Annotated in this window: 56 protein-coding genes (2 of these 56 only partly in view); 23 read left to right on the forward strand and 33 right to left on the reverse strand. The window is 71.8% G+C overall.

All coding sequences use genetic code 11. The annotated features are described in order from the left end of the window. Together purF and O7620_RS24080 are read right to left on the reverse strand one after the other, a co-directional pair. On the reverse strand, positions 1–670 hold the start of the coding sequence (gene purF / locus O7620_RS24075) for an amidophosphoribosyltransferase (RefSeq protein WP_151490636.1). 869 nt of this gene lie to the left of the window's left edge; 670 of the gene's 1,539 nt are visible here — the first part of the coding sequence; its start codon is at positions 668–670; the stop codon falls past the left edge of the window. Between the two features lie 169 nt (positions 671–839). Beyond that, positions 840–1,193, reverse strand: coding sequence for a sterol carrier family protein (locus tag O7620_RS24080; protein WP_225854573.1), 354 nt, complete (start codon positions 1,191–1,193; stop codon positions 840–842). Positions 1,194–1,348: 155 nt separating this feature from the next. Here O7620_RS24080 and O7620_RS24085 point away from each other — a divergent pair, with 155 nt between their 5' ends. After that, positions 1,349–3,331, forward strand: a complete 1,983-nt coding sequence (locus tag O7620_RS24085) for a hypothetical protein (protein ID WP_278125306.1) — start codon at positions 1,349–1,351, stop codon at positions 3,329–3,331. 174 nt (positions 3,332–3,505) lie between these two features. Here the strand turns inward: O7620_RS24085 and O7620_RS24090 are convergent, their stop codons facing one another. From O7620_RS24090 to purS, 4 genes are all read right to left on the reverse strand, one after another. After that, positions 3,506–4,261, reverse strand: coding sequence for a 2-phosphosulfolactate phosphatase (locus O7620_RS24090; protein WP_278127129.1), 756 nt, complete (start codon positions 4,259–4,261; stop codon positions 3,506–3,508). A 4-nt stretch (positions 4,262–4,265) separates the two neighbouring features. After that, positions 4,266–6,923, reverse strand: a complete 2,658-nt coding sequence (purL, locus tag O7620_RS24095; RefSeq protein WP_278125307.1) for a phosphoribosylformylglycinamidine synthase subunit PurL — start codon at positions 6,921–6,923, stop codon at positions 4,266–4,268. A 67-nt stretch (positions 6,924–6,990) separates the two neighbouring features. Further along, on the reverse strand, positions 6,991–7,674 hold the full coding sequence (gene purQ / locus O7620_RS24100) for a phosphoribosylformylglycinamidine synthase subunit PurQ (protein ID WP_151490639.1): 684 nt from the start codon (positions 7,672–7,674) through the stop codon (positions 6,991–6,993). Then, complete coding sequence (gene purS, locus O7620_RS24105; protein WP_030332194.1) at positions 7,671–7,934, reverse strand: phosphoribosylformylglycinamidine synthase subunit PurS; 264 nt, start codon at positions 7,932–7,934, stop codon at positions 7,671–7,673. Before purS ends, purQ begins: the two co-directional genes overlap by 4 nt. Positions 7,935–8,292: 358 nt before the next feature. Here purS and O7620_RS24110 point away from each other — a divergent pair, with 358 nt between their 5' ends. Both O7620_RS24110 and O7620_RS24115 read left to right on the forward strand, forming a co-directional pair. Next, the gene (locus O7620_RS24110) at positions 8,293–8,976 is read left to right on the forward strand and encodes a DUF1986 domain-containing protein (protein WP_278125308.1); all 684 of its coding nucleotides are present in this window, start codon (positions 8,293–8,295) and stop codon (positions 8,974–8,976) included. 24 nt (positions 8,977–9,000) lie between these two features. Then, entirely contained in the window at positions 9,001–9,564 is a 564-nt protein-coding gene (locus tag O7620_RS24115) for a YbjQ family protein (RefSeq protein WP_278125309.1), read from the forward strand. Between the two features lie 95 nt (positions 9,565–9,659). Here the strand turns inward: O7620_RS24115 and purB are convergent, their stop codons facing one another. The 4 genes from purB to O7620_RS24135 all read right to left on the reverse strand — a co-directional run bounded on the left by purB (position 9,660) and on the right by O7620_RS24135 (position 16,002). Further along, a complete protein-coding gene (purB, locus tag O7620_RS24120; RefSeq protein WP_278125310.1) occupies positions 9,660–11,084 on the reverse strand; it encodes an adenylosuccinate lyase in 1,425 nt (474 codons plus the stop codon). A gap of 71 nt (positions 11,085–11,155) precedes the next feature. After that, positions 11,156–13,534 (reverse strand): hypothetical protein, encoded by a 2,379-nt coding sequence (locus tag O7620_RS24125; protein ID WP_278125311.1) that lies wholly within the window; start codon positions 13,532–13,534, stop codon positions 11,156–11,158. Beyond that, positions 13,527–14,564, reverse strand: coding sequence for a glycosyltransferase family 2 protein (locus O7620_RS24130; protein ID WP_151491489.1), 1,038 nt, complete (start codon positions 14,562–14,564; stop codon positions 13,527–13,529). The genes O7620_RS24125 and O7620_RS24130 overlap by 8 nt, the downstream gene beginning before the upstream one ends. 145 nt (positions 14,565–14,709) lie before the next feature. Beyond that, positions 14,710–16,002, reverse strand: a complete 1,293-nt coding sequence (locus O7620_RS24135; RefSeq protein WP_278125312.1) for an acetyl-CoA C-acetyltransferase — start codon at positions 16,000–16,002, stop codon at positions 14,710–14,712. Between the two features lie 55 nt (positions 16,003–16,057). Here O7620_RS24135 and O7620_RS24140 point away from each other — a divergent pair, with 55 nt between their 5' ends. The 7 genes from O7620_RS24140 to O7620_RS24170 all read left to right on the forward strand — a co-directional run bounded on the left by O7620_RS24140 (position 16,058) and on the right by O7620_RS24170 (position 23,072). Then, a complete protein-coding gene (locus O7620_RS24140) occupies positions 16,058–17,410 on the forward strand; it encodes a 3-oxoacyl-ACP reductase (RefSeq protein WP_278125313.1) in 1,353 nt (450 codons plus the stop codon). After that, positions 17,410–18,357, forward strand: coding sequence for a MaoC/PaaZ C-terminal domain-containing protein (locus tag O7620_RS24145; RefSeq protein WP_278125314.1), 948 nt, complete (start codon positions 17,410–17,412; stop codon positions 18,355–18,357). Before O7620_RS24140 ends, O7620_RS24145 begins: the two co-directional genes overlap by 1 nt. A 74-nt stretch (positions 18,358–18,431) precedes the next feature. Further along, positions 18,432–19,184 (forward strand): NUDIX domain-containing protein, encoded by a 753-nt coding sequence (locus O7620_RS24150; protein WP_278125315.1) that lies wholly within the window; start codon positions 18,432–18,434, stop codon positions 19,182–19,184. Then, positions 19,181–20,152, forward strand: coding sequence for a serine/threonine protein kinase (locus O7620_RS24155; protein WP_278125316.1), 972 nt, complete (start codon positions 19,181–19,183; stop codon positions 20,150–20,152). The genes O7620_RS24150 and O7620_RS24155 overlap by 4 nt, the downstream gene beginning before the upstream one ends. 9 nt (positions 20,153–20,161) lie before the next feature. Then, the gene (locus O7620_RS24160; RefSeq protein ID WP_151491483.1) at positions 20,162–21,121 is read left to right on the forward strand and encodes a hypothetical protein; all 960 of its coding nucleotides are present in this window, start codon (positions 20,162–20,164) and stop codon (positions 21,119–21,121) included. Continuing rightward, positions 21,118–22,380 (forward strand): adenylosuccinate synthetase, encoded by a 1,263-nt coding sequence (locus O7620_RS24165; RefSeq protein WP_278125317.1) that lies wholly within the window; start codon positions 21,118–21,120, stop codon positions 22,378–22,380. Before O7620_RS24160 ends, O7620_RS24165 begins: the two co-directional genes overlap by 4 nt. A 71-nt stretch (positions 22,381–22,451) precedes the next feature. Beyond that, positions 22,452–23,072, forward strand: coding sequence for a DedA family protein (locus tag O7620_RS24170; protein ID WP_278125318.1), 621 nt, complete (start codon positions 22,452–22,454; stop codon positions 23,070–23,072). Between the two features lie 8 nt (positions 23,073–23,080). Here the strand turns inward: O7620_RS24170 and O7620_RS24175 are convergent, their stop codons facing one another. Beyond that, positions 23,081–23,719 carry a TetR/AcrR family transcriptional regulator gene (locus tag O7620_RS24175; RefSeq protein WP_278125319.1) on the reverse strand — a complete coding sequence of 213 codons (639 nt, stop codon included), beginning with the start codon at positions 23,717–23,719 and terminating at the stop codon, positions 23,081–23,083. Positions 23,720–23,787: 68 nt separating this feature from the next. Between O7620_RS24175 and O7620_RS24180 the strand changes: the two genes are divergently transcribed. The 3 genes from O7620_RS24180 (at position 23,788) to O7620_RS24190 (ending at position 27,242) form a co-directional block, all read left to right on the forward strand. Next, positions 23,788–24,240, forward strand: a complete 453-nt coding sequence (locus O7620_RS24180) for an SCP2 sterol-binding domain-containing protein (RefSeq protein ID WP_278125320.1) — start codon at positions 23,788–23,790, stop codon at positions 24,238–24,240. A 1-nt stretch (position 24,241) separates the two neighbouring features. After that, positions 24,242–25,456, forward strand: coding sequence for an acyl-CoA dehydrogenase family protein (locus O7620_RS24185; protein WP_278125321.1), 1,215 nt, complete (start codon positions 24,242–24,244; stop codon positions 25,454–25,456). Positions 25,457–25,679: 223 nt separating this feature from the next. After that, entirely contained in the window at positions 25,680–27,242 is a 1,563-nt protein-coding gene (locus O7620_RS24190; protein ID WP_278125322.1) for an AMP-binding protein, read from the forward strand. Between the two features lie 16 nt (positions 27,243–27,258). Here the strand turns inward: O7620_RS24190 and purD are convergent, their stop codons facing one another. The 4 genes from purD to O7620_RS24210 all read right to left on the reverse strand — a co-directional run bounded on the left by purD (position 27,259) and on the right by O7620_RS24210 (position 31,006). Then, a complete protein-coding gene (purD, locus tag O7620_RS24195) occupies positions 27,259–28,509 on the reverse strand; it encodes a phosphoribosylamine--glycine ligase (RefSeq protein WP_278125323.1) in 1,251 nt (416 codons plus the stop codon). Between the two features lie 102 nt (positions 28,510–28,611). After that, positions 28,612–29,070 (reverse strand): hypothetical protein, encoded by a 459-nt coding sequence (locus tag O7620_RS24200; protein WP_278125324.1) that lies wholly within the window; start codon positions 29,068–29,070, stop codon positions 28,612–28,614. Positions 29,071–29,177: 107 nt separating this feature from the next. Continuing rightward, entirely contained in the window at positions 29,178–29,489 is a 312-nt protein-coding gene (locus O7620_RS24205; protein WP_278127130.1) for a type IV toxin-antitoxin system AbiEi family antitoxin domain-containing protein, read from the reverse strand. Between the two features lie 227 nt (positions 29,490–29,716). Continuing rightward, positions 29,717–31,006, reverse strand: coding sequence for an adenylosuccinate synthase (locus tag O7620_RS24210; RefSeq protein ID WP_278125326.1), 1,290 nt, complete (start codon positions 31,004–31,006; stop codon positions 29,717–29,719). A gap of 124 nt (positions 31,007–31,130) precedes the next feature. On the opposite strand from O7620_RS24210, the gene O7620_RS24215 reads away from it, so the two are divergent. Then, positions 31,131–32,183, forward strand: a complete 1,053-nt coding sequence (locus tag O7620_RS24215; RefSeq protein WP_278125328.1) for a hypothetical protein — start codon at positions 31,131–31,133, stop codon at positions 32,181–32,183. Between the two features lie 69 nt (positions 32,184–32,252). Continuing rightward, the gene (locus tag O7620_RS24220; RefSeq protein ID WP_278125330.1) at positions 32,253–34,607 is read left to right on the forward strand and encodes a chromosome partitioning protein; all 2,355 of its coding nucleotides are present in this window, start codon (positions 32,253–32,255) and stop codon (positions 34,605–34,607) included. Between the two features lie 45 nt (positions 34,608–34,652). Here the strand turns inward: O7620_RS24220 and O7620_RS24225 are convergent, their stop codons facing one another. After that, entirely contained in the window at positions 34,653–35,081 is a 429-nt protein-coding gene (locus tag O7620_RS24225) for a DUF3151 domain-containing protein (RefSeq protein ID WP_151490991.1), read from the reverse strand. Positions 35,082–35,329: 248 nt separating this feature from the next. Here O7620_RS24225 and O7620_RS24230 point away from each other — a divergent pair, with 248 nt between their 5' ends. Then, entirely contained in the window at positions 35,330–36,523 is a 1,194-nt protein-coding gene (locus O7620_RS24230; RefSeq protein WP_278125331.1) for a hypothetical protein, read from the forward strand. A gap of 50 nt (positions 36,524–36,573) precedes the next feature. Here the strand turns inward: O7620_RS24230 and fbaA are convergent, their stop codons facing one another. Together fbaA and O7620_RS24240 are read right to left on the reverse strand one after the other, a co-directional pair. Next, positions 36,574–37,599 (reverse strand): class II fructose-bisphosphate aldolase, encoded by a 1,026-nt coding sequence (gene fbaA, locus O7620_RS24235; protein WP_278125333.1) that lies wholly within the window; start codon positions 37,597–37,599, stop codon positions 36,574–36,576. A gap of 135 nt (positions 37,600–37,734) precedes the next feature. Continuing rightward, positions 37,735–38,118: a phage holin family protein gene (locus tag O7620_RS24240; RefSeq protein WP_151490993.1), complete on the reverse strand. Its 384-nt coding sequence runs from the start codon at positions 38,116–38,118 to the stop codon at positions 37,735–37,737. 124 nt (positions 38,119–38,242) lie between these two features. Between O7620_RS24240 and O7620_RS24245 the strand changes: the two genes are divergently transcribed. Together O7620_RS24245 and O7620_RS24250 are read left to right on the forward strand one after the other, a co-directional pair. After that, a complete protein-coding gene (locus tag O7620_RS24245) occupies positions 38,243–38,455 on the forward strand; it encodes a hypothetical protein (protein ID WP_151490994.1) in 213 nt (70 codons plus the stop codon). An 87-nt stretch (positions 38,456–38,542) separates the two neighbouring features. Beyond that, positions 38,543–39,364, forward strand: a complete 822-nt coding sequence (locus O7620_RS24250) for a DedA family protein (protein ID WP_151490995.1) — start codon at positions 38,543–38,545, stop codon at positions 39,362–39,364. Between the two features lie 170 nt (positions 39,365–39,534). Here O7620_RS24250 and O7620_RS24255 read toward each other — a convergent pair whose 3' ends face one another. The 6 genes from O7620_RS24255 to O7620_RS24280 all read right to left on the reverse strand — a co-directional run bounded on the left by O7620_RS24255 (position 39,535) and on the right by O7620_RS24280 (position 43,695). Further along, entirely contained in the window at positions 39,535–39,912 is a 378-nt protein-coding gene (locus tag O7620_RS24255; protein WP_030332125.1) for a metalloregulator ArsR/SmtB family transcription factor, read from the reverse strand. Positions 39,913–39,969: 57 nt separating this feature from the next. Beyond that, a complete protein-coding gene (gene pyrE / locus O7620_RS24260) occupies positions 39,970–40,509 on the reverse strand; it encodes an orotate phosphoribosyltransferase (RefSeq protein WP_151490996.1) in 540 nt (179 codons plus the stop codon). 168 nt (positions 40,510–40,677) lie between these two features. After that, positions 40,678–41,487, reverse strand: a complete 810-nt coding sequence (locus O7620_RS24265; protein ID WP_151490997.1) for an SDR family oxidoreductase — start codon at positions 41,485–41,487, stop codon at positions 40,678–40,680. 9 nt (positions 41,488–41,496) lie between these two features. Beyond that, positions 41,497–42,147, reverse strand: coding sequence for a hypothetical protein (locus O7620_RS24270; protein ID WP_278125335.1), 651 nt, complete (start codon positions 42,145–42,147; stop codon positions 41,497–41,499). A gap of 72 nt (positions 42,148–42,219) precedes the next feature. After that, a complete protein-coding gene (locus O7620_RS24275) occupies positions 42,220–43,020 on the reverse strand; it encodes a hypothetical protein (RefSeq protein WP_278125336.1) in 801 nt (266 codons plus the stop codon). A 90-nt stretch (positions 43,021–43,110) separates the two neighbouring features. After that, a complete protein-coding gene (locus O7620_RS24280; protein ID WP_278125337.1) occupies positions 43,111–43,695 on the reverse strand; it encodes a DUF4178 domain-containing protein in 585 nt (194 codons plus the stop codon). 150 nt (positions 43,696–43,845) lie between these two features. Between O7620_RS24280 and O7620_RS24285 the strand changes: the two genes are divergently transcribed. Further along, the gene (locus tag O7620_RS24285) at positions 43,846–44,739 is read left to right on the forward strand and encodes an IS982 family transposase (RefSeq protein ID WP_278125338.1); all 894 of its coding nucleotides are present in this window, start codon (positions 43,846–43,848) and stop codon (positions 44,737–44,739) included. Positions 44,740–44,760: 21 nt separating this feature from the next. On the opposite strand, the gene O7620_RS24290 is transcribed toward O7620_RS24285, so the two are convergent. The 4 genes from O7620_RS24290 to O7620_RS24305 form a co-directional block, all read right to left on the reverse strand. Continuing rightward, a complete protein-coding gene (locus O7620_RS24290; protein WP_278125339.1) occupies positions 44,761–45,606 on the reverse strand; it encodes a hypothetical protein in 846 nt (281 codons plus the stop codon). Between the two features lie 69 nt (positions 45,607–45,675). Then, on the reverse strand, positions 45,676–46,056 hold the full coding sequence (locus O7620_RS24295; protein WP_151491002.1) for a nucleotidyltransferase family protein: 381 nt from the start codon (positions 46,054–46,056) through the stop codon (positions 45,676–45,678). A gap of 122 nt (positions 46,057–46,178) precedes the next feature. After that, positions 46,179–48,770, reverse strand: coding sequence for an ATP-dependent chaperone ClpB (gene clpB / locus O7620_RS24300; RefSeq protein WP_151491003.1), 2,592 nt, complete (start codon positions 48,768–48,770; stop codon positions 46,179–46,181). 85 nt (positions 48,771–48,855) lie between these two features. Further along, a complete protein-coding gene (locus O7620_RS24305; RefSeq protein ID WP_278125340.1) occupies positions 48,856–49,500 on the reverse strand; it encodes a helix-turn-helix domain-containing protein in 645 nt (214 codons plus the stop codon). An 85-nt stretch (positions 49,501–49,585) separates the two neighbouring features. On the opposite strand from O7620_RS24305, the gene O7620_RS24310 reads away from it, so the two are divergent. The 4 genes from O7620_RS24310 to O7620_RS24325 all read left to right on the forward strand — a co-directional run bounded on the left by O7620_RS24310 (position 49,586) and on the right by O7620_RS24325 (position 53,191). Continuing rightward, a complete protein-coding gene (locus O7620_RS24310; RefSeq protein ID WP_278125341.1) occupies positions 49,586–50,722 on the forward strand; it encodes an epoxide hydrolase family protein in 1,137 nt (378 codons plus the stop codon). Positions 50,723–50,834: 112 nt separating this feature from the next. Beyond that, complete coding sequence (locus O7620_RS24315) at positions 50,835–51,335, forward strand: TrkA C-terminal domain-containing protein (protein ID WP_278125342.1); 501 nt, start codon at positions 50,835–50,837, stop codon at positions 51,333–51,335. A 5-nt stretch (positions 51,336–51,340) separates the two neighbouring features. Next, entirely contained in the window at positions 51,341–52,552 is a 1,212-nt protein-coding gene (locus tag O7620_RS24320; protein ID WP_151491007.1) for a cation:proton antiporter, read from the forward strand. A gap of 207 nt (positions 52,553–52,759) precedes the next feature. Then, positions 52,760–53,191: a hypothetical protein gene (locus O7620_RS24325; RefSeq protein WP_151491008.1), complete on the forward strand. Its 432-nt coding sequence runs from the start codon at positions 52,760–52,762 to the stop codon at positions 53,189–53,191. A gap of 211 nt (positions 53,192–53,402) precedes the next feature. Here the strand turns inward: O7620_RS24325 and O7620_RS24330 are convergent, their stop codons facing one another. From O7620_RS24330 to dnaK, 5 genes are all read right to left on the reverse strand, one after another. Then, positions 53,403–53,597: a hypothetical protein gene (locus O7620_RS24330; RefSeq protein WP_151492648.1), complete on the reverse strand. Its 195-nt coding sequence runs from the start codon at positions 53,595–53,597 to the stop codon at positions 53,403–53,405. Between the two features lie 127 nt (positions 53,598–53,724). Further along, a complete protein-coding gene (locus O7620_RS24335) occupies positions 53,725–54,165 on the reverse strand; it encodes a helix-turn-helix transcriptional regulator (protein ID WP_151492650.1) in 441 nt (146 codons plus the stop codon). Positions 54,166–54,195: 30 nt separating this feature from the next. Continuing rightward, positions 54,196–55,383 carry a molecular chaperone DnaJ gene (gene dnaJ / locus O7620_RS24340; protein WP_278125344.1) on the reverse strand — a complete coding sequence of 396 codons (1,188 nt, stop codon included), beginning with the start codon at positions 55,381–55,383 and terminating at the stop codon, positions 54,196–54,198. Positions 55,384–55,468: 85 nt separating this feature from the next. Continuing rightward, on the reverse strand, positions 55,469–56,227 hold the full coding sequence (gene grpE, locus O7620_RS24345) for a nucleotide exchange factor GrpE (protein WP_278125347.1): 759 nt from the start codon (positions 56,225–56,227) through the stop codon (positions 55,469–55,471). Positions 56,228–56,274: 47 nt separating this feature from the next. Further along, positions 56,275–56,551, reverse strand: partial view of a molecular chaperone DnaK gene (gene dnaK / locus O7620_RS24350; RefSeq protein WP_278125349.1) — the 3' end only. Its footprint extends 1,592 nt past the window's final position; the window shows 277 of its 1,869 coding nt (coding positions 1,593–1,869); its start codon lies beyond the right edge, outside the window; its stop codon occupies positions 56,275–56,277.

Below are 56,551 nucleotides of genomic sequence, written 5' to 3' on the forward strand. Positions count from 1 at the left end.
TGTCCAGCGCGGCGGTCTCGCTGGCCACCACCCAGCCGCGTTCGAGCCGGCCGAGCACCAGCGGGCGTACGCCGTGCGGGTCACGCGCCGCGTAGAGCGTCGACTCGTCCATGAAGACGAAGCTGAACGCGCCCCGCAGCTGCGGCAGCACCTCCAGTGCGGCCGCCTCGACCGAGACGTCCGGTCGACCGGCCAGCAACATCGTCACCAGCGAGGTGTCGTTGGTCGAGCCGTCCGCGACGAGGCCGCGCTCGGCCACCTCTTTCTCCAGCTCGGCGGTGTTGACCAGGTTGCCGTTGTGTGCCAGCGCGATGGTCGTGCCGGAGCTGGTCGACCGGATGGTCGGCTGGGCGTTCTCCCAGTTCGAGGCGCCGGTCGTGGAGTAGCGGGCGTGCCCGATCGCCAGGTGGCCGCGCAGGCTGGCCAGGGTGGGCTCGTCGAAGACCTGGGCCACCAGGCCGAGATCCTTGTAGACCACCACGCCGGAGCCGTCGCTCACCGCGATGCCCGCCGCCTCCTGGCCACGGTGCTGGAGGGCGTAGAGGCCGAAGTAGGTCAGATTGGCGACCTCTTCGCCGGGGGCCCAGACGCCGAAGACGCCGCAGGCGTCCTGTGGGCCGGGTCGTTGGGGGTCAAGGTCGTGGCTCAGCCGGCCGTCGCCTCGGGGCACCTACCGCTCCCTCACGCTGGTCTGGACCGGCCTTGCGGGGATCACGGGGCGGATCCACACTCCTCGGCCGGGACCACTGTCGTCGCCTGACAGTGTACGCGAACAGCTGTCGATACAGATAGTCACGATTTCCCTGCTGAGAGTCACCGGCACTTGGACATCGGAGCAGCTAGAGGGGCAGAAACGCCGAGAGGTCCGCCCGGACGCCACTCACCTGGACGCGACCGTCGGTAACCGCCTCGGCCCAGCCGATCCGGCCGAGGGCCAGCGCGAGCCAGATGTCCGGCGCCATCTCGACCACGTTTGGTGGGTTTCCCCTGGTGTGTCGAGGACCGGGGACGCACTGGATCGCCCCGTATGGTGGGACGCGCACCTCCACCGATCGGCCGGGGGCGCGCTCCGCGAGGACGGCCAACAACGTCCGGACCGCCTCCCGGAACACCGACCGTTCGGGCGTACGACCCTCGTCGAGCGCCGACAACGCCGCCGCAACGGCGGCCGACTTACTGTACGGAGAGGACACGACGGGACGATACGACCCGCAGGTGGCGCACTCGACGCTGGCCCTGGGTCGCGCCGATCCAGTCAGACAAGGCATAGTTGCCGACGGCGTATTCGTACCGTGATGATCCCCGGCCCGGCGCCCCGCCGGTCAGAGGGAAGTCAGCCCGGAAGGCGGTGGACGTGTCAACACACCGACGTGCCTGGAACCAGCGGGCCGGTGTGGTCGTAGCGCTGGTAGCTGGCGCTCTGCTCGCCGTCCCCGCCACACCAGCATCGGCCGCTCCTAAGGTCACAAACGTCTCAGCCTCCCCAGGCACCGTCCAAGCGGGCGGCGAGACGACAGTGAGCTACACACTCAGCTTTGACGACCCGGCAGTTCCCACCGATGTGACTGTGAGCTCCGACAACCCCAAGCTCCAGTGCATCGAGGGCTGCTCGCAGGGGAACGTGACCGAGGCCCGGACCTACACGGCCAAGTTCAAGGCGGCGGACGATGCTTCGAACGGGTCCGCCCGCATCACCGTGAGGGCCAGTGCTGCGCTCGGGAACCCGCAGGGCTCGACCACGGTCAACCTCACGGCCAAGGCCGCGCCCCCGCCGCAGAACCAGACCGTGAAGTCGGTCTCCGGCAAGGTGGTCACGCAGGCTGACGGCAAGGCCGTGCCGAACGCGTTTGTGATCCTCCAGGACACCGCCGGTCACCGCTACGACTCCATGAGCGACGGTAGCGGCAACTTCCGGTTCAGCGGCTCCACGCAGAACCCGATCACGCCCGGACGGATCGACCTGGGTGCCTCGTTCGACAGCATCCAGGCCTTCAAGTCCTTGAACGCCAACGCAGGGCAGTCCATCACCGGCCAGAAAATCACCCTCGCGATCAAGGCCGAGACGACGCCCAGCGCCACCCCGTCCGCCACCGCCGAGGCCCTTCCCACCGACGAGGCGACCGAGGAGGGCACCGAGGAGGAGCCGTCCACGCAGGCCAGCGCGGGTGGCGCGGCGAACGCCTCGAACGAGGACGACGGTGGCGGCTTCGGCTCGTACCTGATCATCCTGCTCGGCGGCCTGCTGGTGGCCGCGGGTGTCGGCACGATCGTGCTGCTCTGGATGAAGCGCAGGGAGAGCGGCGACGACGAGGACGCCCCGGAGGGTGCCGGCGCGGCCGGCGCGGTGCCGGCGGCCCGTGGTGCGTTCCGTGGCGCCGAGGACCAGACCCGGGTGGTCAACCGGGCCGGCGGTGGACCGGACCCGACCATGGTGGGCGGTGCGGCGCTGAGCGAGGCGCCGACGATGATGCACCGCCCCGTGGTCGACGACGTCCCGCCGGACCCGTACGGCGCGCCTGCGCAGCCGTACGGCGCGGCAGGCTCGCAGGGCTGGGGCGGTACGGGCTACGGCGACGAGCCGGCGCCCGGCGGCTACGGCGCGGGTGGCTACGGCAACGCTCCCGCCTCGGGCGGCGGCTACGGCACGGCGGCGGCCCCCGAGGGCGGCTACGGCGCCGGGGCGGCCGGTGACGGCTACGGCGCCGCACCCGGCTCGGGCGCGGGCTACGGCGGCGCACCCTCCTCGGGCGGCGGCTACGGCAGCCGCGACTACACGGCCCCGGCCGGCGCGGCCGGTTACCCGCCGGCTCCCGCTGGCGGTGGGGCGTACGGCGAGCGCTTCGACGAGCCGACCGGCCGGTACACCGGCGACAGCACGCAGTACCCGGCTCCGGCCGACCCGTACGCCACCGGCGTCTACCAGCCGGAGCAGGGCCAGGGCTACGGCCAGCCGGACCCGACGGCCCCGTACAGCGGTCGGCCGGCCGAACCGACCGGCGGCTACGGCCAGCAGGCGGGCGGCGGGTACGACCAGGGTGGCTACGGCCAGCAGGCCGGTGGCGGCTACGACCAGGGCGGCTACGGCCAGGAGCCCCCGCAGCAGCGCGGCGGCTACGACGGCCGGGGCTACGACCAGGGCGGCTACGGCCAGCAGGCGGGCGGCGGCTACGACCAGGGCGGCTACGGCCAGGAGCCCCCGCAGCAGCGCGGCGGCTACGACGACCAGGGCTACGACCAGGGCGGCTACGGCCAGCAGGCCGGTCGGGCCCGGCCGGACGGCCCGCCGCCGACCGAGCGCAGCGGCCGACGCCTCGACTGGCTGGACGACTGACCCACACAGCGCACGGAAACGGCCACCCGGATCACCGGGTGGCCGTTTCGTTGCTCGATCCACTCGCGTTCCATGAAAGCGGGGTGTCCGGCGGACCGGGACCGGCCGCTTTCACCGAACGCGCAGGCGCGGGCCGGGGGCGGCGGGCGGGCGACCCGACGCCGGCGACCGTGCTCAGGCGGCGGAGAAGACGCCCTGCCGCAGCACCGGCACGACGGTCGACACACCCACGCGGACGGCGACCTCCACGTCCTCGGCGAAGCCACCCTCGGCCAACTCCCGGCCGGAGATGCTGCCGCGAACCGCGGCGGGCACGTCGGGGGTGCTGGCCAACGCGGCGAGCGCCATGGCCGCCTCCACGGAGAGCCCACCGGGTACGCCGGACAGGGCGTCCAGCACGCTGGCCGCGCCGAGCTGGTCCTCTACCGACGGGCGCAGCGACCCGTCCGGCCACCGCTCCCCCGAGGCGATCACGCCGATCGGGGCGTCCGTCGTGCCGTACCCCTGGCGGCGCAGCCAACGCCCGACGGCGCGGGCGTTGCGCAGGCACGCCGCGACCACCGGCAGCCCGGTGGCGCTGGCGGCGGCGCTGATCGCGGAGCCGTTCGGCGACGGCAGCACCAGGTCCGCCACCACCGGCGCGGTGCTCAGGGCGGCGGGCGAGAGCGACCACGGGTGGTCGGCCGTCGTCCGCCGCCGGCCCACCGCGGCCACCGCGCCGACCCGCACCGCGTAGTCGGCGGCCTGCTCACCCCAGGGGAACGGATGCACCCGCATGCCCCGGGCCACCGCCACCTCGACGGCGGTGGTGAACGACAGCACGTCCACCACCACCAGCGCCGCGCAGACCCGGCCGAGCTCGGCCGCCCCGGTCAGGCCCCAGTCGAACCGGGCACCCGATCCGGGTTGGCCGTAGACGGCAGCGGCCAACGCCTCAGCGCTCGTCAGGCGACGGCTCGGTGACACCGGTGTCAGACTCGGGCTGCTCCGGGCCGATCGGCTCGACAGCGCCGGTCTCCGGGGAGGGCCCCGACGACGCGATCGGCTCGGAGACCACCTCGGCCGGGTCGAGCGGCTCGGCCTGCGCCACCGGCAGCGGCACGGCCTCGACCGCACCCGCCACACCGGCGGCCGGTGCGGGCACCTCGACGGCCGCCGAACCCCCGAAGAGGCGCGGCAACGTCTCGGTGTGCGCGGCACGCAGCTCGTCCAGGCCGATCCGGAACTGGCCGTGCACCTCCAGCGCACCGCCGGTCGGATCGGTGACGCCGATCAGCTCGAACGGCACGCCCCGCTCGGCGCAGAGCGCCGCGAACGCCTTGTCGTGGCCGCGCGGCACCGACACCAGCGCCCGCGTGGCGGACTCGCTGAACAGGTACACGAAGGGCATCGAGCCGCCGGCGAACTGCTCCGGCACCGCGATCCGGGCGCCGACGCCGCGACGCAGGCAGGACTCGACGAGGCTCTGGGCGAGGCCACCGTCGGAGAGGTCGTGCGCCGAGCTGAGGTGCCCGACCCGGGCGGCCTCGGCCAGCAGATCGGCCAGCGCCTTCTCCCGGAGGAGGTCGACCTGCGGCGGGATGCCGCCGAGGTGCTCGTGCGTCACCCAGGCCCACTCCGAACCGGACAGCTCCACGTTCGTCTCGCCGAGCAGGTAGAGCTGGTCGTGGTCGCCACCGGCGCGCGGCACGAAGCCCATCGGCACCCGGTCGGCGACGTTGTCCAGCACACCCAGCACGCCGACCACAGGGGTCGGGTGGATGGCCGCCGCGCCGGTCTGGTTGTAGAAGCTGACGTTGCCGCCGGTCACCGGGATGCCCAGCTCCAGGCAGCCGTCCGCCAGGCCGCGGACGGCCTCGGCGAACTGCCACATGACGCCCGGGTCCTCCGGGGAGCCGAAGTTGAGGCAGTTGGTCACGGCGATCGGCTTCGCGCCGGTCACCGCCACGTTCCGGTACGCCTCGGCCAGGGCAAGCTTGGTGCCGTTGTACGGGTCCAGTCGGGCGTACCGGCCGTTGCCGTCCACGGACAGCGCCACGCCGAGCCCGGTCCGCTCGTCGATCCGGATCACACCGCCGTCCTCCGGCTGGGCGAGCACGGTGTTGCCCAGCACGTAGCGGTCGTACTGCTCGGTGACCCAGGTCTTGTCGGCGAGGTTCGGCGACGCGATCATGCGCAGCACGGTCTCCCGCAGCGCCTCCGGGTCGGCCGGGCGGGGCAGCGTCTCGGCCCGGTCGGCCTGGAGCAGGATCAGGTCGGCCGGCTCCCGCATCGGTCGGGCGTAGACCGGGCCGTCGTCCACCAGCGAACCCGGCGGCACGTCGACGACCAGGTGGTCCTGCCAGGTGATCAGCAGTCGACCCGGGCGGCCGTCCGGCTCGGGAGCGGTGACCTCGCCGATCGCGGTGGCCAGCACGCCCCACTTCTCGCAGGTCTTGAGCACCGCGTCGAGCTTGTCCGGCTCGACGACCAGCAGCATCCGTTCCTGGGACTCGCTGGCCAGGATCTCGTGCGGGTCCATCGAGGGCTCCCGCAGCGGCACCCGCTCCAGCCAGACCCGCATGCCGGTGCCGGCTGCGGCGGCGGTCTCGGTGAGCGCGCAGGTGAGGCCGGCTCCGCCGAGGTCCTGGATGCCGACGACCAGCTGGCCGTCGTACAGCTCGAGGCACGCCTCGATCAGCAGCTTCTCGGTGAACGGGTCGCCGACCTGCACGGCGGGGCGGCGTGCCTCGCTGCCCTCGTCGAAGGTCGCGCTGGCCAGCACCGACACGCCGCCGATGCCGTCCCGGCCGGTCTTGGCACCCATCAGCACCACGACGTTGCCGGGGCCGGCGGCAGCCTTGTTCTGCAGCCGGTCGACGGGCAGGACACCGAGGCAGAGCGCGTTGAGCAGCGGGTTGCCCTGGTAGGAGGGGTCGAAGACCAGCTCACCACCGATGTTGGGCAGGCCGAGGCAGTTGCCGTAGCCACCGACGCCGGCGACGACGCCGGTGAGCACCCGGGCGGTGTCCGGGTGGTCCGCGGCACCGAAGCGCAGCGGGTCCATGACCGCGACCGGGCGGGCGCCCATGGCGAGGATGTCCCGGACGATGCCGCCGACGCCGGTCGCCGCGCCCTGGTACGGCTCGACGAAGCTCGGGTGGTTGTGCGACTCGACCTTGAAGGTCACCGCCAGCTCGTCGGACACCTGCACCACGCCGGCGTTCTCGCCGATGCCGGCGAGCAGCCGGTCGCTCTGCGGGGCCTTCTCGCCGAACTGGCGCAGGTGCACCTTGCTCGACTTGTAGGAGCAGTGCTCGCTCCACATGATCGAGTACATCGCGAGCTCGGACTGGGTGGGCCGGCGGTCGAGGATCTGCCGGATCCGGTCGTACTCGTCGTCGCGGAGCCCCAGCTCGGTGTACGGCTGCAGCTCGCCCGGGGTGCCGTTCGCGCGCGGCACGGTGTCCACGCCGTCGGTCCAGTCGGCGGTCGCCGGAGCGACGGAAGCGGCCGCCGGGGCGGCCGGCTGCGCCGGGAGCGGCTCGGCCGGCTGCGCCGGGGCGGAGTACGCCTCCGGTGTGTCGCGTACCGGGTCCGGATGGGTGGTCATGACCTCTCCTCGCTGCGCTCGTGCCCGCCAGGCCGGCGGTTGAGCTGACCGATGATCGTGCCGGCGGTCATGCCGGCGTCCCCACCAGGTGCTTGAGGACCGAGGTGAAGAAGCCGAGGCCGTCCAGCGAGGGGCCGGTGAGCGCCTCCACCGCGTGCTCGGGGTGCGGCATGATGCCGACAACGTTGCCGGCGGGGTTGGTAATCGCTGCGATGTCCCGCAGCGACCCGTTGGGGTTACCGCCGACGTAGCGGGCGACCACCCGGCCCTCGGCTTCGAGCTGGTCCAGCGTCGCGGTGTCGGCGACGTAGCAGCCTTCGCCGTTCTTCACCGGGATGAGCACCTCCTGGCCGGGCTGGAACGTGTTGGTCCACGCCGTGCCGGCCGACTCGATGCGCAGGATCTGGTCCCGGTTGCGGAAGTGCAGGTGCTGGTTGCGGGTGAGCGCGCCGGGCAGCAGGTGCGCCTCGCACAGGATCTGGAAGCCGTTGCAGATGCCGAGCACCGGCAGGCCACCCTGGGCGGCGTCCACGATCGTCTCCATCACCGGGGCGAACCGGGCGATGGCGCCGCAGCGCAGGTAGTCACCGTAGGAAAAGCCGCCGGGCAGGACGACGGCGTCCACGCCGTGCAGATCCGGGTCACCGTGCCAGAGCCGGACCGGCTCGGCGCCGGCGATCCGGACGGCCCGGGCCGCGTCCCCGTCGTCGAGCGAGCCAGGGAAGGTGACCACACCGACCCGGGCGGTCACGAGCGGGCGTCCGCGGTCTCGTCGGCCTCGACCAGGCGGACGGTGAAGTCCTCGATGACCGGGTTGGCGAGCAGCTTGTCGGCGATCTCCCGGGCCCGGTCCAGGTCCGGTTCACCGGTGAATTCGATCTCGATCCGCCTGCCGATCCGAACGGAGGCGACATCGCTGACGCCGAGCCGGGGCAGCGCGTTTGCGACGGCCTGGCCCTGCGGATCGAGGATCTCGGGCTTGAGCATGACGTCGACGACGACGCGAGGCACTGGGCACTCCTGACTGTGTACGCAGTTGGGTGCCGACCCACAACGGGCGAGCGCAGCCAGCGTACCTGGCAGATTCCGTCGCGGACGCACCGGCCGGGTGCAGTTCAGACGGTGATCAACATAACCGGCGTCCGGGGCGGGCCGTCACCTGGGACACGCGCTCCCACCAGGGCATATACGGCGCGCGGGGTGGCTGAATCGTTACATTGGTCAACCTCGATCGAATTCTTGAAAACGGCGGCCGTCGGTCCTACCGTACATCGATGTAAATCGATGCCTAGCGGCGCCGGGGACCTCCCGCCGCCGCCGTCCGGCACCCGGCGACCCCGGGCCCGCCCCGTTTCAAGGAGTCCACCCGATGCGCATCCGCCCCCTGCTCGCCGTACTCGGGACCGCCCTGGTCGGCGTCCTCGGCGCCACCTCCGGCGCGGTCGCCGCTCCGGCCGGCCCGCAACCCATCATCGGCGGCAGCACCGTCTCGTCCGCGCCCTGGGCCGCCGCGGTGTTCAGCAACGGCTCGTTCACCTGCTCCGGCAGCGTGATCGCCGCCCAGTGGGTGCTCACCGCACGGCACTGCATCAGCGGCACCATGTCGGTGCCTGTCGGCAGCGTCTACCGCGCCTCGGGCGGGGTCACCCGCACCGTCAGCGCCACCTACACCCGTAACGACCTGGCCCTCATGCGGCTCTCCAGCACCGTCAGCACCTCCACGGTGTCCCTGGCCAGCAGCAACCCGCCGATCAACTCGACCAACTCGATCTACGGCTGGGGCATGACCTGCTACAGCGGCTGCTCGGCGTCCAGCCAGCTCAAGACCGCCACCGTCCGGGTGACCAGCAACAGCGTCACCGACGCGTACGGCGGGCAGGCGATCCGCAGCACCGAGATCAGCGGCAACGCGTGGCGCGGCGACTCGGGCGGCCCCCAGTTCTACAACGGCCAGCAGGTCGGCGTCGCCTCCACGGCCGACGGATCCAGCATCCAGAACTACGGCAGCGTTGCGTACAACCGGGCCTGGATCACCTCGGTGGCCGGTGTCTGACGGTTAGCGCCCGGCGCGGCGTGGATGGTCGACCGAGTGCCGGCCGTCCGCGCCGCGCTGTTTTGCAGCATCCGATCAGGTGAACAATGCGCACGATCGGGTCGGGCTGCTCCTGACAGCATCGGAAACGTGCTGGTCGTGACGACAGAGCAACTGCCCGGCTACGAGATCCGCCAGATTCTCGGTGAGGTGGTGTCATCGATGGCCAGGACGCGCAACCCGTACCGCGAGGGGGTCAAGAACCTGCGCGGTGGCGCGTACGACCCGATGGCGCCGGACAACCTGACCCGGTGGCGCACCGACTCGGTGACCCGCCTCGGCGAGGAGGCCCTGCGGCTCGGCGCGAACGCGGTGATCGGTATGCGGTTCGACAGCCGGGACTGCGGCGAGATGTGGATGGAGATCTGCGCCTACGGCACGGCGGTTATCGCGGTGCCCACGATGCCCCAGGTCATGCCGGCCGACCAGCCGGCCGTGGCGGCGGAAACCGCCACCGACCCGGCCTTCGCCGAGTCTCTCGGCGGCATCGCCGAACCCGCGAGCGCCCCCAACCTGAGAACAGCCGCAGAAACCCCGACCGGCGAGTAGCGCCCACCCACCTCGCCCCGTTGATCAAGAGGTTTGCGTCATCCAGGAGATCGAAAATGACGCAAGCCTCTTGATCAACGGGGCGACGAGGGGGGTTACAGGATGGGGGGTGGGGAGTAGGTTGCGGCCTCGGGGTGGGTTTCCACCACCTTGGTGATGCGGCGGGTCACCGACTCCACCTGGGTTTTTGCCGCTCCTACGAAGGCGGTGCGGTCGGCCACCAGGAGGTCGATGTCGGCTCGGGACAGGCCGAGACGGCCATCTGCCGCCAGGCGGTCGAACAGGTCGTTCTCCGGGGCGCCCTTCTCGCGCATGGCCAACGCCACGGCGACCGCGTGCTCCTTGATCACCTCGTGGGCGACCTCCCGGCCGACGCCGCGCCGGACCGCCGCCACCAGGATCTTCGTGGTGGCCAGGAACGGCAGGAAGCGCTCCAGCTCCCGGTTGATCACCGCCGGGTACGCGCCGAACTCGTCGAGCACGGTGAGGAACGTCTGGAACAGCCCGTCGGCGGCGAAGAACGCGTCCGGCAGGGCCACCCGCCGGACCACCGAGCAGGACACGTCCCCCTCGTTCCACTGGTCCCCGGCCAGCTCGCCGACCATCGACAGGTAACCCCGGATGATCACGGCGAAGCCGTTCACGCGCTCCGACGAGCGGGTGTTCATCTTGTGCGGCATGGCGCTGGAGCCGACCTGGCCCGGCTTGAAGCCCTCGGTCACCAACTCCTGGCCGACCATCAGCCGGATCGTGGTGGCCAGCGACGACGGCGCGGCGGCGACCTGCGCCAACGCGGCCAGCACGTCGAAGTCCAACGAGCGCGGGTAGACCTGCCCGACGCTGTCCAGCACCCGCGAGAAGCCCAGGTGCTCGGCGACCCGGCGCTCCAGCTCGGCCACCTTGTCGGCGTCGCCGTCGAAGAGGTCGAGCTGGTCGGCGGACGTGCCGACCGGCCCCTTGATGCCCCGCAGCGGGTAGCGGCCGATCAGATCCTCCAGCCGCTCGTACGCGATCAGCAGCTCCTCCGCCGCCGACGCGAAGCGCTTGCCGAGCGTGGTGGCCTGCGCCGCCACATTGTGCGAACGACCGGTCATGACCAGCTCGGAGTGCTCGTGGGCCAGCCAGGCCAACCGCGCGAGGGTGGCCACCACCCGGTCCCGGATCAGCTCCAGCGAGGCGCGCAGCTGGAGCTGCTCGACGTTCTCGGTGAGGTCGCGCGAGGTCATTCCCTTGTGCACGTGCTCGAACCCGGCGAGCGCGCTGAACTCCTCGATGCGGGCCTTCACGTCGTGCCGGGTGACCCGCTCCCGCTCCGCGATCGAGGCGAGGTCGACCTGGTCGAGCACCCGCTCGTACGCCTCGACCACACCGTCCGGCACCGGTACGCCCAGATCCCGCTGGGCGCGGAGCACGGCGAGCCAGAGCCGCCGCTCCATCCGGACCTTTTCCTCGGGCGACCAGAGGGCGACCAACTCGGGCGAGGCGTACCGGTTGGCGAGCACGTTGGGGATCGTCGTCACGTACCTCATTGTCCCGCACCCGCTGACCAGCACCCGGACCGGGCCGGGGCCGGCCACCCGGACCGGGCCGCTCAGGGGCGGTTGAGCTGGTAGATGGTGACCGGGCCGGCGACCAGCCGGACCTGGGCCAGCCGGGCCAACTCCGCCGACACGGCACCGGCCCGGGTGTCGGCGAACAGCCACCGGACCCCGTGCGCCGTCCGGAGCCGGTCCAGGTCGGCCGGGGTCGGGGCGCTGAACACCCCGTCGTTGAGCGCGAGCAGCGCCTGGTCGGGGAAGTTCTGCCGGGCGTACCCGAGGTTCTGCACGCCGTGCGCGGCCACGACCGCGTCGGTGTAGCCCCAGCTCTCCACCACGGTGCGGTGCCCGCCCAGGCCGGTCACCCAGAACGCACGGGCGTCGCAGTGCGGGGTGGTCCGCACCGGCCGGCAGTGCACGTTGGTGGCGACCACGTCGTCGTCGGCGGCGTTGTCGTCCAGCCACAGCGCGGCGCGCATCTCGTCGGCGGTCAGCGCGTACGGCTGCGGCCCGGTGGCCGGCGGGCCCGGCTCGGTCAGCACCGAGCGGACGGTCCCGCCCACCACGACGGCGGCGCTGGCACCGAGCATCGCGGCGGTGATCCCGGCCAGGGCGATCGTCGCCGCCCGCCGGGGACTGCCCGGCGAGGGGACGCGACGCCGCCACAGGGCCGCCACTCCGACGGCGAGCGCGGCGGCCACCGCCACGAACAGCACGTACCGGGCCGCCGAGAGACCCAGCACCCGGAGCCACCCCTCGATCGTCGAGGTGGTGGGGGTGCCGGGACGGTTGATCCTCGGCACGGCGAGACCCACCACCGTGCCGGCCGTGGCGAGCCCCGCCAACGCGCCGGCCACGGCGGGGACCACCAGCGCCGGCCAGGGTGCCCGAGCCTCGGCGAGGGACCAGGTGGTCAGCACGACGCCGATCGGGATGACACCCATCCAGAAGTAGATCTGACTGATCGACGGGTGCTGGAACACCCAGGTGGTGGCAGCCCCGGCCAGGACCGTGCCGGCGAGCAGCCAGACGGCCGGGTCGGCCCGGTGCCCCCGGTCGACGAGCAGGCTCATGCCCACCCACCGTGGCGCCTGACCCAACACCCACCAGGCGACCACGGAGAACGCCAGCAGCCACCCGAGGGCGCCACCGTCGTTGATGCCGGGCGGCAGCGGCGCACTCGGCCAGATGCCGTCACCCGGGCCGAGAGTTTCGGCGTACGGGGCGATGAAGTGCAGCAACGCCAACCCCTGCACGCGCAGCGTGGAGGCCCCGCCACCGGCGAACAGCCGGAAGCCGAGCGCCATCGCCGCCACGAGGCAGGCCAGCGCGGCCAGCGCGGGTCGTGGGATCTGCCGCTTCCGCCACCAGAAGACCACCGCGGTGAGACCCAGGCCGGCGACCAGTGGCGGCAGGGCGCTGGATTTCGCCCCCGCACACACCAGCCCGAGCGCCGGGACCAGCGGCCACGCCGGGCCGAGGGAACGCCCCCGGGCCACGTCGACACAGAGGCCGGCGAGCAGCAGCAACGGCACCAGCACGTACGTTTGCGACGGGCTGGCGTACGACAGCGGCATCTCGCCGGACGCGCCCACGGGTGAGCCGAGCGTGACCGCGCTCCCGGTGAGGGCGGTGAGGGCGACCACCGGGCCGGCCCAGACCGCCCGACTCAGATCACGGACGAGCCCGGCCGCGAGCAGCACCGCCGTACCGACAACCGGCACCAGCCAGAGTCGCAGCAGCACCATCTCCGGCGGGATGCCGGTGACCATGCTGCCGCTCGCGATGTGCGCGTCGGAGAGGTAGTGGTAGCGCAGGGCCTCTCCCGCGACGTGCGGCAACTCGAACGGCATCGCCCGGGTCAGCTCCTGCACCAGCCCCAGGTGGTAGAGCACGTCCGGGTAGTAGCCGCCGTACACCGGGGGCAGCGCGACCATCCGCCACTGGGTGTACGACCAGGCCAGCACCACCAGCAGCGCCGCGCCCATCCCCCAGTGCCAGGCGACCGGCAGGGGTCGGTGCTCGCCGACCCGCCAGTGCCGACGCAGCCCGGGAACGGCGGCGAAGGCGATGAGTACGGGCAGCGGCCACCACCGCAGCAGGGACTGCTGGCCGGTCGCCGCGGCCAACGCCCAGGCGGCGAGCTCCAGCAACAGGCCGGTGGCCGCGCCGAAGCCGAGGTCCTCCGGAAGGTTGCCCCGGCTGCCGCGTAGCGCGCGGTGCACCAGGGTCCCGGGGAGGATGAGCGCGAGGACCCAGTACGCGGAGAACCGGGCGAGATCCGGGGCCGGCACGCTGCCGCGCGACCAGACCAGGAGCAGCGCGGCGATCACGAGCACCCAGGGCAGCGTGGTGAGGACCGGTAGGAGGGCGTTTCGCCGTGTCGCCGGGGCCGGGGTGTCGATCCGATCGGCCAGCAGGGTGTCAGCCACGGACGCCGACCGCCGGTCCGACGGTCGGCGTACGCGAGCCGTCGTCGCCCCGGCTCCGCGGGACCGTCCCGGTGCCCGGCAGCTCGTCGTGGGAGTCGAACCCGATGTGGAAGGCCGGCCGGTTCTGCACGGTGGCGTAGATCCGGCCGACGTACTCGCCGAGCAGGCCGAGGCAGACCAGCTGCACCCCGCTGAGCAGCAGCACCGCGACGAACATCGAGGTCCAGCCGGGGATGGTGGCGCCGGAGACGTGAACGACCATGCCGAACACGATCAGCGCGAGGCAGAGCAGGAAGCTCGACATCCCCAGCCAGGTGGCCAGACGCAGTGGCGCGGCGGAGAAGTTCGCCGTGCTTTCCCAGGCCAGGGCCACCATTCGGCGCAGCGGGTACTTCGTCTCCCCGGCGGCGCGGGCCGCACGGTCGTAGCGCACCTCGGCGCTCGGGAAGCCGAGCGACGGCACCAGCAGCCGGTAGACCGGGGCACGTTCCGGCAGTTGGCGCAGGACCTCGATCACGTCCCGGCTGAGCAACCGGAAGTCGCCGGCCTGCGCGGGCAGGTCGACGCCGACGAGCCGACGCATCGCCCAGTAGTAGCCACGGGCGGTGTTGCGCTTGAAGACCGTGTCGGTGCTGCGGTCGGCGCGAACGCCGTAGACGACATCCACTCCGTCCTCGCGGGCCACGCGGAGCATCTCGGCGATGGTCTCCGGCGGATCCTGGAGATCGGCGTCCAGGCTGACCACCCACCGGCCGACGGCCCGGTGCAGCCCGGCGGTCAGCGCCGCCTGGTGGCCGCTGTTACGCCGCAGCCGCAGCACCCGCAGCTGCGGCCAGTCCCGGCCGTGGTCGAAGAGCACCGACACGGTGTCGTCCCGGCTGCCGTCGTCGACGGCGACCACCTCGTAGTCGACGCCGAGCGCGTCGAGCACCGGCCGCAGCCTGGCGACCAGGGCCGGGATGACCGCGGTCTCGTTGAACATCGGGATGACCACCGAGAGGGTGGTTGTCCGTGGAACGACGGACTCCATGGTGTTACGGCCCCGTTCCGCACGCAGGAGTGATCGGTTCAGCAGCGATCACCATCGCGTGGTAAACCCTCCACCAGCGGGCCGACTCCTGAACGGTCCGTTAACGCCGGTTGGCTGGTGCCCCGGGAAGGGACGATCGAGGCGCTCAGCGCTCCAGGATCGCCGTGACGCCCTGACCGCCGGCGGCGCAGATCGAGATCAGTCCGCGCCCGCCACCCTTCTCGGCGAGCAGCTTGGCGAGCGTGGCGACGATCCGCCCGCCGGTGGCGGCGAACGGGTGCCCGGCGGCCAGCGAGGAGCCGTTCACGTTGAGCCGGTCGGTGTCGATCCCGCCCAGCGGCGCGTCCAACCCGAGGCGGTCCTTGCAGAACTCCGGCGACTCCCAGGCGGCGAGGGTGGCCAGCACCTGCGACGCGAACGCCTCGTGGATCTCGTAGTAGTCGAAGTCCTGCAACGTCAGCCCGGCGCGGGCCAGCATCCGGGGCACCGCGTACGCGGGTGCCATCAGCAGCCCCTCGTCGCCGTGCACGAAGTCCACCGCCGCGGTCTCCGACCAGCTGAACCAGGCCAGGACGGGCAGGTTGTGCGCCGCCGCCCACTCCTCGCTGGCCAGCAGGACGGTGGACGCGCCGTCGGTGAGCGGCGACGAGTTGCCGGCGGTCATGGTGGCCTGCTCGGCGTCCGGGCCGCGGGTGCCGAAGACCGGCTTCAGCGCGCCGAGCTTCTCCAGGGTGGTGTCCGGGCGGAGGTTCGCATCGCGGGTGAGCCCCAGGTACGGCGTCATCAGGTCGTCGAAGAAGCCCCGGTCGTACGCGGCGGCCAGCCGCTGGTGCGAGCGCAGCGCCAACTCGTCCTGGGAGCGCCGGTCGATCTGCCACTGCACCGCGGTGCGGGCCGCGTGGTCCCCCATGGACAGGCCGGTACGCGGTTCGGCGTTGCGCGGGATCTCCGGCTTGAAGGGCTGGAGCGGGCGCAGCTTCGCCGCGATCTTCAGCCGCGCGCCGAGCGTCCGGGCCGAGTTGAGCTTGAGCAGCGTGCGCCGCATCTCCTCGTTGACCGCGAGGGGCGCGTCGGAGGTGGTGTCGACCCCGCCGGCGATGCCCACGTCGAGCTGCCCGAGGGCGATCTTGTTGGCGACGAGGATCGCCGCCTCCAGGCCGGTGCCGCAGGCCTGCTGGATGTCGTACGCCGGAGTGTGCGGGTCGAGTCGGGATCCGAGGACGACCTCGCGGGTGAGGTTGAAGTCGCGGGAGTGCTTGAGCACCGCCCCGGTCACCACCTCGCCGACCCGCTGCCCGGCCAGCCCGTACCGGGCGATCAGACCGTCCAGTGCCGCGCCGAGCAGGTCCGCGTTGGACGCGTCCGCGTAGCGGGAGTTGGAACGGGCGAAGGGGATGCGGTTGCCCCCGATGACCGCGACCCGCCGGGTGCTCTGCACGATCCGCCTCCTCGACATGTGTTGCTCGAACCCTACTCGCCAGTAGGCTACGCCCATGACCGACAGGTACGCGAGCTTCGTCCAATCGGCCGCCGGCCGAGCGCTGGTCAAGCGCCTCGGGCTGCCCGACCCGCCCCGGCTGCGCCGGTACCACCCCGGCGACCCGCTGCTGCCCGGGCCGGCCCTGCTCGGCGCGGCCACCGGCGGCCGGCTCGCCGACCCGGTTGCCAAGATCCTGACCGCCGCCGGGGTCGAGCTGCGCGACACCGGCACGACCGGACCGCAGGATCGCTTCGGAGCCCTGGTGTACGACGCCAGCAGCATCACCGACTCCACCCAGCTGCGTCAGCTCTACGACTTCTTCCACCCGCAGGCCCGGTCCGTGCTGCCCAGCGGCCGGGTGATCGTGCTCGGCACCCCGCCGCAGGAGTGCGCGACGCCCCGCGAGGCGACCGCCCAACGCGCCCTGGAGGGGCTGGTGCGCAGCATCGGCAAGGAGTTCGGCCGGGGCAGCACCGCGCAGCTCGTCTACGTGACGCGCGCCGAGGGCGGCACCGGGACGAGCCTCGAGTCGACGCTCCGGTTCCTGCTGTCCGGCCGGTCCGCGTACGTCTCGGGCCAGGTCATCCGGGTCGGTGCCGGCGCGGCGAGCGCCCCGGCCGACTGGGACCGCCCGCTGGACGGGCAGGTCGTGCTGGTCACCGGCGCCGCGCGGGGCATCGGCGCGGCGCTGGCGACGGTGCTCGCCCGCGACGGCGCGAAGGTCGTCGCGCTCGACATCCCGGCGGCCGGGGACGCGCTCGCCGCCGTGGCGAACGACATCGGCGGTACGGCCCTCCAGCTCGACCTGACCGCCCCGGACGCGCCGACCCGACTCGCCGACCACCTGGCGGGCCGGCACGGCCGCGTCGACGTGGTGGTGCACAACGCCGGCATCACCCGGGACAAGACGCTCGGCCGGATGGACGCCGATCGGTGGGACCAGGTCGTCGACGTCAACCTGTCCAGCCAGGAGCGGATCAACGACGTGCTGCTGGAGCGGGAGCTGATCCCAGCCGGCGGCCGGATCATCGGGGTCTCCTCGATCGCCGGGATCGCCGGCAACCGGGGGCAGACCAACTACGCCACCAGCAAGGCCGGCGTGATCGGGCTGGTCGACGCGCTCGCCCCGGCTCTGCGCGACCGGGACATCAGCGTCAACGCGGTGGCCCCCGGCTTCATCGAGACCCGGCTCACCGCGCGCATCCCGCTGGTGGTCCGGGAGGCGGGCCGACGGATGAACAGCCTGGCCCAGGGCGGGCTGCCGGTGGACGTGGCCGAGACGATCGGCTGGCTGTCCTGGCCGGCCAGCGGCGCGGTCAGCGGCAACGTGGTCCGGGTCTGCGGCCAGAGCCTGCTGGGGGCGTGATGGGCGGCGCGGACGACGAACTCTCCCTGCACGAGCTGATCGACGGCCCGACGGAGACCCTGTCGGCGCAGACCCAGGCCGCGGCTCGCCGGCCGGAGTCGGGCGGCCGCACGCTCGTGGAGCTGCCCCGGCTGCCGGCGGCCGGCGCGCTGTACCGCAGGGCCGTGCTCGGTGCGGTGCCGGGCCTCGGCGGCGGGCGGCGTGGACCCGACCTGCCGGCGGTCGAGCTGGGCGTCGGCGGGATCACCGTCGACCGGGCGCACCTGGCCGACTACGTCCGGGTCTGCGGATTCCGGCTCACCGACCGGCTGCCGGGCACGTTCCCGCACGTCCTGGGCTTTCCGCTGGCCCTGCGGCTGATGACCGCGCCGGAGTTTCCCCTCCCGCTGATCGGCCTGGTGCATGTCGAGAACCGGATCACCGTGCGCCGCCCGATCACCGCCGACGAGACCCTCGACTTCACGACGTACGCGGAGAACCTGCGCCCGCACGACCGGGGGCGACAGGTGGACGTGGTGCTGGTCGGCTCGGTCGACGGGGAGGAGGTCTGGCGCGGCGTCTCGACGTACCTGGGTCGGGAGCGCAGGCCCGCCGGGCGGGACCGAGGCGAGCGTCCCGCGGCTCCGGTGGCCACCGCGCGCTGGCGGGTGGAATCCCGCGTCGGTACGGAGTACGCCCGGGTCTCCGGTGACCACAACCCGATCCACACCAGCCTGCTCGGGGCACGGCTGTTCGGCTTCCGCCGGCCGATCGCGCACGGCATGTGGAGCAAGGCGCGCTGCCTGGCCGCGCTGGAGGCCCGGCTGCCCGACGCCTACACCGTCGAGGTCGCCTTCAAGGTGCCCGTACCGCTGCCGAGCACCGTCAACTTCGCCCTCTTGCCGGACGGCGTTTTCGCCCTGCACGACTCCCGCGGACGGCCGCACCTGGCGGGTCTCGTGCGCTGAGCCCTCTTGGCAGGGTTGCATCCGTGCGCTAGGTTGTTCTCACAACGAGATGTTCTCAGAATGAGAGTGACACGGTGAACGAGCAGGATTTCCTGGCGACGTACGACCCGCGGGACTACCCGTCGGTCGCCGTGACCGTCGACGTGGTGGCACTGACCATCCGCGACGGCGCACTGCACCTCCTGCTGATCCGGCGCGGACAGGCGCCGTTCGAGGGGCACTGGGCGCTGCCCGGCGGCTTCGTCCGCCCCGACGAAGACCTGACCGCGGGTGCCCGACGGGAGCTGGCCGAGGAGACCGGGCTCGGCGGTGAAGGGCTGAGCCGCGTACACCTGGAGCAGTTGGGCAGTTACGGCACGCCCGACCGCGACCCGCGGATGCGAGTCGTCTCGATCGCTCACCTCGCGTTCGCCCCCGACCTGCCGGACCCGGCCGCCGGCACCGACGCCGACGAGGCGATCTGGCTGCCGGTGACCGCGTTGACCAGCCGGCAGCTGGCCTTCGACCACGGCCGGATCATCGACGACGCGCTGGAGCGGGCCCGGTCCAAGCTGGAGTACACGCCGCTCGCCACGCGTTTCCTCGCCGCCGAGTTCACCATCAGTGAGCTGCGCGCCGTCTACGAGACGGTCTGGGGTCACCCGCTGCACGCCGGCAACTTCCACCGCAAGGTGCTCTCCGTGCCGGGCTTCGTGGAGAGCACGGGCGCCAGCACCGAACGCGGCGGCGCCCGGGGCGGCCCCCGCGCCCGGCTCTACCAGGCCGGTGACGCCCGGCTGCTGCACCCGGCGCTGCTGCGCCCCGCCCGCGAGGAGACGGTGCGATGAGGACGGCGGCGGCCATCGACCTGGTCGCGGCCGCCCGCACCGATGCCGACCTATTCGGCGCCGACCAGCCGGCCCGGCGGTACCGCGAGCTGGTCGCGGCCCTGCACCCCGACCGCCTGCCGGCCGACCCGGCGGTACGCGCCGAAGCCCTCGACGCGTTCATCCACGTCACCAGCCGGTGGCAGGCCCGGCAGGTCACCGTCCTCGGTGACTACCGACTCGGCGCGCCGGTCCACTCGGGCGACCTGGCCGACCTCTACGACGTCGGCGACGACCGGCTGCTCAAGCTCCCCCGACGACCCACCGACAACGACCTGATGGCCCGCGAGGCGCATGCCCTGTGCACCATCGCCGAGCGGGGCGACCCGCGCTACCTGCCGTACGTGCCCCGGCTCGTCGACGAGTTCCTGCACCGCGACGCCGCGACCGGCGCGCAACGGCGGATCAACGTGCTCGCCACCGCGCCCGGCCTGCACGACCTCGACGAGGTCCGGCGCGCGTACCCCGACGGGCTGGACGCCCGGGACGTGGCCTGGATGTGGCGGCGGCTGCTGGTGGTGCTCGGCCTGGCCCACCGGGCGGGCGTGGTGCACGGCGCGGTCCTGCCGCGACACGTCCTCATCGAGCCGGACGCCCACGGCGTGGTGCTCGTCGACTGGTGCTTCTCCGCCCCGGTCGGCAGCACGATTCCCGCCCTGGTGCCCGGCCACGACGGGTGGTATCCGAAGGAGGTCCCCCGCAAGCGGCCCTGCGGGCCGGGCACCGACATCGCGATGGCCAGCCGCTGCATGAGCTGGCTGATGGGGGCGCGTGCGCCCCGCGAGCTGCACGCCTTCGCGCAGGGCTGCCGGCAGCGGTCGCTGGACTCCCGACCGGACGACGCGTGGCGTCTGCTGCGCGAACTCGACCAGGTGCTGGACCGGCTCTACGGGCCACGCACCTTCCGACCCTTCACCCTCAACCCGTAAGGAGCTGTCATGGGCAGTGGAATCTGGTCCACCGACGTGTACGACGCCGCCGACCGCTACCGGCGCTCCACCGGCCGCAGCGCGTTCTCCTACAGCGACAGCGGGGCACGCACCGTGCACGCCGCACTCGACCCCCGCGACGCCACCCGTGAAAGCCGCGACTCCGACGAGCACCCCCGGTCGACGCCCATCGCGGTGCTCTTCGACGTGACCGGCTCGATGCGTACGGTCCCGCGCGTCCTGCAGACCAAGCTGCCGCAGCTGCTCGGGCTGCTGCAACGGCAGGGCTACGCCAGCGACCCGCAGATCATGTTCGGCGCGATCGGCGACGCCACCTGCGACCGGGTGCCGTTGCAGGTGGGCCAGTTCGAGTCGGACAACCGGATGGACGACGACCTCGGCCGGATCGTCCTCGAAGGCGGTGGCGGCGGGCAGATGAGCGAGTCGTACGAGCTGGCCATGTACTTCATGGCCCGACACACCGTCACCGACAGTTGGGAGAAGCGCGGCCGGCGCGGCTACCTGTTCATCATCGGCGACGAACTGGCGTACCCGAAGGCGAAGGCCCGGGAGGTGGCCGGCCTGATCGGTGACGACCTGGCCGAGGACGTGCCACTGCGGCAGGTCGTCGACGAGGTGACCCGCCGCTGGGACACCTACTATCTGCTCCCCGCCGGCAGTCACTACGCCGGCAACGCCAAGGTCCTCGACTTCTGGCGGGACCTGCTCGGGCAGAACGCCGTCGTGCTCGACGACCTCGACGCGGTCTGCGAGACCATCGCGCTCACCATCGGCCTCGGCGAACAGGCCATCGACCTGGACGAGGGCCTTCGCCACCTGCACCGCACCGGCTCGGCCGCCGCCGGCACCGTGTCCAAGGCGCTGGCCCGCCTCGGCCGGGGGCGGCGGGCCGAGGTGTCCACGCTGCCGGCGTTCCGCGACACCAGCGGTGCGGTGACCCGGCTGTGAGGCACGTGGCGGTGGTCGACCTCGGCTACGGCGACGCGGGCAAGGGCACGGTGGTGGACTGGCTCTGCGCCACCCGACCCGTGCACACCGTGGTCCGCTTCAACGGGGGCGCGCAGGCGGCGCACAACGTCGTGCTGCGCGACGGGCGGCATCACACGTTCGCGCAGTTCGGCGCTGGCCTGTTCCATTCCGGTGTCCGTACGCACCTGTCGCGGCACGTGGTGGTGGACCCACTGGCACTGGCCGCCGAGGCCGACCATCTCGCCACGGTCGGGGTGCCCGACGCGCTCGACCGGCTGACCGTCGACGCCGACGCGCTGCTCGCCACCCCGTACCACCGGGCAGCCAACCGGGCCCGGGAGATCGCCCGGGGAGCCGACCGGCACGGCTCCTGCGGGCTGGGGGTGGGCGAGGCCGTCGCGTACGGGCTCGCCCACCCCGACGAGGCACCCCGGGTCGCCGACTGCCATCGTCCGGCGGTGCTGCGTCGCAGGTTGACCGCCCTGCGGGACCGGCTGACCGCCGAACTGGGCCCGCTGGACGCCCCGCCGGTCGAGGACTGCCTGCCCGCCTTCACCGGGTTCGCCGGGCGGGTCGAGATCGTCAACGGGAGCTGGCTCGCCGGGGCGCTGCGCGCCGGCACCTGCGTCTTCGAGGGCGCGCAGGGCATCCTGCTCGACGAGTGGCACGGCTTCCACCCGTACACGACGTGGAGCACCACCACGTTCGCCAACGCCGACAACCTGCTCGCCGAGGCGGGCCAGGCCGGCGACGCGACCCGGCTCGGCGTGCTGCGGATCGTCACCACCCGGCACGGAGCCGGCCCGCTGGTGACCGAGGACCCGGCCCTGCCTCTGGCCGATCCGCACAACCCGACGAACCCGTGGCAGGGCCGGTTCCGGTTCGGCCACTTCGACGCGGTCGCCCACCGGTACGCCCTCGCCGCGGCCGGCGGGGTCGACGGCCTGGCGCTGACCCACCTCGACCTCGCCGGCCCCGACCTGCGGATCTGCCGGCGCTACGACACCACCGACCGGCTCACCCCGGGCCGGCCCGGCGACCTGGATCGGCAGGCGGCCCTCACCGCCCGCCTGCTGCGCTCCCGACCGGTGCACGACGACCCGCCGCCGGACTGGGCCGAGGCGGTGAGCGCGGAGCTGGACACACCGGTGGTGCTGACCTCGCACGGCCCCACCGCCGACGACAAGACCCCGCGCGGCCCGCTGCTAGCCCCACCGTCCCTGGTCTGCCCGACCTGACGTCCTCGACCGAACGCGGGTGATCCGCCGACTCGGCCACCGGGCGGGTCGCACACAGCGAGCATGGGGTCATGGACGCCCTGCTCGACCTCATCCGTGGGACCGTCACGTCACCGTGGGTGTACCTGGTGATCTTCGCTCTCACCGCGGTCGACGCGTTCTTCCCCGCGGTGCCGGGCGAGGCGGCGGTGATCACCGCGGCGGTGCTCTCCGCGAACGGCGGGCGCCCCAACCTGGCCGCGGTGATCGCCAGCGCCGCCATCGGTGCGGTAATCGGCGACCACATCTCGTACGCCATCGGGCAGGGCGGGGGCGCCCACCGGCTGGCCCGCCTGCCCGACGGCAGCCGACGACGGGCCAGCTCCGACTGGGCCCGCCGCGCCGTGGACCGACGCGGCGGGATGATCCTGACCACCAGCCGGTACGTGCCAGGCGGCCGGACCGCCGTCACCCTCACCATGGGCGCGGTGCGCTATCCACGACGGGCGTTCCTGCTGTACGACAGCATCGCGGCAGTCACCTGGGCGCTGTACTGCGGGCTGCTCGGCTACTTCGGCGGGTTGGCCTTCGAACGTGACCCGGTGAAGGGCGTCCTGGTCGGCGTGGGGCTCTCACTGGTCGTCACGTTCGGCCTGGAGTGTTTCCGATGGCTGCGCCGCCGGGCACACCGCCGCGCCGCCTCCGGTCGCTGACCGGCACGTCAGTCGATCGGTGGGCGCCAGGTGACGCCGTGCAGCAGTTGGCCGGCGCCGAGCCAGGCCACGTTCATCATCCGGGTGGCGGTCTTCTCCGGGTCGGCTTCCGGGTGGTCCGCGAGCCAGTCCGCCAGCGACTCGGACGCGCCGACCAGGGCGTACGCGACGACCTCCAGGTCGACGGCGGTGATCTCGCGACCCTCGGCGCGGAGGGCGTGGTCGAGCATCCCGGCCACCACCTCGACCAGACGGGTCCGCATGGTGGCCAACTCGCCGGCGAACGGCTGCTCGCCCCGGGCCTGCCGGTAGAGCACCGCCCAGCCGTCACGGTGTGCGCCAACGAAGCCGAAGAACGCCCTCAACCCGCGCCAGAGCCGTTCGTCGGCCGGCAGGTCGGGGACGGCGGCGCCGGCGATGGCCTGCATCATCCGGGTGCCCTCCCGGTGCAGACAGGCGACGAAGAGTTCTTCCTTCGTGCCGAGGTACGCGTACACCATGGGCTTGGAGATGCCCGCGTCCTCCGCGATCTCGTCCATGCTGGCAGCGTGGAAACCCCGCCGGGAGAAGACTTTCACGGCCGCGTCGAGCATCTGCTGCTCACGGACGGCACGTGGCAGACGCTTGAAGGCGGGCGCGGTGGACACCTTGCGAGCATACCTACTCGTGCGTAGGGTTACGCGCGAGTAGCCAAATCTTCCGGAAGGCGTACCTCATGTCTGACTTCGACCCGGCCACCTTCGCCAACGTCGGCCCCAAGGAGTTCGCCCAGCTGGTCAAGTCCACCCCGGACGACAAGATCACCCAGGTGATGTCCGGTGACCTGCGCGGCAAGGTCCTGGGCGAGGTGTTCGGACGGATGCCGTCGCTGTTCCGCGCGGATCGGGCCGGCTCCACCAACGCGGTCATCCACTGGATCATCACCGGTCGCCCGGACGGCGGCAGCGACACCTACGAGGTCGTCATCGCCGACGGCAAGTGCGAGGTGAGCGAGACCCCGCAGCACGACCCGAAGCTGAGCCTGACCATGGGCCCGGTCGAGTTCCTGAAGATCGTCTCCGGTGGCGCCAACCCGGTGATGATGTTCATGACCGGCAAGCTGAAGGCGAAGGGCGACCTCGGGCTCGCCGCCAACATCGCCAACCTGTTCGACATCCCCAAGGCCTGACATGGCCGAGTTCTCGCTCGACCTGAACGAGGAACAGCGGGATCTACGCGACTGGGTGCACGGCTTCGCCGCCGAGGTCGTGCGCCCGGCCGCCGCCGAGTGGGACGAGCGCGAGGACACCCCGTGGCCGGTGATCCAGGAAGCCGCCAAGGTCGGCCTCTACGGCTTCGAGTTCCTCGCCACCTGCTGGGCCGACCCCACCGGGCTCTCCCTCCCCATCGCCAGCGAGGAACTCTTCTGGGGTGACGCCGGCATCGGTCTGAGCATCTTCGGCACCTCGCTCGCCGTCGCCGCCATCTACGGCACCGGCACCCCCGAGCAGATGGTCGAGTGGGTGCCGCAGTGCTTCGGCGACATCGACTCGCCGGCCGTCGCCGCGTTCTGCACCAGCGAACCCGAGGCCGGCTCCGACGTCGGCGCGATGCGCACCCGGGCCGTCTACGACGAGGCCACCGACGAGTGGGTGCTCACCGGGCAGAAGGCGTACGCCACCAACGGCGGCATCGCCGGAGTGCACGTGGTCACCGCCTCGATCGACCCCACGCTCGGCTCCCGGGGCCAGGCGGCGTTCGTCGTACCGCCCGGCACCCCCGGCCTGACCGCCACCCGCAAGCTGCGCAAACTCGGCCTCCGCGCATCGCACACCGCCGACGTCTTCCTCGACGGGGTACGCGTACCCGGCCGTTGCCTGCTCGGCGGCAAGGACTCCCTGGACGAGCGGTTGGCCCGCGCCCGTTCCGGTCAGCGGGCCAGCGGACAGGCCGCGATGCGCACCTTCGAGCTGTCCCGACCCACGGTGGGCGCGCAGGCGCTCGGCGTGGCCCGGGCCGCCTACGAGTACGCCCTGGACTACGCCAAGGACCGGGTCCAGTTCGGACGGCCCATCATCGAGAACCAGGCGGTCGCGTTCGCGCTGGCCGACATGCGGATGGAGATCGACGCGGCACGGCTGCTCGTCTGGAGGGCCTCCTGGATGGGCCGCAACAACCGTCCGTTCACCGCGGGCGAGGGCTCGATGTCCAAGCTCAAGGCCGGTGAGGTGGCGGTGTCGGTCACCGAGAAGGCGGTGCAGCTGCTCGGCGGGGCCGGCTTCCTGCGCGACCACCCGGTCGAGCGCTGGTACCGCGACGCCAAGATCTACACCATCTTCGAGGGCACCTCCGAGATCCAGCGACTGGTCATCTCACGGGCCATCTCCGGGATGCAGATCCGCTGACCCCCGGCTGGCTCCTCGGCCCGGCTGCCTCCTCGGCCCGGCTGCCTCCTCGGCCCGGCTGTCGGTCGGGCCGAGGAGGCACGCGGCGTCCTGTCTATCCGTGCCGTCTTCGTCACTCCACGCCGACGCCGGCTGGGCCTACCGGCACGCCGGGTGCATGATCAAGGAAGACGCCCCGGTTGAAGGGGGCTGTTCGCGTACCACCCCCAAGGAGGTCTGCGGCATGGACCTGCCGTTCATCGTCACCACGCTGACCCGTCGTGGCCTGCTCACCCCGGGCCGGCCGGTCCGGATCGCCTCGCAGCTCAACGCGCTGCGCAGATGGGGGTGGAGCCTCGCCGGCGAACTCCGCCAGGCAGCCGCGAGAGACCCCGGACGACCGGCGGTCATCGACGAGGACGGCAACGAGCTGACCTACCAGGACCTCCTCGACCGGGCCGAACGCATGGCCCGGTCGATGCGGGCCGGGCTCGGCGTACAGGCCGGCGACCGGATCGGTGTGCTCTGCCGCAACCACCACGGCTTGATCGAGACGATCGTCGCGGCCACCCTGCTGGGCGTGGACGCGGTCCTCGTCAACACCGGGCTCTCCGCGGCCCAGCTCGCCACCGTCGCCGAGGAGCAGCGACTCCGCCTGCTGGTGCACGACGACGAGTTCACCGAACGGGTCCTCGGCCTCCCCGCCGAACTGCCCCGCCTCGACGAACGCGGCCGCGAGGAACTCGTCGCCGGGGCCCTACCGGGCGAGCTGCACCCACCGGAACGCGACGGCCGGATCATCGTGCTCACCTCCGGCACCACCGGGGCACCCAAGGGCGCCCGCCGGCCCACACCCAACGGATTCGGCCCACTGGTGTCCATCATCGACCGAATACCCCTGCACGCCCGGGACCGGGTGATGATCGCCGCACCGATCTTCCACACCTGGGGATTCGCCGCCCTCCAGGTCTGTTTCGCGCTACGGGCGACCATCGTGGTGCAGCGCCGCTTCGACCCGGCCGCCACGCTCGCCGCCCTCGTCGAACACCGGTGCGACGCTCTGTTCGCCGTACCGGTGATGGTGCAACGGCTGCTGGAGGTCCCCCCGCCCGACCCGCGCCCCAACCTCACGGTCGTCGCGGTCAGCGGCTCGGCACTGCCCGGTGGGCTGGCGCCCCGGTTCATGGACGTCTACGGGGACGTGCTGTACAACCTCTACGGCTCCACGGAGGTCTCCTGGGCCTCCATCGCCGGCCCGCCCGACCTGCGCCAGGCACCCACCACCGCCGGCCGCCCACCACACGGCACCCGGCTGGAGATCCTCGACGACACCGGCCAGCCGGTGCCCGAGGGACGGGTCGGTCGGATCTTCGTCGGCAACGAGATGCTGTTCGAGGGCTACACCTCCGGTGTCAGCCGGGAGACCCGCGACGGGCTGCTCGACACCGGCGACCTCGGTCGACTCAACGCCGACGGGCTGCTCTTCGTCGACGGCCGGGCCGACGACATGATCGTCTCCGGTGGCGAGAACGTCTTCCCGTCCGAGGTGGAGGACCTGCTCGCCCAACTACCGCAGGTCCGCGAGGCGGCCGTGATCGGCGTACCCGACCCCGAGTACGGCCAACGGCTCGCCGCGTTCCTCGCCCTGCACCCGGGCGAGACCCTCGACCCGGAGGCGGTCCGCGAGTACGTGCGGCACTACCTGGCCCGGTTCTCCGTCCCCCGGGACGTGGTCTACGTCAAATACCTGCCCCGCAACGCCACCGGCAAGGTGCTCGCCCGCGAACTGCGCCGCTACTACGGCTGAGACGCCGAACCCACGCTCAGCCCGGGATCGTGATCCGACCTTCGACCGCGGCGGCGGCGATGTCGGTGCGGTACTGCGACCCGGCCAACTCCACCCCGTCCACCAGCGCGTACGCGGCGTCCCGCGCGGCGGCCAGGTCGGCGCCGGTGGCCGTACCGCAGAGGACCCGGCCACCGGCGGACAGCAACGCGCCGTCGCCGGCCCGCAGCGCGGTGCCGGCGTGGATGATGCCCGGACGGTCCGCGCCAGTGATCACATCGCCGGTACGCGGCGCCGCCGGATAGCCCTGCGCGGCGAGCACCACGGTGACCGCGGCGCCGTCCCGCCACCGCAGCGGCGGGTGCTCGGCCAGCGTGCCGGTGGCCGCCGCGTGCAACAGCCCACCCAGCGGAGTCTCCAACAGCGCGAGCACCACCTGGGTCTCCGGGTCACCGAAGCGCGCGTTGAACTCGATCACCCGGGGGCCGGCGGCCGTCATCGCGAGACCGACGTAGAGCAGACCGGCGAACGGGGCACCTCGACGGCGCAACTCGGCCAGGGTCGGGTGGACGACCTCACGCATGACCTCGTCGACCAGGCCGGGCGGAGCCCACGGCAGCGGCGCGTACGCACCCATGCCGCCGGTGTTCGGGCCGGTGTCACCATCGCCGATTCGCTTGAAGTCCTGTGCGGGCAGCAGCGGCAGGGCCGCCTCGCCGTCGGTCACCACGAAGAGGCTGACCTCCGGGCCGTCGAGGAACTCCTCGACCACGACCCGGCCACACTCCGCGGCGTGCGCCAGCGCGGCGGACCGGTCGTCGGTCACCACCACGCCCTTGCCCGCCGCCAGCCCGTCGTCCTTCACCACGTACGGTGCGCCGAACTCGTCGAGCGCCCGCGCGGTGCTCTCCTCGTCCGTGCAGACGTACGCCCGGGCGGTCGGCACGTTCGCGGCGGTCATCACGTCCTTGGCGAACGCCTTGGACCCCTCCAGCCGAGCTGCCTCGGCCGACGGGCCGAACACGGCGATGCCCTTGGCGCGTACCGCGTCGGCAACCCCGGCGACGAGGGGCGCCTCCGGCCCGATCACCACCAGGTCAGCGCCGGTCTCCACAGCCAGCGCCGCCACCGCGGCAGGATCGGAGGCGTTCACGGCCCGCAGCGAGGCCACCGAGGAGATCCCCGGGTTACCCGGCGCAGCAACCAACACGGAAACAGCCGGGTCGCCGACCAACCCGAGCGCGAGCGCATGCTCCCGCCCGCCACCACCCACCAAAAGAACCCGCACGACCTCGCATCCTACTGTGCCCACCACTCACCCTCGTTGACGCCGCCGGTGATCAAGAAGTTTGCGTCAGACGTCGACCTGTTTCTGACGCAAACCTCTTGATCACCGGACTTGGTTGCGGGCCGCCGCGATCGCTTCGCGGACCGTGTGGGGGATGTAGGTGGGGTGCAGGGTGTCCTGCCAGGTGAAGCGGAGAATCGTCCAGCCGGCGTTGACCAGGCGGTTCTGGCGGCGACGATCGGCGAAAGCCGCCTCCAGGGTGCCGTGGGCGTCGCGGCCGTCCGCTTCCGCGATCACCCTCGGGGCACGCCACCCCAGGTCGCCGATGCCGAGCAGGTAACCGTCGTCATCCCGTACCTCCAGTTGCAGCGCGTCCGGCGGCACCCGGCCGTCCACGCACCGCAACCGGGTACGCGTCTCCAGCGGCGACTGCGCACGCCCGTCCGCTTCCGCCAGCCAGGAACGCGCCCCGACCGCGCCCCGTCGCCCCCGGATCAAACTCGGGATCACCGCCAACTGCGCCGGAGTGATGCGGCCCTGGTTCAGCGCCGAGTCGAGCACCGAGACGGCTGGGTAACGATCAACCCGGAGAATGACGTCCGAGACCGTTCGGAGCGACGTGGTCGTGCGAATGCCCGCAATCTCGGTGACGTCGCCGGGACCGACCGTCACCTGGTGCACGACCAGCCACGGTGCGAGAGCGCGCTGGGGACGGGGCCCGTCAACCGGCACCGAGATGTGAACCTGCGGAGTCCGGCGATGCCGTGCAGGTCCAACGCCGTGTCCAGGACGGCGAAGGCACCTGGACCGAGACCTACGACGGCCGCCCGTACACGCGCGCGCCGCAGTGTCGATTCGCTCGGCTCCGCGTCCGGTATGTACCAGCCACGCAGGAGCCGTTGCCACCTGCCCGACCGACACAACTGTCGGACCTGGTCCCTGCTCAGGCCGGCGCGCAGCGCCTGCGTCAGGGTGACCATCCCGTCCTGGCCGGCCGCGATGTCGCGAAGTAGCTGGTGTGCTCCCACACCAACACCCTGCCCACCAACCCAGCCCCACCAAAGCCCCTGTGGACAACCCCCGCCCCCCTGTGGACAACCCCGCCCCACCCACCCCGCTCCTACTCCGGTGATCAAGAGGTTTACGTCAAATTTCCGCTCGAAATTGACGCAAACCTCTTGATCACCAAGATGGAGTGGGGTTCGGGTTAGGGGAGGAGGGGGTGGAGGAGGACGTTTTCTTCTCGGCCGGGGCCTACGCCTACGACGCTCACCTTGGTCTTGCAGAGCTCCTCGATGCGGGCGATGTAGCGACGGGCGTTCTCCGGGAGGTCATCGGCGGTTCTTGCCTTGGTGATGTCCTCCCACCAGCCGTCGAGTTCCTCGTAGATGGGCGTGGCGTGGTGGAAGTCCGTCTGGCTCATCGGCATGTCGTCGACCCGCTGGCCGTTGATCTCGTAGCCGACGCAGATCGGCACCTTGGCCAGCCCGGTGAGGACGTCCAGCTTGGTGATGACCAGGTCGGTGACGCCGTTGAGGCGGCAGGCGTACCGGGCCACGACGGCGTCGAACCACCCGCAGCGGCGTTCCCGGCCGGTGGTGGTGCCGTACTCCGCGCCGATCTTGCGCAGGTGCGCGCCGTTGGAGTCGAACAGCTCGGTGGGGAACGGCCCGGAGCCGACCCGGGTGGTGTACGCCTTGCTCACCGCGATGACCTTGCTGATCGCGGTGGGCGGGATGCCGGCGCCCACGCACGCACCACCGGCGGTCGGGTTGGACGAGGTCACGAAGGGGTACGTGCCGTGGTCCATGTCCAGCATGGTGGCCTGGGCGCCCTCCAGGAGCACCGTCTCGTCCCGGTCCAGGGCGTCCCAGAGCATGGCCCGGGTCTCCGCGATGTACGGCTTGAGCCGCTCCGCGTACGCCAGGTACTCCTCGACGGTCGCCTCAAGGTCGATGGCCTTGCGGTTGTAGACCTTGAACAGCATCTGGTTCTTCTCGCGCAGCGCGAGTTCCAGCTTCTTGCGCAGGATGCCCGGGTCGAGCAGGTCCTGAAGTCGGATGCCCATCCGGGCGACCTTGTCGCCGTACGCCGGGCCGATGCCACGGCCGGTGGTGCCGATCCGGGACGAGCCGAGGTACCGCTCGACCACCCGGTCCAGTGCCCGGTGGTGCGGCATGATGAGGTGTGCGTCACCGGAGATCCGCAGCCGGGACACGTCGACGCCCCGCTCGGCCAGACCGTCGATCTCGGCGAGCAGCACCTTCGGGTCGACCACCACACCGTTGCCGATGACGATCATCGCGCTCGGTGACAGCGCGCCGGAGGGCATCAGGTGCAGCGCGTACTTCTGGCCGTCCGGGGTGATCACCGTGTGTCCGGCGTTGTTGCCGCCGGAGTAGCGCACGACGTAGTCGACCCGCTCACCCAGCAGGTCGGTAACCTTGCCCTTGCCCTCGTCGCCCCACTGAGCGCCGATGAGCACGATCGCTGGCATCTTTTCCGCCTCCAGAAGGCTCGGGTGCCAGGTGGCGACCGCTCGGCGAGCCCGGGGTGTCAGGTTAACAAGTAGTGACGGCGCGGCCGGCAGGGGTCGCGGCGATAGGCAGGAGGCTCCTTCGGTGTACGACGTGGTGCTGCTCACCCTCGGCTCGGAGCGGGACGCTCCCGGGGCCTGCGGCAGCGGCGGAGCCTGCTGCGGCGGTGTGACCGACAACGAGAGCGGCCCGACGACCGAGAGCGGCCCGACGACCGAGGCCCGACCCGGCCCGACGACCTCCGACGACGAGCGGTGCGTCACCGATCGGCCCCGAGTTCCCGTGCTGGCCTGCGCCGACGCGCTGAACGCCCGCGGTGCCCGGGTGCAGACGGTCACCGCCCGCTCCGACGCGGAGATCGACGAGGTGTTGGCGCTGTTCGACGGCCCGGCCCGCCCCGACGGCCTGACCTGGCCCGACCCGGACAGCAAGACCCGGCTGGTCGTCGCCACGGCCAGCGACGGGCAGTTGCGCGCCGTGCTGCGCCGGCTGGTCCGGCGGTACGCGCCAGCGCCGAGTCGCCGCCCGGCGGACCTGCCCGGTAACCGGACACTGCCCGATCTGCCTCCGGTGGCCGTACTCCCGCTCGACCCGGCTCGTGGCGGCACCCACCGGGACCTGGCCGCGCAGCTCGGGTTGCCCCGCGGCCCGGCGGCGGTGGCCGCCGCGGTGCTGGACGGCACGCCACGCCGACTGGACCTGCTGCGCAACGACGGCGGCTCGGTGACCCTGGACGGCGCTCTGCTCGGCGCCGCCGACGATGCCGGCCGGCCGCTGCACTGGCGGGCCCGGGTCGAGGTGGACGACACCATCCTCACCAACGGTGACGAACCGTTGCTGGCCTGCGCGGTGGGCAACGCCGGCGGGTACGCGACGCTCGACGAAGTCAGGCTGCTGGCCGCGCCGGACCCGGCCGACGGCCAGGTCGAGGTCGCGGTGGCCGTGCCGGTGGTCGTCCGGTCGGCGTTGGGTCGCAAGCGGGTACGCCTGGAGGTCCGTCGGGCTCGCGGGCGGGCCGTGTCGGTGCTGCCCAGGGAGGGGAAGGTGCCCTACCTCGACGACGGAGTCGAGGGTGAGCTGACCCGGAAGCGGTCCTGGTGGGTCGAACCGGGTGCGTGGGCGGTCTGGTCGAGCTGACCCGGCTGCGTCGACCGGCCCCGTTCGGCCGGTGCGCCTATCCTCGCAGGAGGACTGGGGAGGGCCGTAATGGACGAGAACGCCGACCGGGCGCGGAAGCCCGGCCAGCAGCCGGTGCCGGAGCGGGACATCGAACCACTCTGGCCACCGGATCCAGCCGACGCGGGCGCGGGTGGCGTGGTGCCGCCGTGGGCGGCCGTGGCCGAGCAGCGGGGCGCGCCGCCGACGACCGCGCAGTCGCCGGTGACGCCACCGGTGGCCGCGCCGCCGATCGGCCGGCCGCCGGTTCCCGGGCAGCCCGGGGCACCGGCGATGCCTCCACCGTCACCGTCGGACTATCCGTCGCTCACCGGCGCGGTACCGGCACCCGGCGGTTGGGGAGTGAACAGCCCGGGGTCGGGCTGGGCCCCGGCGCAGCCGAGCTGGCCTCCGCCGGCCGACCCGACCGTGCCGCCGAACGGCGGGCCGACGACCGGCCCGACGGGTGGCACGACGGGTGGCACCTCGACCGGCTCGTCCCGGCCGGCGAGCAACGACCTGGCGGGCGGGGCCGGAGTCCCCGCACCTGGCACCCCGGTCGTGCCGAAAGACGGCGCGCCGACGCCGCAAGGGACCTCGGGCTCGACCGTCCCCGCCCCTCCGATCGTGTCGGGCGGCGTCGACCTGGACCTGCCGTTCTCCCTGGACCGACCGGCCGCTGAGCCCGCCACCAATTCCGGCGCGGGCGGCAACCCGCGCGCCGCCAGTCCCAACGCCGCCGGTCCGAACGCGGCGACAGCAGGCCCAGCGACACCAGCCCCGGCGGGCACGACGGCAGGCGACACGACAGCGGCCGGACCCACGACGACGGACGGGCCTGCGACAGCCGCCAGGCCGGCGGCAGGACCAACGACAGCCGCCGGATCGGCGGCAGCGACCGGATCGGCGGCAGCGACCGGATCGGCGACGGCCGGGGGCACCGCAGCCGCAGCGACCGCACCGGTGGCCTCGCGGGGTGGTGACGCCGGGGAGGACGGGTCCGCGGTCGGCGCCGCGCGGCCGACCGCCGAGTCACCGTGGGCGTATCCACCGCAGCGGCCGGCCAGCGCGCCCGAGCCACCCTCCGACGCGGCGGCCACCCCGCCGCCTCCGATCCCGGCCCCTCCCAGCGTGCCGCCGCCGCTGTCCGGTGGCCCGGCCGTTCCGCAGGCGGGCGGGGCGCAGACGTACACCGGTCAGTCGTACTCTCCGACGATCCCCGGTCAGGTCCCGCTGCCGCCGCCACCGGACCCGTCGCAGTTCGGCGACCCGGCGCATGGCGGGGCCGTGCCGCCGCAGGCTGGGCCGGCGACCCCTCCGCCGGGGCCGTTCCCCCCGTCGCCGGGCTGGTATCCGCCGCCGTGGCAGCAGGGCACGCCCGGGGTTCCGCCACCGCCGCCGCAGTACCAGGAGGCCGACGGGGTGACCCGGGTGCCGGCCACCGGTTATCCGGACGCCGCCTGGGCGCCGGAGAGCACCGCCGCGCCGACCGCCGAGGACTTCGCCCGGCGGCGGCAGGTCCGTCCGCCCGACCCGGTGGCGACCATGGGCGTACGGGCGGTGGTCAACAAGATGGGTCTGCTCCGGCTCTCACCGGGGCGGCACGAGCAGGAGCTCAAGCGGGACATCGAGATGGTGCGCCGCAACTTCGGCGGGCTGCGGCAGGTGACCGTGGTCAACCCGAAGGGCGGCGCCGGCAAGACGGTGGCCATCCTGCTGCTCGCGATGACGTTCGGTCAGAAGCGCGGCGGTTACGTGCTGGCCTGGGACAACAACGAGACTCAGGGCACCCTCGGGATGCGGGCCCAGCAGGACTTCCACTCCCGCACGGTGCGGGACATGCTGCGTGACCTCGGGCAGTTCCAGGGTGCGCACGGGCGGGTCGGTGACCTGTCGCAGTACGTCCGCTCGCAGGGCGAGGGGATGTTCGACGTGCTGGCCTCGGACGAGTCGGCCACCGGCGGCGAGATGCTCACGGCGGCCGCGTTCGCCGAGATCCGTGAGGTGGTCAGCCGGTTCTACAAGTTGATCTTCGTGGACACCGGCAACAACGTGCGCGCGCAGAACTGGCAGGCGTCGATGGACGCCACCGATCAGCTGGTGGTCACCATGTCCGCCCGTAACGACTCGGCGGAGACCGCTGCCCGGATGCTCGACCACCTGGAGCAGAGCGGCCGGCAACGGCTGGTCCGGCAGGCGGTGACCGTGGTGTCGATGCCGCCGTCGCGCAAGGAGATCGACCTGCCGGCGATCCAGGAGCACTTCGCGGCCCGTACCCGGGCGGTGCTGCTGGCCCCGTACGAGCGGCTCATCGACAGTGGCGAGCCGATCCGGTACGGCGGGCTCTCCTCGGCCACCCGGGACGCCTGGCTGAAGATCGCCGCCGCGGTCGCCGAAGGGCTGTAGCCCTCCGAAGGCCGGCCCGACGCCGGGCCGGCCTTCGGACGGGTGTCAGTTGCTGGCCAGCGCGTCCGCCGCCGACGGGTCGCAGTCGCGCAGGAACTGGGCGCAGCGGGCCGCCTCGTCGGCCTCGCCGATCTCGTCGGCGGCCCGAGACAGGACGTACAGGCAGCGCAGGAAGCCGCGGTTCGGCTCGTGCGACCACGGCACCGGGCCGTGCCCCTTCCAGCCGCTGCGGCGCAGCTGGTCCAGGCCGCGGTGGTAGCCGGTGCGCGCGTAGGCGTACCCCGTCACCACCTGGCCCTGCGCGAACGCCCGCGCCGCGAGCGCGGCCCAGGCCGCGCTGTACGTCGGGAAGTGGGCCGCGACCTCGGTGAACGCCTCGTCGGTGCCGGCCTCCTCGGCGGCGGCCAGGGCGGCGTCAGCCTCGTCGTGCGCGGGCAGAAGGGTGGCCGGTGGCTCTGGCAAAAGGTTCTGCATCGCCCCATTCAACCCGCTGGACAGGGCGACACGCGAGCGGGTCGGCTGACGCGTTCGGCTGAACGGCTGAGGGTTTGCTCACGCCTGTGGCCTATGCCGCGGCCAGGTGTTATCCACTACAACTAATGGTCCGGAGCCTCCCCAGGACCCGGTTACGCAGGAGCCCGGTGGCCACGACCACCGGGCTCCTGTCGTTGCACCACCGGCCCGAGGTTTGGCGGGCACCACCAAGGAGGCAGGATTGCCGGGTGCCGACCCCACCTCCCGCGGACGTCATCGAGCCGCACCCGCACGCCAACGAGATCCAGACCCGCGAGGAGTTGGATCGGCAGTTGACCACCGGCCGACTGACCGGCCTGACGGTGCAGGGGCTGCGCCTCGACCTTGATCCGTTGCCCGACCTGACCGGGGTCGAGGTCACCGGCACCCTCTTCGTGGGCTGCCGGTTCGCCTCCCGGGACGTCGGCGCGGACCTGGTCCGGCGCGGCGCGAACGTGGTGCCGCCGTTCTCCGGGCTGCCGTACCCGACCCAGCCGACGCACCTCTACAGCCCGGAGGACCTGGCCGCCGGGTTCGCCGAGGGCGGGTTCGCCGGGATGTACGACACCCGGGTGTACGAGCACTACCGGGCGCACGGCGGCGCGCTGCCGGACGTCAAGGAGGCGCTCGGCCAGCGCCTGCACGATCACGGCGTGGACAACGCGCTGGGCGACGCCACCCGGGCCTGGCTGGCCGCGTACGGCCCGCAGTCGGTGGTCGGCATCATGGGCGGGCACGCGGTGCGGCGGGGCAGTCCGGCGTACCGGATGGCGGCCGTGCTGGGTTGGGAGCTGGCGCGGGCCGACCGGCTGGTGGTGACCGGCGGCGGACCCGGGGTGATGGAGGCGGCGAACCTCGGCGCGTACCTGGCGGACCGGCCGGCGGCGGAGGTGACGGCGGCGATCGACCTGCTGGCCACGGCACCCGACTTCACCGACCACCACCGGTACACGGCGGCGGCGTTGGCGGTCCGGCAGCGGTACGCGGGCGTGCCCCGGCAGCGCGGCACCGACGCGGGCTGGGCGCGGGCCGGTGGGTTGGCGATCCCGACCTGGCTGTACGGGCACGAGCCGGCGAACCTGTTCGCCGGCCGGATCGCCAAGTACTTTTCGAACGCGATCCGGGAGGACACCATCCTGCGGCTCGCCCGGGGCGGCATCGTCTTCGCCCCGGGGCGGGCGGGCACGGTGCAGGAGGTGTTCCAGGCGGCCACGAAGACCTACTACGGCACCGACGGGGCCAGTGGCGCGTACGTCTTCCTGGACCGCGGCTACTGGACCACCGAACTGCCGGTGGAGGCGTTGTTGCGCCCGCTGCTGGCCGCCTCACCGTTCGGTGACCTGTCGGCGACGATCCACCTCACCGACGACGTACGCGAGGCCGTGCGCGTGCTGACGAGCTGACGGCGACGGCCGGTTCCCCCGCGGGGGAACCGGCCGTCGGTCGAACGCTGTTACTTGGACATCGAGGTGCCGGTGGAGCGCAGGTGCTCGCACGCCTCGACGACCCGGGCGGCCAGGCCGGCCTCGGCGGCCTTGCCCCAGGTACGCGGGTCGTACTGCTTCTTGTTGCCCACCTCGCCGTCGATCTTCAGCACGCCGTCGTAGTTGCGGAGCATGTGGTCCGCGACGGGGCGGGTGAAGGCGTACTGGGTGTCGGTGTCGATGTTCATCTTCACCACGCCGTAGTCCAGAGCCTCGCGGATCTCGCTCAGCAGGGAGCCGGAGCCGCCGTGGAAGACCAGGCTGAGCGGCTTGTCCTTGCCGTACTTGGCGCCGACCGCCTCCTGGATCTGGTTGAGGATCTCCGGGCGGAGCTTGACGTTGCCCGGCTTGTAGACGCCGTGCACGTTGCCGAAGGTCAGCGCCGCCATGTAGCGGCCCTTCTCGCCCAGGCCGAGCGCGTCGACCATGGCCAGGCCGTCCTCGACGGTGGTGTAGAGCTTGTCGTTGATGGCGTTCTCGACGCCGTCCTCCTCGCCACCGACGACGCCGACCTCGATCTCAAGGACGATCTTGCCCTTGGCGGCCTCGTCGAGCAGCTGGGAGGCGATCTGCAGGTTCTCGGCGACCGGAACGGCCGAGCCGTCCCACATGTGCGACTGGTACAGCGGCTGCTCGCCGCGCTTCACCCGCTCCTGCGAGATGGCCATCAGCGGACGCACGAAGCCGTCCAGCTTGTCCTTCGGGCAGTGGTCGGTGTGCAGAGCGATGTTGACCGGGTACTTCTTGGCCACCTCGTGCGCGTACGCGGCGAACGCGACCGCACCGGTGACCATGTCCTTGATCGAGGGGCCGGAGAGGTATTCGGCGCCACCGGTCGAGACCTGGATGATGCCGTCGCTCTCCGCGTCGGCGAAGCCCTTGAGCGCCGCGTTCAGCGTCTGGGAGGAGGTCACGTTGATCGCGGGGTACGCGTACCGGCCAGCCTTGGCGCGGTCCAGCATCTCCGCGTAAGCCTCGGGGGAAGCGATGGGCATGTGATGCGCTCCTTACTTACCACTCTCGGCCGTGCTGGCCGCTGTTGTTCATTTGTGCGCCGGACCGCGCTGTCCTCCGCCGGAAGTATCCCGTAGGTGAGGTGCGCCGGAACAACCGACCCGGGTGCCGGCCGTTCACCGGCGGTCCAGGTTGTCCGGCACGATGACGCTGATCAGCCACGTGACCACGGTCATCACGATGGCTCCCCAGAACGCCGGCCAGAAACCGTCCACCTGGAACGGAAGGTCCAGCCCGCGCGCTATCCGGTCGGTGAGCAGGAAGAGCAGCGCGTTGACCACCAGCGCGAACAGGCCCAGGGTCAGCAGGTAGAACACGCAGCCGACGACCTTGATGACGGGCTTGAGCACCGCGTTGATCACGCCGAAGATCAGAGCGACCACGATCAGCGTGAGGACGGTGTTGCCGCCCGAGCGGCCGTGCACGTCGACCCCGGGCACGATCAGCGTGGTTATCCACAACGCGACCGCGGTGATCGCCAGTCGGATGAGGAAGCCCACGGCCCCATCCTGGCACCGGCGCGCACCACCGAGGGCTGATTCCGCCGACTCGGCTTTCCGGCGTCGCACCGGCACAGCCCGTACGGTGGGTGGGTCCATGCCCTCAAGACCCCCGGGAGAGACAATGGGTCAGCCCGACGAGGACTTCACCCCCGGCGACCACCTCACCGCGAACGAACGCGACCCCGAGGCGGATCCGGCCGACGCGGTCGAGCAGGCCACCGTCGCCGGCCCCGCCGACGTCGACGGTGAGCCACACCGCGGCCTGGAGGTCGACGACTGGGACGCGATGGAGCAGGCCCGAGTGGTCACCGGCGACGAGGACGACTACCGCTGACCGTCACGCTGGCGGGGCGATACCACTGATCAACGGTGCGATTGACCCGGTCCGGCGCGGTGCGACACCCGGACTTCGGTACCCTTTGTGGCCGTGGACACAGCTGAGAAGACCCGCGCTCTCACGGAGAGCGTCGCCCTGAACCCGCTCGATCCCAAGGAGCTGTTGCAGACCTTCGGGCTGATCGGCGTCTGGGTGATCCTCTTCGCCGAGACCGGCCTGCTGGTGGGCTTCTTCTTCCCGGGGGACTCGCTGCTGTTCCTCGCCGGGGTGGCCGCCTCGCCGGTGGCGGACGCCATCTTCGGCGACGGCACCCGCCTCTCCCTGGTCGGCCTGCTCATCGGTGGGCCGATCTGCGCGGTCGTCGGCGCGCAGCTGGGGCACTGGCTCGGTTCGCGGTACGGGCGGCCGATGTTCGAGCGGCCGAATTCCCGGCTCTTCAAGAAGGAGTACGTGGAGAAGGCGGAGTACTACTTCCAGAAGTTCGGCCCGGCGAAGGCCGTGGTGCTGGCGCGCTTCATTCCGATCGTCCGCACCTTCCTCAACCCGGTCGCCGGCGCGCTGGGCATGCCGGCCCGGCAGTTCCTGATCTGGAACATCGTCGGCGCGGTGCTCTGGGTGGACGGCATCCTGCTGATCGGCTACTTGTTGGCCGAGCAGATCTACCAGGCCATCGGCGACAAGATCGACCACTACATCCTGCCGGTGGTGGCCCTGATCATCGTGATCTCGGTGCTGCCGATCTTCTTCGAGTTCCTGCGTGACCGGCGGGCCCGCAAGCGCGGCGAGGCGGTCGCCGTGGTCGCGGCGGCCAGCGCGGCCGGCGCGGTGGAGGCGGTCCGTGAGGCATTCGACCACGACGAGCACCCGCAGGACCGTCGGCGTCCGGAGCACGGCCAGGAGCGCTGAGGCGCGCGTACGACGACGGCCGGCCCCCTGATGTGGGGGTCGGCCGTCGGCATGTCGGACTCGGCCTCCGGCGGTGCGACCGGGGCCGAGCAGGTGTCAGCGACCGGTGACGCCACCCCTGGCTCGCCACCGGACACCGCCCCGGAGTGGGACGGTGCGCAGCGCCTACGTCAGCGAGCCTTCTTGGTGGCCCGCTTACGCGGCGGGGTCAGCAGGTCCGCGATCGTCGCGATCGCACTCGGGACCAGGCTGTAATACGCCCAGACACCGCGCTTCTCCCGCTGCAGCAAGCCAGCCTCGGTGAGGATGCGCAGGTGGTGACTGACCGTCGGCTGGGAGAGGCCGAGGGGCGCGGTCAGGTCACAGACGCACGCCTCGCCCTCGGGGGCCGACTGGATCAGGCTGAGCAGCCGCAGCCGAGCAGGATCGGCAAGGGCCTTGAGGACCCCCGCGAGACGCTCGGCATCGGCACGTTCGATCGGCTCGCCGTTAAGCGGCGAGATCTGAGGCATAGTCATTTCGGCCAACGCAGTTCCCACGTATTCCATCCTTCCACCAGCAGCATCGATCCGCCTGCATATCAGCAGATCCGAATCGGTAAACTTTTACGCCACAAGGCCGAGGTCAGCCAACGTATAGGCCGCCCGGTACGGCAATCCGGCGGCTCGCACCGCGTCGCCGGCACCTCGATCAACAATAACCGCCACGCCCACGACTTCGGCTCCGGCCTCACGAAGCGCCTCGACCGCGGTCAACACACTTCCGCCCGTCGTCGACGTGTCCTCCACCGCCAACACCCGGCGGCCGGCCACCTCCGGTCCCTCGATCCGTCGCTGAAGACCGTGCGCCTTGCCCGCCTTGCGCACCACAAAGGCGTCCAGAGCACGACCGGTCGGAGCGGCGGCGTGCAGCATCGAGAGCGCGATCGGGTCCGCGCCCAGGGTGAGCCCGCCGACGGCGTCGTACTCCCAGTCGGCGGTGAGGTCGAGCAACACCCGGCCGACCAACGGAGCAGCCTGGTGATGGAGCGTGACACGTCGCAAATCGACGTACCAGTCCGCCTCGCGCCCCGAGGACAGCACGACCCGGCCGTGGACCACAGCCAGGTCGGTAATGAATTTACGCAGGTCGTCGTGGTCCCCCATGGCGATAGAGGTTACTGCGCAAGTCTGGACGTCGTGTGAACGGCCCACCCCGATCAGCCCAGTGAGGCACCGATGGTTGGCGATGTTCGACTACGCTCAGCGACCGGCCCGGTTGCGTCGCGCCAACGTCACGACTTCGACGACCGGGCGCCGAACGACCGTGCGGGCTCAGCTGGCGTCGCGACCGATCCGACCGCGCGTGTCCCGGGAGACGGCCTGGAGCAGCCGGCGCGGCGCGTGCCGCAGACCGGCGACGGCCACCTTGTACTTCCACGCCGGGATGCTGACCAACTTGCCTTTGCCCAGGTCACGCAGGGCTTCGTCGACCACGTCCTCGGCTTTCAGCCACATCCACTCGGGTGTCTTCGACATGTTGATGCCGGCCCGTTGGTGGAATTCGGTGCGGGTGTAGCCGGGGCAGAGAGCCATCACGCGTACGCCGAACGGCCGCGCCGACTGGCCGACGGACTCGCTGAAGTTGGTGACCCACGCCTTGCTGGCCGAGTAGGTCGACCCGGGCATCACCGCGCCGAATCCCGCGACCGAAGAGACATTTATCACTGCCCCATCCCGTCGTTCGGTCATCGGTCGCAGGGCCGCGAGGGTCAGCCGCATGACCGCGTGCACGTTGAGCCGCAGCAGGCGCGCCTCGTCCTCGGCGGTGGAACGCAGGAACGGCTTGTTCAGGCTGATGCCGGCGTTGTTGACCAGCAACTGCACCGGGCTACCGTCGCCCAGTCGCCGCTCGACGACATCGCAGCCGTCGTCCGTGGACAGGTCCGCCGACAGGGTCTCCACCTCGCGGCCGTACCGGGACCGCAACTCGTCGGCCAACTCGGTCAGTCGGGCCGCGTCCCGGGCGACCAACACCAGGTGCCAGCCGTCGGAGGCCAGCCGCCGAGCGAACGCCGCACCGATGCCGGCGGTGGCGCCGGTGACCAGGGCCCGTCGCTCGGCACTGGAGGGGTCGAGCGTCACGGGCGGTCCTCACCTGGGCGGATACGGGGGCTGCGGCTGGTACGGGGCGGGCGGAAACCCGGGCGGAGCGGACGACACGGTCGGCGCCGACGGGCGATGCCGACCGAACCAGGTGCTCGCCGCCGGCAGCGCCAGCAACGCGGCTACCACAAGGTAACCGAGGCCCTGCGCCACGGAAAGCCCGGCGTTGACCGGAATCCACCACGACGGGTACGCGTCCGCGATCAGGCCCAGCAACTCGGCGGTGGCCCGTTCACCGTCACCCAGTCGCAGCGGGGCGGCCCGCTCGCCGATGAGCACCGCCACGCTGCAGCAGCCGGCGAGCAGACCGAGCCCACAGACGACCCAGGTGGCCACCCGGACGCCGCGCCGACCGGCCAGCAGGCCGAGAGCCAGACCGGGGAGCAGGATCGCGGAGAACGCCGCCACCACCGCCGACAGCACCGCGGACACCCGCAGCAGGGTCACCACGTCGTCGATCTGCCGCGGGCTCGCCGACGTGCCGCGGGCGGCCGAACGGAACGCGTCCACCGTCCGCCCCAGCACCGCCAGGTCGACGACGGTGTACGCGAGCGCGGCGACCGCCATCACCAACAACACCGCCGTGGCCAGCAGGACCACGGCGGGCCGTCGGGCCGGCGCCGATTCGGGGTACGACACGACGAATCCCTCCGGTAGGCGTCGGGTTGCAACCTACTCGGAGGGATCGTCGGCGTCGTGCTTATCGAGCCGTCAACTCGACGGCGGGGTCGTGCCGGGACGGTCGGCCGGCGGCGTGTCGTCGGGCCGATCCGCACTGGACGGCGGATTACCCGGCTGCCCCGGCGCCGGTGCCGACGGGTAGCCCGGCTCGCCGGTGGACTGCGGGTAGCCCGGCTCGCCGGTGGACTGCGGGTAGCCCGGCTGGCCCGGCGCCTGCGGGTAACCCGGGTAGCTGGCGCCCGGGGTTGGCGGCTCCCAGCCCGCGGCGGGCTTGCGGAAGAACGCGTTGGCCTTCGGCAGCGCCAGCAGGATCAGCGCCGTGAGCAGCGCGATGATGCTGACCACGCCGAGCAAAAGGCTGACCGGGGTGGTCCAGGAGGGCACAGCCTCCTCGATGCGACGCTGGACCTCCTCGCCGCTCGGTGCACCAGCGGTGTCCCCACCGGTGGTGAAGCTGCCGCCGCCCGCCCCGCTGAGGAGGCTGCCACCCGTGCAGCAGACCAGGATGCCACCGACGATCCAGGTGGTGATCCGGGAACCGTTGCGGCCCTGGTTGTTGAACAGGGCCAGGACGCCCAGCACAACCGCGAGCAGGAGCAGCAGGATGCTGACGCCGACGATGAAGGCGAAGGCGACGTCCGCGATCTGATCGGCGTTCTCGAGGGAACTGCCCGCGTACGCGTCGCTGATCGCGTCACGTATCTTGCCGGCGGTGCTCAGCGTGATGATCAGGCTGATCACCTGGCACGCGAGGAACAGGAACAGCAGGTAACTGGAAATCGACACGATGGATGGCCGCTGACGGGCCGGCGTGCTCTGGGTATCGACCACGATTCTCCTTCCCTAAGATCGCGCCCACACCGTATCGACAACCGGCCACTCCGGCATGCCGTGGCGGGCCGGCGCGTCCACCCGATCGGCTCAGTGCTCCTCGACGGGAGGTCGGATCGTCAGGTCGGCGAGGTCGAGCAGGTCACCGCGGGCCACCCTCCAGCCCTCCTCGCCGTACGCCTCGAAGGAGAGCCGCGCGGCGCCGCCGGACTGGTAGTCGTGGTAGCGCATCGTGCCGGATGACGGCAGGTCCGTCTCGCCTCTGGCGGTGTAGCGCGCCTGCCCGGTTTCGGACCAGGTGTAGCGCCGCCCGTCGAGGTCGATCGTCGGGGCACCCGGGCTGACGGCCGCACCGGGCTCCGCGGTCCAGAGCACCAGCTCCAGTTCGGGGCCATCCTCCACGGAGAGCCGGTGCCGGCTGCCGGACTCGTCGTCGAGCAGGTGCTGCACCCAGCTCCAGTCCCCCTCGACGAGACGGATGGTGCCGCTCACGACGTACTCCTGTTGGCGGATCCGCACGCGGTCGCCCAGGGCCAGACGGTGTGGACCACCGCGCGGCGACTCCGCCGGCTGGCCGCCGGACCGGGCCGCAGCCCCCCGCCGGGCCCGTGCGACCACGACGACCACCGCGAGTACGGCTACCGCCCCCACCAGGTACGTCACCAGCGCGTCCACCCGACCACCTCCCCAGGTACGTCGGCGCAGACGGTAACAACCGTCGGTACCAGGAAGGCCCGTGCTGTGGCCGACAGCTCAGCTAGACGAGTAGTTCCGAAGTCAGGGGTCGATGTCTGGGCATGAAGAGAGGGCATCCAAGATCATGTTGTGACGCAAGACCTGGATACCCTCTTGACCGCACTGTACGTGAAGATCGACGACAGCATCCGCACGCCCCGGTGGCGGGGCCGGCCGCCGCTGTTGACCGACTCCGAACTGGTATGCCTCGCGGTGGCGCAGGTCCTGCTCGGCGCCCGCTCGGAAGCGCATTGGATCCGCTACGCCCGTATTCATCTCGCCGGCATGTTTGCCTACCTGCCGCAGCGGCCGGGCTACAACAAGCGGCTCCGTGCGGCGCTTCCGCTGGTCAAGAAGGTGATCCGGGACCTGGCGCGCGACAGTGACTTCTGGTTCGACAACCACTGGATCGTCGATTCCACCCCGATACCCTGCGGCATGTCGCGCCCGACGGCGCAGCGTTCGGACCTGGCCGGCTGGGCCGGATACGGCTACTGCGCCTCCCATTCCCGCTTCTTCTGGGGCCTCCGGCTCTACCTGGTCTGCACCCCGACCGGGATGCCGATCCTGTGGGCCCTGGCGAACCCGAAGATCGGCGAGCGAGAGGTCCTCGCCGCGATGCTCGACGTCGAGGCCGCCGTGGTGGCCGAGCACGACGGGATCCTGCTGATCAGCGACAAGGGATTCGCCTCCACGCCGTTCGAGCGGCAGTTGGCCGAACAGGGCATCGAACTACTGCGCCCGTCCCGCAAGAAGGAGAAGACCCGCTACGGCGAGCCGATGCTCAAGAAGGTCCGACAACTGATCGAGTCGGTGAACGACACCCTCAAGGGCCAGCTTGACCTGGAACAACACGGCGGACGGACCTTCGCCGGTGTGGCCGTCCGTGTCGCCCAACGCCTGCTCGCCATGACAGCGGCGATCTGGCACAACAACAAGACCAGCGCGCCCGTCACCCGGTCACTGATCGCCTACGACCACTAACCGGAATTCGGAACAACTCGTCTAGCGGGCGTCGTCGGGCGGCACCGGCGGTCCGGGCGGCGCGGAGGCCGCGCCCGGCGCAGGTGCCGCACCCGGCGTCAGGTGTGCGGCCGGGTCGGGACAGATCAGGTAGCCGGGCGGGACCGGCTGCTGCGGGGGCAGGAAGCCCGGCAGGCCGGGATACCCGTAGCCGGTCGGCAGATAGGCGGTCGGGGCGTAGCCGGGGACGGGCGACGCCCACGCCGGAGTGGGAAGCGCGGTGCCCGGCACGAACCAGCGGTTCGCCGGCGGCAACGCCAGCAGCAGGACGACGGCCGTGGAGAGCGTCAACACGGTGAGCACACCCAGCCCGGCCGCGGGGAAGAACAGGTCGTCCCAGGGGTCGGTGCCGGAGTAGAGCGTGTCGAAGAACGTCGACGTGTCCCACTCGTCGGCCGACTCGGGCACCGACTCCGCATCGATCTCTCGTGTCGTCAGCAGGGGCACGATGAACCCGCCGGAGCAGCACTGTGCGACGCAGACCAGCAGTTGCGCGCCACTGGCGACGAAGACCAGGATCCGCGCCAGGTTCCCACCTCGCCAGACCGGGAGGGCGGTGACCGCCAGCCACACCGCGAGCAGCAGAGCCGGTACGCCGAGGATGAACCCCATCGCGACGTTGCCCTGTCGCTCGCCGGCCACCTCCGCCGGGTCGGCGTCCGGCACCAGCCGCACCGCGCGGTCGATCTGGTTGTCGAAGTGCACCGTCTCGACGACCGTCAGCGCGGCCAGGCCGAGCAGGACCAGCACCACGGCGAGTTGCAGCCAGAAGGCGATGGTCACGGTGGCGGGCCGGGGCAGCCGGGGTGCGGTGGCGGGCGGGCTCATGGCTCGCAACGTACGGAAGGTCAACGGCCACCGGCAGGACCGATCGGGCAACGCCGACCGGCGAATGGATCATGCTGAGGCGAGGCGGTGGGTGGCGTAGTTGCCGAGGGTTTCCCGGTCCATCACGCAGCCGACGAAGGTGGTGAACTCGGTCGGGTCGTCGCGCAGCGACGTCCAGGTCGCCCGGGCGGCCTCCGGATCGATCCGTTCCAGCAGCGTGGCCGCGTACGCCCGGCCGGCGGGTGACCCCTCGGCGAGCACCCGGTCGAGCTGCCGGCGTACCTCCTCGGGGTGGTCGTCGAGGGCGGCCGCGACCCGGTGGTACGCCTCGGTCACCGGCAGCAGCGTGCCGGCGATCCCCACCCCACCGAAGGCGAGCGTGTCGGCCCCCACCAACTCGTCGACGGCCGCACGAAGGTCCCGCTCCCAAGCGTTCCGCATCCCGAACATGGCTTCCACCTTTCCCCGCCGGCCCACCTCTCACCCTGTTGATCAAGAGGTTTGCGTCATGAGAAGACGTCTCATTGACGCAAACCTCTTGATCACCGTGATCAGGCCGGGGTGGGGCTGGGTTAGGCCGGGGTTACTGTGAGGGTGTTTGAGCTGGTGTTGAGGTCTGTCTTTACCGTGTCGCCGTCTCGGATCGTTCCGCTGAGCAGAGCCTTGGCCAGCTGGTCTCCGATTGCGGTCTGGACCAGGCGGCGCAGCGGGCGGGCACCGTAGATCGGGTCGTAGCCGTGCTCGGCCAGCCAGCCCCGGGCGGCATCGGTGATCTCCAGGCCGAGCCGCCGGTCGGCCAACCGCCGCCGCATCCGGTCCAGCTGGATGTCCACGATGGAGTACAGATCATCGCCCCGCAGCGAGGCGAAGACCACGATGTCGTCCAGCCGGTTGAGGAACTCCGGCTTGAAGTGCGACCGGACCACCGCGAGGACGCCCTCCCGGCGCTGCTCCTCGGCCAGCGTCAGGTCGCTGATCACCGACGACCCGAGGTTGGAGGTGAGGATCAGGATCGCGTTGCGGAAGTCCACCGTACGACCCTGGCCGTCGGTGAGCCGACCGTCATCGAGCACCTGGAGCAGCACGTCGAAGACGTCCGGGTGCGCCTTCTCCACCTCGTCCAGCAGGATCACCGAGTACGGCCGGCGGCGCACCGCCTCGGTGAGCTGGCCGCCCTCCTCGTAGCCGACGTACCCGGGCGGGGCACCGACCAGGCGGGCCACGGAGTGCTTCTCGCCGTACTCGCTCATGTCGATGCGGACCATCGCCCGCTCGTCGTCGAAGAGGAACTCGGCGAGCGCCTTGGCCAGCTCGGTCTTGCCGACACCGGTCGGGCCGAGGAAGAGGAAGCTTCCGGTCGGCCGGTCCGGGTCGGCGACACCCGCCCGCGCCCGGCGTACCGCGTCGGAGACCGCGCTCACGGCCTCGGCCTGGCCGACCACCCGGCCGCCCAGCGACTCCTCCATCCGCAGCAGCTTGGCCGTCTCGCCCTCCAGCAGCCGGCCGGCCGGGATGCCCGTCCAGGAGGCGACGACCGCGGCGATGTCGTCGGCGCCGACCTCCTCCTTGAGCATCGCGCCGTCGGCCTGGAGCCGGGCCAGTTCCTCCTCGGCCTGCGTCAGCTCGACCTTCAGCGCGGGGATCCGGCCGTAGCGCAGCTCGGCGGCGCGCTCCAGCTCCCCGTCGCGCTCGGCCCGCTCGGCCTCACCGCCCAGGCGCTCCAACTCCTCCTTGGCGGTGGAGAGCTTGGTGATGTGGCTCTTCTCCGTCTGCCACCGTTCGGAGAGCACGGTGAGCTGCTCGCGCTTGTCGGCCAGCTCCTTGCGCAGCCGCTCCAGCCGCTGGGCGGAGGCGTCGTCCGGCTCCTTGGCCAGCGCCATTTCCTCGATCTCCAGTCGGCGGACCGCCCGCTCGATCTCGTCGACCTCGACCGGCCGGGAGTCGATCTCCATGCGTAGCCGGGACGCGGACTCGTCGACCAGGTCGATCGCCTTGTCCGGCAGGAACCGGTCGGTGATGTAGCGGTCGGAGAGGGTGGCGGCGGCGACCAGCGCGGCGTCGGTGATCCGTACGCCGTGGTGCACCTCGTAGCGCTCCTTGAGCCCGCGCAGGATGCCGATGGTGTCCTCGATGGTCGGCTCGCCGACCAGCACCGGCTGGAAGCGCCGCTCCAGAGCCGGGTCCTTCTCGATGTGCTCGCGGTACTCGTCCAGCGTGGTGGCGCCGACCATCCGCAGCTCACCGCGGGCGAGCATCGGCTTGAGCATGTTGCCGGCGTCCATCGAGCCCTCGCCCTTGCCGGCGCCGACGACGGTGTGCAGCTCGTCGAGGAACGTGATGACCTGCCCGTTGGAGTTCTTGATCTCCTCCAGGACGGACTTCAGCCGCTCCTCGAACTGGCCCCGGTACTGGGCGCCGGCGACCATCGCGCCGAGGTCCAGCGAGACGAGCTTCTTGTCGCGCAACGACTCGGGCACGTCGCCAGCCACGATCCGCTGGGCGAGGCCCTCGACGATGGCGGTCTTGCCGACGCCGGGCTCGCCGATCAGCACCGGGTTGTTCTTGGTACGCCGGGAGAGCACCTGGATGACGCGGCGGATCTCCGAGTCCCGGCCGATCACCGGGTCGATCTTGCCGTCGCGGGCGCTGGCGGTGAGGTCGACGCCGTACTTGGTGAGGGCCTGGTAGGTCTGCTCCGGGTCGGCGGTGGTGACCCGCCGGTCCCCGCCCCGGACGGTGGGGAACGCGGCGACCAGGGCCTCCTCGGTGGCACCGGCCGACTTCAGTGCGGCGGACACACCGCCGCCGACCCGGGCCAGGCCGGCGAGCAGGTGCTCGGTGGACGTGTACTCGTCGCCCAGCGGCCGGGCGATCTGCTCGGCGGCGCCGATGGCGTTGACGAACTCGCGGGCCAGGGTGGGCTCGGCGATGCTGGAGCCCCGTGCCGCCGGCAGGGCGTCGACCGCCCGCTGGGCGGCCCGGCGCAGCTCGGCGGGGTCGCTCCCGACGGCGCGCAACAGGCCGGCGGCGGTCGAGCCGTCGGTGTCCAGCAGGGACAGCAGCAGGTGCCAGGGCTCCACGGTGGCGTGACCACGCTGGTTGGCCACCGCGACGGCGCCGGTGATGGTTTCGCGGCTCTTGGTGGTGAGTCTTTCGGTGTTCATGGGCTCCCCCGGATCGGCGTTGTCCATTGGGTTGGACACAACCAGAGTTGAGCGTATTCCACTCAACCTTAGCCTGTGACGCCCATCACTCCCGCCGCCGCCACCGCCAGTCGAACTCCCCGGCCGCCGGCGGCGGCCCGGGCAGCGGGTCCGTGTCCGGCGCCGTCGACAGGCCGGCCAGCAACACCGCGAGCTGCCGGCGGCGCAGCTCCCGGGTCCGCTCCGCATCGGGTACGCGTACCGCCGCGCACGCCTCCAGCAGCAGGCCCAGGTCCTGCGGCACGGCGTCGGCGCGCAGCCGCCCGCTGGCGTGCGCCCGGTCGACCAGCGCGGTGGCCAGCTCGCCGGCACGCACGGCGTCCCGACCCATCTCCTCGGTCGGGGTGAACGTGCCGGCCAGGTGGACGGTGAGCGAGTGCACGTCGGCGTCGACCACACGGGTCAGGAAACCGGTGAACGCGGCCCAGTCGTCCGGCTCGGCGAGCGCCGCCTCCGCCTCGGCCACGTAGCGGCGCAGCCCGTCGTGGCAGAGCTGGCGCAGCAGATCCTCCTTGCCCGCGTACCTCCGGTAGAGGGCGCTGATGCCGACGCCGGCGCGGTCGGCGACGGCGGCGATCGGGGCCTTCGGGTCGTCGAGGAAGACGGCGCGGGCGGCTTCGAGGATCACCTCGTCGTTGCGGGCGGCCTGGGCGCGGCGACCGCCGAGCGTCTTTTCAGGGGTCGTGGACATGCCCTCAGACTAACAGTGGAACGGATCGTTCCGCTCTGCTACTGTCATTGCAGAACGAAACATTCCGTTCCGAAGGAGTCCTCGCATGACCGGCACCGCGATCCGCCCGTTCCGCGTCGAGATCCCGCAGACCGCCCTCGACGAGTTGGCTTCCCGACTGGACCGCACGATCTGGCCCACCGACCTGCCCGGTACCGGCGACACGTACGGGATGAGCACCGACCGGGTCCGCGCCCTCGCCGACCGCTGGCGCAACGGGTTCGACTGGCGGGCCGTCGAGGCCCGGCTGAACACCCACCCACAGTTCGTCACCGACATCGACGGCGAGCAGATCCACTTCCTGCACGTCCGGTCGTCCCGGCCGGACGCCACCCCGCTCGTGCTCACCCACGGCTGGCCCGGCTCGGTGCTGGAGTACCTCGACGTGATCGCCCCGCTCGCCGAGCCGACCGACCCGACCGCGCCGGCCTTCCACGTGGTCGTCCCATCGCTGCCCGGCTTCGGGTTCTCCGGCCCGACCCGCAGCGCCGGCTGGAACCAGCACCGCACGGCCCGCGCCTGGGCCGAGCTGATGAACCGACTGGGGTACGACAGCTACGGCGCGGTCGGCAACGACGCGGGCTCGATGGTGGCGCCCGAGCTGGGCCGGATCGATCGTGACCACGTGCTGGGCGTCCACGTCACCCAGCTCTTCTCGTTCCCCTCGGGCGACCCGGCCGAGTTCGCCGGACTGTCCGAGGCCGACCAGGCGGCGCTCGCGCACCTCCAGTGGTTCTACGAGAACAAGTTCTCCTTCAACCAGGTGCACAGCCAGCAGCCGCAGACCCTGGCGTTCGCGCTGGCCGACTCACCGGTCGGGCTGCTCGCCTGGAACGCCCAACTCTTCGACGAGAGCCTCGACGCCGACTTCATCCTGGGCAACGTGGCCCTGTACTGGTTCACCGGCACGGCCGCCTCGGCGATCCGCTTCTACTGGGAGGACGCCCACGCCGGCGAGCAGCCGACCGAGCCGACCACGGCACCGACCGCGCTGGCCATGTTCCCCGGCGACTTCCAGTCCATCCGCCGCTTCGCCGACCGGGACCACACGAACATCGTCCGGTGGACGGCGTACGAGAGCGATGTCGAGGGTCGAGGAGACGTCGGCGGCCACTACGCCGCCCACCAGGCCACCGATGTCCTTGTCGCCGACATCCGCGAGTTCTTCGCCAGCCTCCGCTGACCGTTGATCCACTCGGCTTCCTGGAAGTCGGGGTATCCCGTGGGTCGGCCCGGAGCACGCAGCGCGTTCCGCCAAGATCTGCGTTCTGTTCACTTGGCGGTAGCCTTGGAGGGTGCGAGTACGTGTCGAGCAGACCGCCTTACCCGGGATCGGAGTGCGTCACGATCTGGTGACCGAATCCGGTCGTCGGCTCGGCGTGGTCTCCCACCGCAATGGTCGCCGGGATCTCGTCCTGTACGACCCCGACGATCCCGACTCCTGCCAGGCGGACATCCCGCTGACCGACGACGAGGCGGAGGCGCTGGCCGACATCCTCGGCGCGTCGCTGATGCTCGGGCAGCTCTCCGGGCTGCGTGAGCAGGCCGCCGGCCTGCTCACCGAGCAGATCGCCATCCCGGCGGGGTCGCGGTACGTCAACCGGAAACTCGGCGACACCAAGGCGCGTACCCGCACCAGCGCCTCCATCGTGGCGGTGCTGCGTGAGGGCGAGGTGATCGTCTCGCCGCTTCCCTCGTTCCGCTTCGCGGCCGGTGACGTGGTGGTCGTTGTCGGGACCCGCAGGGGTCTCGACGGCGTGTCCGCCATCCTCGCCGACAGTGACCCGGACGGCTGAGGCGGATGCACGAATCCACCACACTGCTCGTCGAAGTCGGCGCGCTGCTGCTGCTGCTTGGCGTCCTCGGTCGGCTCAGCCGCCGCGTCGGTCTCTCACCCATCCCCCTCTACCTGCTGGCCGGTCTCGCGTTCGGGCACGGCGGGCTGCTTCCGCTCGCCGCCAGCGAGGAGTTCTTCGCGGTCGGCGCCGAGATCGGCGTCATCCTGCTGCTGGTGATGCTCGGCCTGGAGTACTCCGCCAACGAACTTGTCGGCAACCTCCGCTCGGCCGCGCCGGCCGGGCTGATCGACGGCGTCCTCAACGCGTTGCCCGGTGCCGCGTTCGCCCTGCTGCTCGGCTGGGACTGGGTGGCCGCCCTGGTGCTCGGCGGCATCACCTGGGTGTCGTCCTCCGGTGTGATCGCCAAGGTCCTCGCCGACCTGGGCCGACTCGGTAACCGGGAGACCCCGGTGATCCTCTCGGTCCTGGTGATCGAGGACCTGGCGATGGCGCTCTACCTGCCGCTGGTCACCGCGGTGCTGGCCGGTACCGGTCTGCTCGGCGGCGGCATCGCGCTCACCGTCGCGGTGGGCACGGTGCTGATCGTGCTGGTGGTCGCCATCCGGTACGGCCACCTGATCTCGTCCGCCCTGTCGGCGAAGGACCCGGAGGCGCTGCTGCTCGGCGTACTCGGTCTGACCCTGCTGATCGCCGGCATCGCGGCGAAGCTCCAGGTCTCGGCGGCGGTCGGCGCGTTCCTGGTCGGCATCGCGCTCTCCGGCCCGGTCGCGCACCACGCCACCGAACTGCTCTCTCCGCTGCGGGACCTGTTCGCGGCGGTGTTCTTCGTCTTCTTCGGCCTGGTCACCGATCCGCGGGACATCCCTCCGGTGCTGCTGCCAGCGCTCGCGCTGGCCGTGGTCACCATGGCGACGAAGACGCTCACCGGTTACCTCGCGGCCCGGCGGGTCGGCATCGCCGAACCCGGTCGATGGCGGGCCGGTTTGGCACTCGTACCCCGTGGTGAGTTCTCCATCGTCATCGCCGGGCTCGCGGTCGCCGCCGGCAGCGTCGAGCCGCGGTTGGCGGCGCTGGCGACGGCGTACGTCCTCGTCACCGTGGTGACCGGGCCGATGCTGGCCCGGCTGCCCGACTTCCCGTGGTTCAAGCGGTGGCTGCGCACCCGCGCGGCGGCCGCGGCCCAGCGGGCGGCGGCGGTTCCGATCCACGACTGACGCTCACCGCCGTTGCCATGCCCCTCGGCGCGGCAACGGCGGTGGCCAGGACACCCGAACGGCCGTTCGGGCAAGGTCTACCGACGGATGCCGAATTGCGCCCTGCGGGTACTACCGCAGCAACCGGCGGCGGGTTACCGTTTCGCCGCAGCAGCCAGGGTCCGCAGGCAGCGTTGCCAGACGCGGGCGAGAGCGGAAGGTTGGCCGGTGAGCGTGCAGGAGTCGACGTTCCACGGCTTCGCCAACCCCGTCGATCCGACTCCGGCGGAGTTGCGAGCGTGGGCGTACAAGCCCGATTCGGTGCCGTTGGCTTCCATGCCACCCGACTGGGATCTGCTGGTCTCCGGTGACCGGCTGGTCCTGACGCTCTTCGAGTTGGCCATGGACCCGACCTGCCCGGCGCGCCGCTTTGCGCTGCACTGCCTCTACATCTACGCGGCGGACGGCATCCGGACGAACTTCCGTGCCCACCCCAAGCGCCGCTTCCGCAAGCTGGTCGAGCAGGCCGAGCGCGACGGTGACGAGCTGATGAGGATCTGGGCGCACAACGGTCGCGTCCTGCTGGCCCGCCCGGATCTCTTCGTCTACCGGGACTGGTGCGAGGGTGGCCTGGTCCGGGAGAACCGCCGCCTCGGCTGAGCGGGGAATCGTGACGATGATCGTTGGCAGCTCAGCGGTCGGCTGCCCGGCGTGTCGAGTCGCTCAGCCGCCAACGATCACCAGCTGGGCCTGAACGCCAACGCGAACGGGCCGGGACCCCCGCCGCGGCAGCACCGCGTCCCGGCCCGCACTCACCAACGCGAACGGGCCGGGACCCCCCGTGGGTCCCGGCCCGCACGTCGGTCACCGGTCAGTCGCGCTTCCGTTCGGTCTCGGCCCGGGCCTGGTCGACGCCGTGGTCGGTCTGGTCGGCGAACCGCCCCTCGACGATCCGGTCCCGGAAACTTCCCTCGGTCACCTTGTCGAACTTCTCGCGGACGGTGTCGGCCAGGTCCTCCAGCCGTTCCTCCGTCTGCTGGGCGACCTTCTTCGCCGGCTCCGCCATCGCTCCCCCTCGCCATGCCGGTGGGTCCGAATTAAGCCGGTTGGACCCGTATCGACAGGTTAACGGAAGCGGCCCGACCCGCGCCGGAAAATGCGGCGCGGACCGGGCCGAGACAGCGAAAAGCAGGTCAGCGATCGGGCATGCGGCGGGGCCGCCAGACCACCAGCGCGGTGGACGTGCGGTTGGTGGGCACCAGGTCACTGCCCGGGAAGCGGGCCAATGACTCCAGCTCGGCCACCCGGCGGTACGCGGCGTCCAGCTCCGCCTCCAGTCGGGCCACCCGCTGCTGCGCCTGCTCCAGCAACCGCTCCAGCCCGATGATCCGCTTGACGCCCGCCAGGTTGATCCCGTCGTCCTGGCTGAGCCGCTGCACCTCGCGCAGCAGCACCACGTCGCGCACGCTGTACCGACGGCCGCCACCGGCCGCCCGACCGGGCTGCACCAGCCCCAGCCGGTCGTACTGGCGCAGGGTCTGTGGATGCATCCCCGCCATCCGCGCCGCGACCGAGATCATCAACACCTTGGCCTCGTAGGCAGGGTCACTCGAACCGAGGAACTCGCCCGACATGCCGCTCACCTCCGCGTCCATCCCACCGGACTAACTGACCCGACGCACCCGTGCGTCGAGATGTTCCCTGGCCGCCGGCGGGCTCTGCTCGGCGAACGCCTCCAGCGCCGCGCGCGCCTCGTCGGACAACCGGGACGGCACCACCACGTCCAGCGTGACCAGCAGATCGCCGGCCTGCCCGTCGCGGCGGACCACACCCTTGCCCCGCGCCCGCAGCACCCGACCGCTCGGCGTACCCGGCGGCACCCGCAGGGTCACCGCGCCGTCGAGCGTGGGCACCCGCAGGTCCGTGCCGAGCACGGCCTCCGCGAACGTCACCGGCACGGTCAGCGTCAGGTCGTCTCCGGTACGCCCGAACAGGTCGTCCGGCCGGACCTTGACGTGCACGAACAGATCACCGGCCGGGCCGCCGCGCTCGCCCGGCTCACCGCGCCCCGCCAGCCGGATGCGTTGGCCGTCGGCCACGCCGGCCGGGAAGCGCACGTTCATCGTGCGGGTCTTGGTGACCCCGCCGCTGCCGTGGCACTCGGGGCACTTCTCCTCGACCACGGTGCCGACGCCCTGGCAGTTGCGGCACGGCTCGGAGAAGCTGAACGACCCCTGGTTGCGGGTCGTCACCCCGGCGCCGTGGCAGACCGGGCAGGTCCGCGGCTGGGTGCCGGGCTTGGCCCCGTTGCCGTGGCAGGTGTCGCAGACGCCCGGGGCGCGCAGCGTCAGGGGCAGGGTCACCCCGCGCACCGCGTCCCCGAAGTCCAGTGCCACCTCGGTCTCGACGTCCCGACCACGGGCCGGACCGCGCGGGGTGGCCTGCCCACCGGCCTGCCCACCGGAGAAGATCGAGCTGAACAGGTCCTGGAAGCCGGCCCCGCCGAAGCGACGGTCGCCGCCCCCGGCGGCGCCACCGCCGAACAGGTCGGAAACGTCGAACGGCATACCGCCCGGCTGGCCGCCGCCCCGGGCATTGCGCCGGAACGCGCCCGAACCGAACAGCGAACGCATCTCGTCGTACTCCCGGCGGCGGCCGGCGTCCGAGAGCACGTTGTACGCCTCGGACGCGGCCTTGAACCGCTCCTCGGCCTTGGCGTCGCCCGGGTTGTGGTCCGGGTGCGACTCCCGGGCCAACTTGCGGTACGCCTTCTTGATGTCATCCGCGGAGGCGGCCTTGTCCACGCCGAGCACGGCGTAGAAGTCCTTCTCGAGCCAGTCCTTCGAACTCACCGGTCCACCCCCTTCCAACCGTCGTGGCCCGGCCGTCCCGCCCACCGCTGAGCGGTGGGCGGGACGGCCTGGTCACCGTTTCGCACTATTCCGGATCCGCGACCGCGACCAGCGCGGGGCGCAGCAGCCGCTCACCGAGCTGGTAGCCGCGCCGCATGACCTGCACGCAGGTCGGTTCGCTGACCTCGGCCGAGGTCTGGTGCGCGACCGCCTCGTGCCGGGTCGGGTCGAACGGGTCGCCCTGTTCGCCGAAGGCGTTCAGACCGAACTTGCCCAGCGCGGTGGTGAGCTGTTCCGCCACCGTGCCGAACGGTCCGACCAGGTCGCCGTGTTCCCGAGCCCGGTCCAGGTCGTCGAGGATCGGCAGCAGCGCGGCCAGCACCGAGCCGGTCGCCTGCCCCTGCACCAGGCTGCGGTCCCGGTCGACCCGCTTGCGGTAGTTGGCGTACTCCGCCGACACCCGCTGGAGATCCCGGGTCCGCTCGTCCAGGTCGGCCCGCAGCGCCTCCAGCTCGGCACCGAGCGTGGTGCCGGTGCCACCGCCGTCCGCCGGCTTCGCCGGGGCGTCCACCACCGGCGGGCCGGACGGCTCCGGCCCGTCGGTGGAGTTGACCTCGACCTCGATCTCGTCGACCACGATCTCGGCGTCCTCGACCAGACCTTCGGCGGGGACGTCGTTCCCCGCGTCGGCGGCGGCGCCCTCCGGCTCCGTCGCGTCGCTGAGCTTGCGGTTGTTGCGGATGACGACCCGCTCCTCGGCGCCGGTGGTCGGCTCCGTGGGCGCGGAGCCACCCGGCGTCGACCCGGTGTCGCCCGGGTCGGCGGCTCGTGGCTTCTGCGTCATGCGGCTACCTCATCCCTTTGCCGTGGATACGTGTCGGAGGCCGACGGTCACTTCTTGCCGTCCTCGTCCACGATCTCCGCGTCGACCACGTCGTCGGCACCACCGGCAGCGCCGGGCTGCGGGCCGGTCGCACCGGTCGCACCCGGGCCGGCCTCGCCGCCCGGCTGCTGGCCCTGCTCGGCCTGCTGCGAGTAGAGCAGCGAACCGGCCTGCTGGGAGACCTGCGCCAGCTTCTCGTGCGCGGACTTGATCTTCTCAATGTCCTGACCGCCGAGGGCGCCGCGCAGCTCGCCGAGCGCCTCGTTGAGCTGCTCCCGGTTCTCG

The sequence above is a fragment of the Micromonospora sp. WMMD710 genome (assembly GCF_029626045.1).
Classification (GTDB): Bacteria; Actinomycetota; Actinomycetes; order Mycobacteriales; family Micromonosporaceae; genus Micromonospora.

What these genes read in the sequence shown, in the direction of transcription:
- O7620_RS24170 (WP_278125318.1), top strand. Translation starts at nt 22,452, where the DNA reads ATGGACGCCCTGCTCGACCTCATCCGTGGGACCGTCACGTCACCGTGG.
- O7620_RS24145 (WP_278125314.1), top strand. Translation starts at nt 17,410, where the DNA reads ATGGGCGGCGCGGACGACGAACTCTCCCTGCACGAGCTGATCGACGGC.
- O7620_RS24160 (WP_151491483.1), top strand. Translation starts at nt 20,162, where the DNA reads ATGGGCAGTGGAATCTGGTCCACCGACGTGTACGACGCCGCCGACCGC.
- O7620_RS24330 (WP_151492648.1), bottom strand. Translation starts at nt 53,597, where the DNA reads ATGGCGGAGCCGGCGAAGAAGGTCGCCCAGCAGACGGAGGAACGGCTG.
- O7620_RS24210 (WP_278125326.1), bottom strand. Translation starts at nt 31,006, where the DNA reads ATGCCAGCGATCGTGCTCATCGGCGCTCAGTGGGGCGACGAGGGCAAG.
- O7620_RS24140 (WP_278125313.1), top strand. Translation starts at nt 16,058, where the DNA reads ATGACCGACAGGTACGCGAGCTTCGTCCAATCGGCCGCCGGCCGAGCG.
- fbaA (WP_278125333.1), bottom strand. Translation starts at nt 37,599, where the DNA reads ATGCCCATCGCTTCCCCCGAGGCTTACGCGGAGATGCTGGACCGCGCC.
- O7620_RS24130 (WP_151491489.1), bottom strand. Translation starts at nt 14,564, where the DNA reads ATGGAGTCCGTCGTTCCACGGACAACCACCCTCTCGGTGGTCATCCCG.
- O7620_RS24110 (WP_278125308.1), top strand. Translation starts at nt 8,293, where the DNA reads ATGCGCATCCGCCCCCTGCTCGCCGTACTCGGGACCGCCCTGGTCGGC.
- O7620_RS24225 (WP_151490991.1), bottom strand. Translation starts at nt 35,081, where the DNA reads ATGCAGAACCTTTTGCCAGAGCCACCGGCCACCCTTCTGCCCGCGCAC.
- pyrE (WP_151490996.1), bottom strand. Translation starts at nt 40,509, where the DNA reads ATGGGGGACCACGACGACCTGCGTAAATTCATTACCGACCTGGCTGTG.
- grpE (WP_278125347.1), bottom strand. Translation starts at nt 56,227, where the DNA reads ATGACGCAGAAGCCACGAGCCGCCGACCCGGGCGACACCGGGTCGACG.
- O7620_RS24190 (WP_278125322.1), top strand. Translation starts at nt 25,680, where the DNA reads ATGGACCTGCCGTTCATCGTCACCACGCTGACCCGTCGTGGCCTGCTC.
- O7620_RS24335 (WP_151492650.1), bottom strand. Translation starts at nt 54,165, where the DNA reads ATGTCGGGCGAGTTCCTCGGTTCGAGTGACCCTGCCTACGAGGCCAAG.
- O7620_RS24180 (WP_278125320.1), top strand. Translation starts at nt 23,788, where the DNA reads ATGTCTGACTTCGACCCGGCCACCTTCGCCAACGTCGGCCCCAAGGAG.
- O7620_RS24305 (WP_278125340.1), bottom strand. Translation starts at nt 49,500, where the DNA reads ATGTCCACGACCCCTGAAAAGACGCTCGGCGGTCGCCGCGCCCAGGCC.
- O7620_RS24155 (WP_278125316.1), top strand. Translation starts at nt 19,181, where the DNA reads ATGAGGACGGCGGCGGCCATCGACCTGGTCGCGGCCGCCCGCACCGAT.
- O7620_RS24115 (WP_278125309.1), top strand. Translation starts at nt 9,001, where the DNA reads ATGGTCGACCGAGTGCCGGCCGTCCGCGCCGCGCTGTTTTGCAGCATC.
- O7620_RS24320 (WP_151491007.1), top strand. Translation starts at nt 51,341, where the DNA reads ATGCACGAATCCACCACACTGCTCGTCGAAGTCGGCGCGCTGCTGCTG.
- O7620_RS24310 (WP_278125341.1), top strand. Translation starts at nt 49,586, where the DNA reads ATGACCGGCACCGCGATCCGCCCGTTCCGCGTCGAGATCCCGCAGACC.
- clpB (WP_151491003.1), bottom strand. Translation starts at nt 48,770, where the DNA reads ATGAACACCGAAAGACTCACCACCAAGAGCCGCGAAACCATCACCGGC.
- purL (WP_278125307.1), bottom strand. Translation starts at nt 6,923, where the DNA reads ATGACCACCCATCCGGACCCGGTACGCGACACACCGGAGGCGTACTCC.
- O7620_RS24220 (WP_278125330.1), top strand. Translation starts at nt 32,253, where the DNA reads ATGGACGAGAACGCCGACCGGGCGCGGAAGCCCGGCCAGCAGCCGGTG.
- O7620_RS24185 (WP_278125321.1), top strand. Translation starts at nt 24,242, where the DNA reads ATGGCCGAGTTCTCGCTCGACCTGAACGAGGAACAGCGGGATCTACGC.
- O7620_RS24295 (WP_151491002.1), bottom strand. Translation starts at nt 46,056, where the DNA reads ATGTTCGGGATGCGGAACGCTTGGGAGCGGGACCTTCGTGCGGCCGTC.
- O7620_RS24255 (WP_030332125.1), bottom strand. Translation starts at nt 39,912, where the DNA reads ATGGAATACGTGGGAACTGCGTTGGCCGAAATGACTATGCCTCAGATC.
- O7620_RS24290 (WP_278125339.1), bottom strand. Translation starts at nt 45,606, where the DNA reads ATGAGCCCGCCCGCCACCGCACCCCGGCTGCCCCGGCCCGCCACCGTG.
- O7620_RS24205 (WP_278127130.1), bottom strand. Translation starts at nt 29,489, where the DNA reads ATGGTCACCCTGACGCAGGCGCTGCGCGCCGGCCTGAGCAGGGACCAG.
- O7620_RS24245 (WP_151490994.1), top strand. Translation starts at nt 38,243, where the DNA reads ATGGGTCAGCCCGACGAGGACTTCACCCCCGGCGACCACCTCACCGCG.